General features: G+C 50.2%; 38 protein-coding genes (2 of these 38 cut by a window edge). 24 read left to right on the forward strand and 14 right to left on the reverse strand.

From position 1 onward, the window contains the following. The 4 genes from RID21_RS02205 to RID21_RS02220 form a co-directional block, all read left to right on the forward strand. Nucleotides 1-1,209, forward strand: partial view of a DUF6513 domain-containing protein gene (locus RID21_RS02205; protein WP_350186975.1) — the 3' portion only. It extends 225 nt beyond the left edge of the window; 1,209 of the gene's 1,434 nt are visible here — the last part of the coding sequence; its start codon lies off the left edge, out of view; the stop codon is at nucleotides 1,207-1,209. A 95-nt stretch (nucleotides 1,210-1,304) separates the two neighbouring features. After that, a complete protein-coding gene (gene pabB / locus RID21_RS02210) occupies nucleotides 1,305-2,792 on the forward strand; it encodes an aminodeoxychorismate synthase component I (RefSeq protein WP_350186976.1) in 1,488 nt (495 codons plus the stop codon). Nucleotides 2,793-2,814: 22 nt separating this feature from the next. Next, nucleotides 2,815-3,399, forward strand: a complete 585-nt coding sequence (locus RID21_RS02215; RefSeq protein WP_350186977.1) for an anthranilate synthase component II — start codon at nucleotides 2,815-2,817, stop codon at nucleotides 3,397-3,399. A 265-nt stretch (nucleotides 3,400-3,664) separates the two neighbouring features. Beyond that, entirely contained in the window at nucleotides 3,665-4,606 is a 942-nt protein-coding gene (locus RID21_RS02220; RefSeq protein WP_350186978.1) for a thioredoxin fold domain-containing protein, read from the forward strand. Between the two features lie 7 nt (nucleotides 4,607-4,613). Here the strand turns inward: RID21_RS02220 and RID21_RS02225 are convergent, their stop codons facing one another. Together RID21_RS02225 and RID21_RS02230 are read right to left on the reverse strand one after the other, a co-directional pair. Beyond that, nucleotides 4,614-9,065 (reverse strand): amidohydrolase family protein, encoded by a 4,452-nt coding sequence (locus tag RID21_RS02225; protein ID WP_350186979.1) that lies wholly within the window; start codon nucleotides 9,063-9,065, stop codon nucleotides 4,614-4,616. Nucleotides 9,066-9,224: 159 nt separating this feature from the next. Next, nucleotides 9,225-10,715: a sulfatase family protein gene (locus RID21_RS02230; RefSeq protein ID WP_350186980.1), complete on the reverse strand. Its 1,491-nt coding sequence runs from the start codon at nucleotides 10,713-10,715 to the stop codon at nucleotides 9,225-9,227. A gap of 294 nt (nucleotides 10,716-11,009) precedes the next feature. On the opposite strand from RID21_RS02230, the gene RID21_RS02235 reads away from it, so the two are divergent. The 10 genes from RID21_RS02235 to RID21_RS02280 all read left to right on the forward strand — a co-directional run bounded on the left by RID21_RS02235 (nucleotide 11,010) and on the right by RID21_RS02280 (nucleotide 30,570). Beyond that, a complete protein-coding gene (locus RID21_RS02235; protein WP_350186981.1) occupies nucleotides 11,010-17,660 on the forward strand; it encodes a ThuA domain-containing protein in 6,651 nt (2,216 codons plus the stop codon). Between the two features lie 98 nt (nucleotides 17,661-17,758). Beyond that, nucleotides 17,759-18,607 (forward strand): M48 family metalloprotease, encoded by an 849-nt coding sequence (locus RID21_RS02240; protein ID WP_350186982.1) that lies wholly within the window; start codon nucleotides 17,759-17,761, stop codon nucleotides 18,605-18,607. 1,353 nt (nucleotides 18,608-19,960) lie between these two features. Beyond that, a complete protein-coding gene (gene rho, locus RID21_RS02245; RefSeq protein ID WP_502892601.1) occupies nucleotides 19,961-21,337 on the forward strand; it encodes a transcription termination factor Rho in 1,377 nt (458 codons plus the stop codon). Between the two features lie 109 nt (nucleotides 21,338-21,446). Beyond that, complete coding sequence (locus tag RID21_RS02250) at nucleotides 21,447-22,199, forward strand: TVP38/TMEM64 family protein (RefSeq protein ID WP_350186984.1); 753 nt, start codon at nucleotides 21,447-21,449, stop codon at nucleotides 22,197-22,199. 31 nt (nucleotides 22,200-22,230) lie between these two features. Continuing rightward, nucleotides 22,231-23,754, forward strand: a complete 1,524-nt coding sequence (locus RID21_RS02255) for a mercuric reductase (protein WP_350186985.1) — start codon at nucleotides 22,231-22,233, stop codon at nucleotides 23,752-23,754. A 136-nt stretch (nucleotides 23,755-23,890) separates the two neighbouring features. After that, nucleotides 23,891-25,387 (forward strand): DUF3604 domain-containing protein, encoded by a 1,497-nt coding sequence (locus tag RID21_RS02260; protein WP_350186986.1) that lies wholly within the window; start codon nucleotides 23,891-23,893, stop codon nucleotides 25,385-25,387. A gap of 176 nt (nucleotides 25,388-25,563) precedes the next feature. Next, on the forward strand, nucleotides 25,564-27,072 hold the full coding sequence (locus tag RID21_RS02265; protein WP_350186987.1) for an FAD-binding oxidoreductase: 1,509 nt from the start codon (nucleotides 25,564-25,566) through the stop codon (nucleotides 27,070-27,072). Next, nucleotides 27,011-28,393, forward strand: coding sequence for an FAD-binding protein (locus RID21_RS02270; RefSeq protein ID WP_350186988.1), 1,383 nt, complete (start codon nucleotides 27,011-27,013; stop codon nucleotides 28,391-28,393). The genes RID21_RS02265 and RID21_RS02270 overlap by 62 nt, the downstream gene beginning before the upstream one ends. 56 nt (nucleotides 28,394-28,449) lie before the next feature. Further along, nucleotides 28,450-29,811: a (Fe-S)-binding protein gene (locus RID21_RS02275; RefSeq protein WP_350186989.1), complete on the forward strand. Its 1,362-nt coding sequence runs from the start codon at nucleotides 28,450-28,452 to the stop codon at nucleotides 29,809-29,811. An 87-nt stretch (nucleotides 29,812-29,898) separates the two neighbouring features. Beyond that, a complete protein-coding gene (locus RID21_RS02280; RefSeq protein WP_350186990.1) occupies nucleotides 29,899-30,570 on the forward strand; it encodes an HAD family hydrolase in 672 nt (223 codons plus the stop codon). 38 nt (nucleotides 30,571-30,608) lie between these two features. Here the strand turns inward: RID21_RS02280 and sixA are convergent, their stop codons facing one another. The 3 genes from sixA to RID21_RS02295 all read right to left on the reverse strand — a co-directional run bounded on the left by sixA (nucleotide 30,609) and on the right by RID21_RS02295 (nucleotide 33,268). Then, entirely contained in the window at nucleotides 30,609-31,085 is a 477-nt protein-coding gene (gene sixA / locus RID21_RS02285; RefSeq protein ID WP_350186991.1) for a phosphohistidine phosphatase SixA, read from the reverse strand. A gap of 62 nt (nucleotides 31,086-31,147) precedes the next feature. Further along, nucleotides 31,148-32,287 (reverse strand): dienelactone hydrolase family protein, encoded by a 1,140-nt coding sequence (locus RID21_RS02290; RefSeq protein WP_350186992.1) that lies wholly within the window; start codon nucleotides 32,285-32,287, stop codon nucleotides 31,148-31,150. Nucleotides 32,288-32,473: 186 nt separating this feature from the next. After that, complete coding sequence (locus tag RID21_RS02295; RefSeq protein WP_350186993.1) at nucleotides 32,474-33,268, reverse strand: phosphatase domain-containing putative toxin; 795 nt, start codon at nucleotides 33,266-33,268, stop codon at nucleotides 32,474-32,476. A 287-nt stretch (nucleotides 33,269-33,555) separates the two neighbouring features. On the opposite strand from RID21_RS02295, the gene RID21_RS02300 reads away from it, so the two are divergent. Then, a complete protein-coding gene (locus RID21_RS02300; protein ID WP_350186994.1) occupies nucleotides 33,556-33,888 on the forward strand; it encodes a TfoX/Sxy family protein in 333 nt (110 codons plus the stop codon). Nucleotides 33,889-33,938: 50 nt separating this feature from the next. Here RID21_RS02300 and RID21_RS02305 read toward each other — a convergent pair whose 3' ends face one another. From RID21_RS02305 to RID21_RS02330, 6 genes are all read right to left on the reverse strand, one after another. After that, nucleotides 33,939-34,352: a hypothetical protein gene (locus RID21_RS02305; RefSeq protein ID WP_350186995.1), complete on the reverse strand. Its 414-nt coding sequence runs from the start codon at nucleotides 34,350-34,352 to the stop codon at nucleotides 33,939-33,941. A 184-nt stretch (nucleotides 34,353-34,536) separates the two neighbouring features. Then, nucleotides 34,537-35,568 (reverse strand): lactonase family protein, encoded by a 1,032-nt coding sequence (locus tag RID21_RS02310; protein ID WP_350186996.1) that lies wholly within the window; start codon nucleotides 35,566-35,568, stop codon nucleotides 34,537-34,539. Between the two features lie 157 nt (nucleotides 35,569-35,725). After that, entirely contained in the window at nucleotides 35,726-36,478 is a 753-nt protein-coding gene (locus tag RID21_RS02315; RefSeq protein ID WP_350186997.1) for a hypothetical protein, read from the reverse strand. A gap of 26 nt (nucleotides 36,479-36,504) precedes the next feature. Next, complete coding sequence (locus RID21_RS02320) at nucleotides 36,505-37,026, reverse strand: RNA polymerase sigma factor (protein ID WP_145039932.1); 522 nt, start codon at nucleotides 37,024-37,026, stop codon at nucleotides 36,505-36,507. Nucleotides 37,027-37,181: 155 nt separating this feature from the next. Then, nucleotides 37,182-38,294, reverse strand: a complete 1,113-nt coding sequence (gene menC / locus RID21_RS02325) for an o-succinylbenzoate synthase (RefSeq protein ID WP_350186998.1) — start codon at nucleotides 38,292-38,294, stop codon at nucleotides 37,182-37,184. 54 nt (nucleotides 38,295-38,348) lie between these two features. Beyond that, entirely contained in the window at nucleotides 38,349-40,370 is a 2,022-nt protein-coding gene (locus tag RID21_RS02330) for an Hsp70 family protein (RefSeq protein WP_350186999.1), read from the reverse strand. 225 nt (nucleotides 40,371-40,595) lie between these two features. Between RID21_RS02330 and RID21_RS02335 the strand changes: the two genes are divergently transcribed. The 8 genes from RID21_RS02335 (at nucleotide 40,596) to RID21_RS02370 (ending at nucleotide 50,784) form a co-directional block, all read left to right on the forward strand. Then, nucleotides 40,596-41,753: a hypothetical protein gene (locus RID21_RS02335; RefSeq protein ID WP_350187000.1), complete on the forward strand. Its 1,158-nt coding sequence runs from the start codon at nucleotides 40,596-40,598 to the stop codon at nucleotides 41,751-41,753. A gap of 504 nt (nucleotides 41,754-42,257) precedes the next feature. Beyond that, nucleotides 42,258-43,544 carry a diphosphate--fructose-6-phosphate 1-phosphotransferase gene (locus RID21_RS02340; RefSeq protein WP_228030483.1) on the forward strand — a complete coding sequence of 429 codons (1,287 nt, stop codon included), beginning with the start codon at nucleotides 42,258-42,260 and terminating at the stop codon, nucleotides 43,542-43,544. Between the two features lie 43 nt (nucleotides 43,545-43,587). Further along, nucleotides 43,588-44,472, forward strand: coding sequence for an HAD family hydrolase (locus RID21_RS02345; protein WP_145183607.1), 885 nt, complete (start codon nucleotides 43,588-43,590; stop codon nucleotides 44,470-44,472). An 86-nt stretch (nucleotides 44,473-44,558) separates the two neighbouring features. Then, complete coding sequence (gnd, locus tag RID21_RS02350; protein WP_350187001.1) at nucleotides 44,559-45,995, forward strand: decarboxylating NADP(+)-dependent phosphogluconate dehydrogenase; 1,437 nt, start codon at nucleotides 44,559-44,561, stop codon at nucleotides 45,993-45,995. A 132-nt stretch (nucleotides 45,996-46,127) separates the two neighbouring features. After that, the gene (locus RID21_RS02355; protein ID WP_350187002.1) at nucleotides 46,128-46,862 is read left to right on the forward strand and encodes an MBL fold metallo-hydrolase; all 735 of its coding nucleotides are present in this window, start codon (nucleotides 46,128-46,130) and stop codon (nucleotides 46,860-46,862) included. 55 nt (nucleotides 46,863-46,917) lie between these two features. Then, nucleotides 46,918-47,919: a methyltransferase domain-containing protein gene (locus RID21_RS02360; RefSeq protein ID WP_350187003.1), complete on the forward strand. Its 1,002-nt coding sequence runs from the start codon at nucleotides 46,918-46,920 to the stop codon at nucleotides 47,917-47,919. Between the two features lie 327 nt (nucleotides 47,920-48,246). Continuing rightward, a complete protein-coding gene (locus tag RID21_RS02365; RefSeq protein ID WP_350187004.1) occupies nucleotides 48,247-49,206 on the forward strand; it encodes a ferredoxin--NADP reductase in 960 nt (319 codons plus the stop codon). A gap of 576 nt (nucleotides 49,207-49,782) precedes the next feature. Then, entirely contained in the window at nucleotides 49,783-50,784 is a 1,002-nt protein-coding gene (locus tag RID21_RS02370; protein WP_350187005.1) for an aldo/keto reductase, read from the forward strand. Between the two features lie 5 nt (nucleotides 50,785-50,789). On the opposite strand, the gene RID21_RS02375 is transcribed toward RID21_RS02370, so the two are convergent. Then, nucleotides 50,790-51,266 (reverse strand): tRNA (cytidine(34)-2'-O)-methyltransferase, encoded by a 477-nt coding sequence (locus RID21_RS02375; protein WP_350187006.1) that lies wholly within the window; start codon nucleotides 51,264-51,266, stop codon nucleotides 50,790-50,792. A 244-nt stretch (nucleotides 51,267-51,510) separates the two neighbouring features. Here RID21_RS02375 and RID21_RS02380 point away from each other — a divergent pair, with 244 nt between their 5' ends. Beyond that, a complete protein-coding gene (locus RID21_RS02380) occupies nucleotides 51,511-55,059 on the forward strand; it encodes an isoleucine--tRNA ligase (protein WP_350187007.1) in 3,549 nt (1,182 codons plus the stop codon). A gap of 66 nt (nucleotides 55,060-55,125) precedes the next feature. Here RID21_RS02380 and RID21_RS02385 read toward each other — a convergent pair whose 3' ends face one another. Beyond that, complete coding sequence (locus RID21_RS02385; RefSeq protein WP_350187008.1) at nucleotides 55,126-57,000, reverse strand: sulfatase-like hydrolase/transferase; 1,875 nt, start codon at nucleotides 56,998-57,000, stop codon at nucleotides 55,126-55,128. A 132-nt stretch (nucleotides 57,001-57,132) separates the two neighbouring features. Then, nucleotides 57,133-57,671, reverse strand: the 3' portion of a protein-coding gene (locus RID21_RS02390) for a PQQ-binding-like beta-propeller repeat protein (RefSeq protein ID WP_350187009.1). Its footprint extends 1,030 nt past the window's final position; only the last 539 of its 1,569 coding nucleotides appear in the window; its start codon lies beyond the right edge, outside the window; it ends in the stop codon at nucleotides 57,133-57,135.

Consider the following 57,671-nt stretch of genomic DNA (forward strand, 5'->3'; position numbering starts at 1 on the left):
ATGTGCAAAGGAGACCTGCAGGAACTGACCGATCACTTTGGTGTCCGGTTTGAACGAGGTCCCAAAGATCACTTTGATCTCCCCGAGTATTTTGGACAGGCAGACCGTCCTCCCCGGGATCTCTCAGGTTTTGATATCGAAATTCTGGCAGAGATCAACCATGCTCCTCTGCTTTCAGACGAGGAAATTCTGCGACAGGCAGACCTTTATCGGAACAGCGGTGCCGACCTGATCGATGTCGGCTGTATTCCGGGAGAAAGCTGGAGCAGAGCAGGAGAAGTCGTGCGGTTTTTGGTCGAGGCTGGTCACCGGGTCTCCATTGACAGTTTCGACCAGGTAGAAGTCGAAGCCGCAGTTAACAATGGAGCCGAACTGATCTTGAGTTGTAACCATTCAAATATCGACTGGGTTTCCAGGCTGGGAACAGAGGTGGTGGCAATTCCCGATCTCCCCGAAGATTTTGATTCGCTCCATAGAATAGTGGATCAATTACTGCAGTCGAACACGCCCTTTCGCATCGACCCCATTCTGGAACCGATTGGTTACGGCTTCGGTGCATCTCTGGAGAGATATTACCGGGCACGGCGTGAGTTTACTGATTTTGAAATCATGATGGGGATTGGCAATCTGACAGAACTGACCGAGGTCGACACCGCAGGCATGAACCTCGTCCTGGCTGCCCTTTGTCAGGAATTACGGATCAAGAGTGTTCTGGCTACGGAAGTGATCAACTGGGCACGGACCGCAGTGACAGAATTTGATCATGCCCGACGACTGGTCAAATATGCGATTGAGAATAAAACTCTCCCCAAGCACATTCACTATCAGCTGGTGATGCTCCGGGACCCAAAACTTAAACAATTGGGTGCCGAAGCACTACAGAATCTGGCCAGACAGATACGTGACCCCAACTATCGCATTTTTGCCGAAGAGAATGAAATTCACGTCATGAATCGTGATGGATACTGGAAGGGGACAGATCCCTATGAACTGTTTGATCAGTTCCAGTCAGCCGCCTCTAAATCATTGGATGCTTCGCATGCGTTTTATCTGGGGTACGAGATGTGTAAAGCTGTAACCGCACTTACATTAGGAAAACAATATCAGCAGGACCAGCCGTTAAGCTGGGGCTTTTTGACACAGGAGGAAGTCAGCGCTCAGGAACGCAGGCAGGAAGAGGGAAAAGGACCTCAATGCGGCCCCCGCTGATGATTCCTTAACTTAACAGGTCCTGATATACTGAAGTCGGTTTCAGCGATTCTCACAGCTGCTCTATTCGCATTTTTGTACGAAATTGTTCAGTTATGTCCGGTAATGTCTCTCAGGATCTCTCACATTGCTCCCCAGTGCAGGGGACCAGTGATACGAGCCAGCTCCCGCTCGTCGAAGAGCTCACCCCCAGTCCGGACCTCGAACTTCTGCTTCAGGAATTTGCCAACGAAAAGGGGTTACTTATCCTGGACAGCGCCCGAAATGCCGGATCTCTGGGCCGCTACTCCTACCTGATGTGCAACCCATTGAAACGTTTTCAAATTCAACAGGCCCAATTGGGAACCGATCCCTTCGAGACGATCAGAAGACTTCATAGAGATTTGTGGAGACCCGCAATCCCAGAGCTTCCCCCATTCCAGGGAGGCTTTGCAGGATTGCTTTCATATGAGCTTGGATGCAGTTGGGAACAGTTTCCCCGGGCAATCAATGATGAATTCAAGCTCCCTGATCTCGCTGTCGGCTTTTATGACTGGGTCATCGCCTGGGATCATCAACAACATCGTGCCTGGCTGATCGTCCACGGATTTGATGACACACTGGACTCACAATGTACCGATCAGGCTGCCCGGCGACTCCGTGAGATCAAACGACGAATTGATGCGGTCGTACTTCAGCAACACAATCCTGTCCCACCTCAATCGAATCAAGGAATGCGGTTAGAACAAAAGAATCTATCTGCCTGCTACGCGGTCGATGGATTTCCAGGTATCTTCAGCAATTTCAGCAAAGATGAGTTTCTCCGTCGTATTGAGCGAATCATTGAATATATCTACGCAGGTGATATTTTCCAGGCGAATTTCTCACAACGATTACTCAGTCAGGCCACGATGCCAGCCGCAGACCTTTACCTCAATTTACGATCACGTAATGCGGCTCCCTTTGCTGGCTACTTTGCCTGGGATGACTGGACGGTACTCAGCGCCTCCCCGGAACGCTTCCTGCAACTATCGGACAACGAAGTTGAGACCCGCCCCATCAAGGGAACCCGCAGGCGTAAGACAGTCCCCGAAGCCGATTTACTCACTCGTGATGAACTGCGGGAAAGTAAAAAGGATCAGGCGGAAAACGTCATGATCGTCGACCTGCTGCGGAATGACCTGTCTCGTGTTTGTCAGCCTGGTACAATTCGTGTCCCCCATTTGTGTAAAGTGGAAACATACGAAACGGTCCAGCATCTCGTTTCCGAGGTCCGTGGAAAGCTCAAGCCAGAGCATAGTGTATGGGATCTGCTGGCAGCCTCATTTCCAGGAGGTTCGATCAGCGGTGCTCCCAAAGTTCGTGCCATGGAAATTATCGCCGAACTGGAACCTACGGTCCGTGGCCCTTATTGTGGCTCGCTCTTCTATGCAGGACTTAATGGTGAATTTGACAGCAATATTCTGATCAGGACCTTTACAATCAGAAAAGGCTGGATTCAATTTCCTGTCGGGGGAGGCATCATAGCCCAGAGTCAACCACGACTGGAGTATGAGGAAACGTTGCACAAAGCAGCTGGTATGCTCGCAGCTCTAAAACCATGATCGTTCTCTTGAGAAGAGACAGATGATTCTGATTATCGATAACTACGACAGTTTTGTGTTTAATCTGGCCCGGTACTTTGAAGAACTCGGGCAGCAGACTCACGTCGTACGTAATGATCAGATAACGATTGCAGAAGTCACTCAGCTGGCGCCGGCTGCGATTATTCTCTCTCCTGGTCCCTGTACTCCTCAGGAAGCTGGTCTCTGCCAGGACCTGGTAAGGCACTTTATTAATCAGGTTCCAATCCTGGGAGTCTGTCTGGGACATCAGTCTATCGCCGCGAGTCTCAGAGGAAAGATCATCCGCGCACCTGAGCCGATTCATGGTCAGACATCGCTGATACACCATCAGAGTTCCCGACTTTTAGCTGGCTTACCTGATCCGTTTCCAGCCACACGCTATCACTCACTGATCATTGATGAAACTACTTTACCAGCTGAACTGATAATCACAGCGCGGACCAGTGAGGGAATACCAATGGCGATTGAGCATCAGACCGCGTCGCTCTTTGGAGTTCAATTCCACCCGGAATCAATCCTCACAGAGTGTGGGTTGCAGTTGCTGGAAAACTTTCTCTCTTTTGTTCAGCCCTGTCTCTCTGAGTAAAGCACATTTCTTCCTGCGCTCTGCTTTCGTTCCGGTTAGTCAAACTGGTTGAAGTATGACTGTGTCTGGTTGAACTTATCCGTCATGATCCCCCGTTTTTCTCAGTTCCTTCCCTCCTGATTCAAGAACTGCGTAATACTTCAGAACAACCACCCCTCAATCTACCGATAAAAATGAAGTTATCAGAACTCAATCGAACCTGATATCCGCTTCTCTGCGCGCACTGAAGGCACAGGAATACGGGAAGTCTTGTAGGGGCTCTTTTATGCGATATACCATCGTCAAACCAAACCGTCAAAGTTTATCAATCTTAACAGTCACGTTCTCGCTATTCGTGATCTCCATCAGCCAGTCCTCAGCTGGTGAATGGTTGCATGATTTTGACGCTGCCCAGAAACAGGCCCAGGCTAAAGACCTGCCTATCCTGCTGCATTTTCATGCTTCATGGTGTGGACCCTGCCATCAGATGGAACAAACGGTATTGCGAACCGCTGCCGTTAAGAAGCTGTTCGGTCAACGAGTGATCGGTGTCAAAATCGACAGTGATCAGAACCGTCATCTCGTCGATCGATTCAACGTTCGTTCATTACCCAGTGACATTCTACTGACTCCCACGGGGACGATCATCACTCGTACGGATGGATTTCAGAATCAAAACGTCTATCTTAGTTTCCTGGGACGTGGTGCCTCCCGCTATGAAAAAGACCGACGGGTATATCTGGCTCAGAAAAGCAAACAGGAGCTGATGGAACGTAAGCGTCAGGAAATGGAACAGCAGGCAGCGGAAGAACCGGAACCTGCAAATACTCAGAAATCCTATGTTGCTTCCACTCCTGATCGTGTAGGGCTGGAAGGTTACAGCCCAGTCGCCCTGACCAGGGATCGGGAATGGAAGAAGGGGCAGGAAGAATTCAGGTGGCCTTACCAGGGAATTACTTATCATCTGGCAAGTCGTACAGAATTGGAAATCTTCAAAGTCGATCCAGGGCGCTATGCGCCGCAGTTACTGGGTTGCGACCCAGTGATCTTGAATAAACAGGATCGGGCCATTCCAGGTGATACTAAATACGGTGCCTATTATGACCGCAACCTGTATCTGTTTGTCGATCTGGAATCACGTGAAGAATTCAAAAAGAATCCAGACCGTTACAGCCGCACAATGCATGTGCTTAAAATTGAAGACGTGGGCGGCAGCATCCTGCGATAAGAAACACTTAGTTGGTATTAGCAGGCTTTTTAACAGCATCTGTTTTTTGAGTTTCGAGGGGCAGGGGAACCGCTTTGTCTCCGGACGACTTCTGAAATTCGTGCAGACGCTGCCGGTATCGTTTATACAATCGGGTCTGCTTGCTTTCTGGTGGCATGATTCGGCCTCCCACACAGACAGCTTTAATGTGTGAAGTCTGCTGCAAAGGTGAGCCGTCACTGATAATCAGATTGGCCAGTTTCCCTTTCGTCAGTGAACCAACCTGTTCTTCAATACCGAGAATCTCAGCCGCAGACAGGGTCACAGAACGCATCGCAGCCTCTTCAGGCAGACCGTAAGCAACAGCCATAGCAGCTTCAAAGGGAGTGTTCCGCGAGTTCCAGGCACTGTTAGAACGAATACAGAATGGCACTCCAGCATCATAAAGGCGAGCCGGATTCGTATACGGAGCATCGAATGGATCGTAGCTTTCCTCAGGCCGATGCATGACCGGCCCGACAATGACTGGTACTTTTCTCTCTTTAAGCTCTTTGGTCAGTTTCCAGGCATCAGCGCCGCCTGCAATAATTATCTTGAGTTTCTGTTCCTCCGCAAAAAGCAGTGCTCCGGCAATTGCCTCTCGGGAATTGGCCTCTATCAACACTGGCTTTTTACCATCAAGATAAGGCAGTAAGGCCTCATACCGCGGATCTGTCACAGGACGCCGCGTTTCATCGGTTCTGGTTTGTGATTTCAGCTTCTGGTAGAGTCGCGCCTGTTTAAAAAATTCTTTGAGTTCATCCTGTCGTTCCTGCTTGGTTGACCAGTTGATCTGCAGTCCCGCTTCCAGTTGCATGACCATCTCGGGAGCGGTCCAGCCGGCTGTCTGAATGATAGATGACTGTCCGGCGATCAGACCTGACTGGGGACAGACCAGCACAGTCGTAATCCCCCCCGCACGAGCGACGGGAAACAGCTCGGAATCCGGATTGATGGCGACTCCCGTACGCAGATCAGGCTGTAAGTCACCACTTTCGGAATAATCCCGCGTCTCTTTAACCTTATCAATCTCAGTCAACCCCAGGGTCGTTCCAGTATCGATCATCCCGGGATAGACGTGCAGCCCCTGCGCATCAACCTGCGGAAGCCCCTTGGGCAGCGGTTTTGCCGGGCCAACATATTCAATCTTCTGGTTGCGAATTATCAGTATACCACCGGGAATCGCTTCGCGATCAATCGGATGCAGAGTTGCTCCTGTGATGGCGAATTCATCTACATTGGCAGCCGGTAGCTCAAGTGGCAGATCTTCCTGCTCAATAATTACTGTGCGGGAATGTGCCGACCGTTTTTCCGCGGCTTCAGACATCGCCGTCGGTTGATTTAAGCGATCAAAGTATACTTCACCTTCAATGATGGTCATTTCACAACGGGAATACGCATTCAATGGATGTCCATTAAAGATGGCAAAGTCCCCATCCTTTCCGATCTCGATTGAACCAATCTGTTGATCGAGCCCGAGTTCGCGAGCCGGATTGATAGTGATTGTCTGCAGGGCATCACCGAAAGACAGGTTTCCATAGCGCACTGTTTTAGCCGCTTCCAGGTAAAGGTGCCGAATCAGTTCCCAGTCATCACTTTTGATTACGGTATTGATCCCGGCTTCATTGAGCAAAGCAGCGTTATGCGGAACGGCATCAAAGGCTTCAATTTTGTACGCCCACCAGTCAGAAAACGTACTGCAACTGGCGCCATGCGCCAGAATTTCCGGTGCAATCTTATACCCTTCCAACACATGCTGCAGCGACCAGACACGAACCCCCAAATTGGAAGCGACGCGGAGCAGCATCAGAATCTCATCTGCGCGGTAGCAATGGGAATGGATGAATTTTTCGTGGTTGACGATATCTGCCAACGCTTCAAGTCTCAGATCTCGCCGGGGATGGACCAGCTTTATATCAGGATCTGCTTTTTTCGCACGCTCATATTGCTGCCATTGGCGACGGTAGTCAACCGCTTCCAGAAACGCCCGCTGCAGCGTGGCTTCCACTCCCATCCGCGTATTAGGGAAACGTGAAGTCCGAAATTTCACATTTTCTCCCAATGCAAATTTCACCCCCTGCGGTGCATCATGGATGATGTGTTCATGAGCGGTCTTGCCATGCTTCAGCTTGACGACGGCATCCTGGCCTCCAATAACATTGGCAGAACCGTGGAACAGACGGGCAGTGGTCACTCCTCCGGCCAGAGCCCGATATTCGGAGGGATCAGCGGTATTCACCACATCTCGTACGCGGACTTCGGGCACGATCGATTGGGAAGATTCGTTGATCCCTTCGGTAATCATAATATGGCTATGTGTGTCGATGATACCCGGCATCACGTACATTCCAGTGACGTCGATTTCGGTCGTTCCCTCTGGCACTTTCAAATCAGTACCGATAGCGGCTACTTTTCCATTCTTTACGAGCACGGAGGCCTTAGAGAATGTCTTACCAGTGACGGTGATCACGGTGCCATTTTTGAGCAGCAGATTCCCACCTGTCGATGGATGACGACTGATCCGGTCTGACTCCAGTTCCGTCTGAAACTGATGCCGACTGGTTTCTAAACCTTCAGGCGAAGCATGTTTCGGCTTTTCAGCAACAAGTACTTCTGATTCAACAGGAGAGAAATCCAGTTCGTCGCCCCCCATTCCTTCAAGGGAAAGTTGAATCGGATTATCCGGAGTAGATCCACTCTGTGGTGTTTTTCGAACGGCACTCCAACTGGTTTCTGTTCCAAAAGCAGATTTTAGCTTTCCTGAAATTTTCTGGGGCTGTTTTTCAGCTCCCAAAGCCCCTTTGAACTGAAGCTCGATTGCGTGTTCTCCCGCACCAATGGCAACGGTGATTGTCAGCTTGTCCTTCTCTATTTTTCCTGCAGTGACTTTACCATTCCCTTTTTCACTGGAGAATGAGCCACGCAACTCAGACCGGTCCTGAGCCAGTTTCAATTCACCAATTACTTTGCCTTGAGCGGACTCGATTTCGACCCCCCAGTCACCAGCCAGATCAACTGTGACAGGCTGCTCTTTCATTTCGGTGGGTGTCTTTGTCGGCTCCTGTTTTTTTTCTTTCTCTTTTTCAGTGAAATCAAGCTTGAGACCATCCACAAACAGATAGCGTACTTTCGAATCGTCCTCTTCCCAAGGGTGCGACATCACAACCAGATGTGCCAATTTTCCTTTTTCGATCGTCCCCAGTCGCTGATCAATTCCCAGAATTTTTGCTGCACCGACCGTCAGGCTGCGCAATGCTTCGTCTGACGAGAAGCCTGCTTTCACAGCAACTCTTAACTGGGGAACAACGTCAGAAATGTGTTGTTTCAGTTTCTCTGAGGTAAATGCAACGGGAATTCCATTTTCTACCAGTTGTGTCAGCCCCCGGATTCTTTGCTGCCAGAGTCTGATTTTCTCCTGCTGGACGCGCTGTGGTTCTGAAAATTCAGTTGTCAGTTTTTCCGATTTACTCTCTTCTTTGATTTTGGGTTTCTCTTCGAAGTCGAGTTTGCAGATAACTCCCTCTGAGTCTTTTTTGAGACGATCCAGACAGAGGTGGGCCTCCGCGGCACCAAGGATCACCGGTTTGATTTTGAGTTCCTGGCAAAAATCGAGCGCACGTAAAATCTGATCCCGCGAGTCGGCTGCAAACACCGGGATCTGTTTACCATGCAGTGTCTCCAGCAGAGCAACATAGGTAACATCGGTCGGTGGACGTTTTACGAAGGCTTCCTTGTCCCGATAAATATCCCAGTGTTGTTCATAGTGACGTGTATCCAGAAACGACTGACGCAGATGTGCGACCGCCCCCATCAACGTAGTTGGGTATACATCTCCATTCGGTGCATAGAGACGAAATGAACCTAGAGTCGTTTCCAGCAGGGTCGCTTCTCTGACAGGCAATTCGCTGGTGGAGATCAGAGTTCCCTGACCACTGGCGATCTTACCCACTGGAAGTACATGGACTGCTGTGAAACCAGCCTTCTGATAATCAGAAAAGTTATTTTTCCTGGATGTGATAGCCCGATTCGCCAGGAACTCGGGACTGAGGTAATTTCGATTATCCGGACGGGTCGCTGCCAGAGCATAGCGGCCGAAGTCGACTTTGCGTTCCTCTGGCTTTGGAAGCTTAATGTCTTTATCAAGCAGTTCTGCGGATGCAGCATCTATGAATCCGGGATAGACCTGCATTCCCTGACAATCTACGACCTCTGCGTCTCCAGGTACAGTTAGATCAGCTCCAACGGCTTCGATCAATCCATCCCGTACCAGTACCGTGGCATTCTTGATTGTAGTACCAGGACGCGTCGTCACAGTGGCATTCGTCAGCGCAAATACCTGCGGCTGAAAACCTGGTTGCCGTTGGACTTGAGCCTGTACGGGAATAACTAAACACAGCAGGCAGATGAAAAGCAGTCGTTTGAAGTATTTAAAATGTTGCATGTCGGTTCCATAAAGTGAAAGCAGGCAAGACACACAGCGGAGCTGTTCTTAATAGAGCTTTCAATGTAGCAGGCAGGTGGGCTGCTGAGAATAGGGAAACCCTGCTGATCAGGCAGGAAAACCCGTAAATTCACTCGTGGCTCAGGGCACTACTGAAACTCACGGCTTCATTTTCTGGGGAAACAGTCGTTTTTCTCGCACTTGCTCATAGTCTGAAGTATCCCAGACCGGACCTTCCTTTTGAACGGCAGCATACTTTTCAATCAGCTTTTCTTTCAGTTCCTTCAAGCGATCCTGTTCCTGCCAGGCCAGATTATGCTGCTCGCTGATATCCTGCTTCAGATTATAAATCTCGAATTTGGTCAGCTTTGCATTTTTGATGAACTGTTGTGAAATTGAGTTCACATTGTTCCCCAAAGGCAATATCCCCTCAGGTCCACTCCAATGGGCCACTACTTTCCAGTCTCCATCACGCATCGCAACTCGGGGAGTGCTGTTCGCACGATAGTAGTTCCAGAAGAGAGGCGTTGTTCTTTGAATCTGTTTTCCAGAAAACAGGGGTAGCAGATTCGTTCCATCCAGTGGCCGTTCGTCGGGGATTGGAGCGGCAGCCATGGCGCACAGGGTAGGTAACAAATCCACGCTGCAGATGGGAGTCGTATTCTCCTGCCCGGGTGTGATACGACCAGGCCAGCGCAGAATGCCAGGGACCCGGATTCCTCCCTCATAGATGTGCAATTTCATCCCCCGAAGAACGCCCGGCGATCCCCAGGATCGACGTGATCCTTTGCCATAGCGGTTTAAAGTTTCGGGACCATTGTCAGACGTAAAGAAGACAAAAGTGTTCTCCGTGATTTGCTGTTCGTCCAGTGTTTTCATCAAGCGGCCCACAGCAGCGTCCATATTGGCCACATTGGCAAAATACTGAGCCTGATCCTCATAGATGCTTCGATTGAGATACAGTTTGACCAATTGGGGAGGAGATGCAACCCGCTCATGCGGCTCATGAAAACAGACATGCAGGAAGAACGGTTTCTTTTTGTCACGCTTCTCTGTTAACCACTGAATACCCTCGTCCGCCACAATCTGGCAGGAGAAACCTTCGATTTCTCCGACAGGCTCCCCATTCCTGACGAAATTAACCGGATTTTCGTGAGTAGGTATCGCATTATTCTGGGTACTGAACCAGTGCCTGAAACCATGATCGCCCGGCTGAGGTTGTTTGCTGGAATTGAACAGTCCATTACAGTGCCACTTCCCGACATGTGCCGTGTCGTATCCCGCCTGCTGGAGCAGTTGGGCAATAGTGGTCTCTTCGCGTTTAAGATGCATCGGATGCCCCTCTGGAATCCAGTCATATACCCCGAGTCGATTCGGGGTTCGCCCTGTCAGTAATCCTGCACGGGAAGGGGAACAGACCGGGGCACTGGCATAGCAGTCCGTTAGCCGCATTCCCTGTGATGCCAACTGGTTCAAGTGTGGCGTTTTGATGTGCGGGTGACCGTAGCACTCCAAATCACCATACCCAAGGTCATCGCAGAGAATGATGAGAATATTCGGTTTTGGGTCCTGTTGTTTTTCTGCGGCCTGAACCCGATTACTGAAGAGGGAGAATGCCAGAATTAAGAGTGAGATGCTTTTTAATTTCATACTGCTCAACCTGTATGGTAATATGGATTCAGATAAATTTGGCCCAGAGTAGCTTTGCAAGGCTATCATGTACGATCCCCAAACCTCTCGCAATTCCGAACTTCAGGAATGTCAGTGCTGAAACAGGAAAACAATTCCAGAGAGGTACGAATAATCTTCTCCTGTAACGAAAGTCTTTTCCATAACTTCGCTGTAGAATTTGGGATAGTTCCATGAACGTCACCCGATAATTTCTGGCACTTGTCCCGCATGGGATTGCCAGGGCCAGCTTAGAAAACCAGAGGAACAGTTATCGTGACCTGTTATCGAGCACTCATTCTCACTTTCTGCGTATGTCTGTTTTCCAGTTCGACCATTGCCGAAGCCACTGAGTCACTGGTGGAAAAAACTCACAAGAAGAAAGTGGTCCTGATCGCCGGCCCCAAAAGCCATGGGCCCGTGGGAAATGGAATCCACGACTATCCCTGGTCGGTCAAGTTACTCAAAGTCATGTTGGACAATTCCAATATACAGGATCAGGTTCGTGTTGAGTATCATCTTGATGGCTGGCCTGAAAATCCCGCCACTCTGAATGACGCAGACACCATCATGGTCATTTCCGATGGCCGGGACGGTGAGAAATTTACCGAAGCCCCTCACTTTGCAAACCACGAGCACCTGCAGCAGATTCAGAGACAGATCGACCGAGGTTGTGGCTTTCTGACCTTTCATTTCTCGACATTCGCACCGGACCAGTACTCAAAACAGATCCAAAACTGGTCAGGGGGCTATTTTGACTGGGAGGAGAACGGGGTCCGTAAATGGTATTCTGCCATTAAAACCTTGCAAGCCCCCGTCGTACTTTCTCATGCAGAGCATCCAATCTGTCGTGGAGTCAAGCCGTTTGAAATGCGCGAGGAGTTTTACTTCAATCTCCGGTTTCAGCAGAATGACCCGCGACTGACACCGCTGATGGAAGTTCCGGCCCTGCAAGGCAGAGCAGAGCAGGGGAATGTCGTCGCCTGGGCAAAAGAACGTGAAAATGGAGGACGTGGTTTCGGGACCACCTGCGGCCACTTTTATGATAACTGGCAGAACGCTGCGTTTCGCAAATTCATTCTCAACGCGATTGCCTGGACAGCGCAAGCATCAGTCCCGGCACAGGGTGTCGAAGCACGCTATTATACGCATGCGGAAATCACCTCGGCCCTCACAGGAATCGAGGGGACAACACCTGCGTTTGTGGATGATCGCCCGATTCGCGTGTTGATGTTCGCAGGCAATGAAGCGCACACCTGGCATAACTGGAAAAAAACAACTCCTGCGATTAAACAACTACTGGAGCGGGACCCTCGTATCAAGGTCGATGTCTCAAATGACATTGAAGATCTCTCACAAAAGCCTCTGCAAGACTACCAGGTCATCATTCAAAACTATACGAACTGGCACGACGGAACCCCATTAAGTGAGGCGTCGCGAACCGCCTTTATGAATTACCTCCAGAAAGGAGGGGGGCTGGTCCTGATTCACTTCTCCAACGGCGCCTTTCATTTCTCACTGCCCAAAGCGGGAGAATCTGACTGGCCGGAGTATCGTAAAATCGTCAGGCGGGTCTGGAACCATGACGGAAAAGGGGAACAGAAAAGCGGCCACGATGCGTTCGGAAATTTTGAAGTGCTGATCACCGATGACTCTCACCCGCTGACGCACAATCTGCAGAAATTCCCCGTAACCGACGAACTCTATTTTCGACAGGCTGGCACGGAGCCCGTTGAACCTATCATTTCGGCCAAATCTAAGGTAACCGGAAAACGTGAGCCGCTGGCCTGGACCTATCACTACGGCAAGGGACGCATTTTCCAGACACTGCTGGGGCACAGTGAAAAAACGTACGACACCTTCGAAGCTTGTGAAATCCTGAGACGGGCGACAGCCTGGGCAGCGGGGAGAGACATACACGAACTCGAACGTCCCCCGAAAAAACCAACCAGCCCCAAAACAATCTCACTGATTGGTAAGGGTAAGTGGGGAAAGGCACTCAATACCAATGCAGGTTCGATCTCCATTCCCGCTAAAACAATTCATAAATCGAAACATCTGAGTGCTGACTGTTGGGTCAAGTTGAATTCGAAATCAGGATTTAATGTCTTCCTCGCCTCCAGCAAGAAGAGCAACCCGGCCCACTGGGAGATGTATTCTTATGCCCGCAGCGGTTTCTTTAGCGTGTATCTCCCGGGGCAGGGAGGTGAATACAAAACCAGGATTAATATCTGTGATCAGAAGTGGCATTACGTGGGCATGATCCTGGAACCTGACCGGATTCAACTGTTTGTCGATGGTAAACGAGAACTCGAAGCTTCACTTCCTGCTCCAAAACAAACAGAGATCGCCTCGGGGAATCTTCGGATCGGCGGCCTGGTGGAGAAGTCAATCTTTAGTGACGGCCTGCTGGATGAATTACGGATTACCAAAGGGGCGCGTGATTTCACACAGGTGCCCCCCAAACCTCTCGAAATAGATGCCGAAACTCTGATTCTGATCTCATTTGATGAGATCGGCAAAGACTTAAGCACACTTGAAAAAGCCTCAGGTAAGCTCATTCCTCTGGAAACCAGAACTCAGGTTTCTCAAAAGGCACCAGTTAAAAAAAAAGAAGCCCGTGATCACTGGGGCAAAGAATCGGTCGGCTTTGAACAGCCAGTCCAGGCGACTGAGGACAACCGCTGGCAACAGACAGACATAGGTAACTGGCTGGCCAGTATTGTCCCTCTCCCTTCAGGTCCCGTTAAGAAGGGACTCTCAATCCGGGTCGGTAACCAGCAGACAGGGACCGCCTGTTATGATACCAGGCATTGTAAACTGCGTGGTATCTGGACAGGGGGCTTCCTCAAACCATATCCGGAGCGTTTCGGACTGATCCGGGCCCCGGCTCCGGAAGGAACGATTCACTTTTCGACGCAGGAGGGTCCCGGCTGGAGTCCAGAATACCCCTGTCGTTTTCTCGGCTCACACGTCAATCGGGACCATGTCACGCTCGAATATCAAATCGGTGAGACGACTGTTTACGAGTCCCCCTGGCTGCAGAAGAATCAAGGCACCCATTGTTTTACCCGGTCATTTGAAATCGGGCCGGGTAACCAAAGTCTGCAACTGCACATTGCGGACGCCAGTCAGGTGAAAACAGTACCTGGCGGCAGCCGGCTGTTTATTTCCAAGGATCCTCAGTCTCCCTTTACCATTCGATGTGACGGTTGGGACCAAATCCAGCCCCGAATCATCGACAATGCAAAAACGCAAACTGCGGTCTTTGAAATTCCACCCCGGAAATCTACACAGCATTTCACCATCTTCTATCAAATCAATACTGCTCAGGATACTCAGCAGAAGTACCCCACTCCCAGTCTGACTTCGTGTTCCTTACAGCCACTGCTCATCCCGGGGCCGTCCCGATGGAATGAACTCCTGAGAACCCAAGGGGTGGTCAGCACGGATGACGCTCCCTATGTCGTGGACACTATTTCCATCCCCTTTGAAAATCCTTATCGGGCACTCTTTTTCATCAGTGGTCACGACTTCCTGGATAATGGGGACCTGGCTGTTGCCACCGTACATGGGGATGTCTGGCTGGTGAAGGGGATCGCCCACGACCTGAAAAACCTGAAGTGGAAACGATTCGCCACCGGACTGTTTCAGCCCCTGGGGCTCAAAGTTGTCCAGAATAAAATTCATGTGCTGGGACGGGATCAGATTACGATCCTGCACGATCAGAATCTGGATGACGAGGCAGACTTCTATGAATGCTTTCACAATCAGTACTCCACATCGCCCGGAGGCCATGATTACGTCACCTGCCTGGAGACCGACTCTTTCGGCAATTTTTATTTCATGCATGCCCAACAGGGAGCGATGCAGGTTTCTTCGAATGGCCGCCAGTTGAATAGTATCGCCTCCGGCTTCCGTAATCCTAACGGGATGGGAATCGGGCCCGGCAATATCATCACAGCCTCTCACCAGGAAGGTAACTGGACTCCCGCCTCAAACATCACCGAAATCAGTCCAGGGGGATACTACGGATATGGCGGCCCACGTATCACGTCAGAACGTCCGCTGGGCTACGATCAGCCGTTATGCTGGATCCCTCGCCTGCAGGACAATTCGAGCGGCGGCCAGGTCTGGGTCACCAGTCGTGAGTGGGGGCCTCTCCAAAACCAGTTGCTGCACCTTTCTTATGGTCAGAGCAAACTCATGCTGACACTTCGAGAGGTAATCCAGGGGCAATCCCAGGGGGGCACTTTAATCCTCCCTTTGAATTTTGATTCAGGCGTTATGCGGGGACGATTCAGCCCCCGGGATGGCCAACTCTATGTCAGCGGAATGAAAGGCTGGGTGACCAATGCGGTACAAGATGGCTGCCTGCAGCGCGTGCGTTACACGGGTCAGCCTGTCGATCTCCCTGTCGCTGTCAAAACGATGCAGAACGGGATCTCTCTGACATTTTCAAATGCACTGGAACGTAATACAGCAGAGAATCCGGACAACTATGCAATTCAGCAGTGGAATTACCTCTGGTCTCAAAATTACGGTTCCCCGGAATACCGAGTCTCCGCCCCACAGGTTGAAGGGCGGGATGAAGTGGAAGTACTTTCTGCGACTTTGCTGCCCGATCAGCGGACTGTCTTCCTCGAACTCCAGTCCGTCAAACCAGTAATGCAGATGGGTATCTCTTACCATCTTACTTCACAGACAGGCACAGACCTGAAACAAACTTATTATCATACAATCAACAACGTATCCACACAGAAAATGGATTCGGAGAAGCTGACTCGTCGTAAGAAAATGCGATTGCTGACACTCACGCAGCGCCAGCAGTTGAAACCAGGTATTCTCTGGAAATTCCACCAGGAGAATGCCACATCAGAGATAAACGAAGACGCACGCTCATCCCGCATGCTGGCCCTATCAGTCAATGAGAACGAACCGGTCACCCCTTTTCTTAAACCCGGAACATTCTCAGCCACAGCGGAAGGTTTGCTGCAGGTCCCCCTGTCCGGAAAGTACTATTTCAGTATGGAAGGCAGTGGGAATTGTCGCATGGTAATCAATCAGAAACCTGTTCTGAAAGCAGAAGGAGTTGACCTTAAACAAGCCCCACCCGCTGCAGTCACATTGGAAAAAGGCTATAACCAGATTCACCTGGATTACCAGAGTCCGTCAGACGGAACCGCCCATTTACGAATTCTCTGGCAGGGTTCTCAGTTTGCCACCGAACCCGTGCCTCCCACGATTCTAACTCATTTGAGCGATGATCGGCTGCTGCAGAAAATGCGACAGATCAGGGCAGGGCGGGCGTTATTCGCAGAATTCAAATGTCATACCTGTCACGGGGTTAACCAGAAAAACCCAACTGTCTTTACCTTTGATTCCGAGCAGTTGTCGTCAGTGCAATCTGTGTCGAGGATGCCTGAACTTAACCAGTCTCCTCCCGACCTTGATAATATCGGAAACCGGATCAGTAAACGCTGGCTATTTCACTGGCTACGTAACCCCCACAGCTTGAAACCAGATACCCGCATGCCTCACCTGTTAGGCCCTCAAGATTCAAAACAGACGATTCAGCAGGCAGCAGACCTAACTGCCTGGTTTGTGTCGCGGGCTACTAAACCTGTTCGTTCCGAACCCGGGTTGCCCCTGAACTCGGACGCTTCAGGCCCTGAGCAGTTAGTAGAATCAGGCGCGAAACGCTTCGAGGAACTGGGGTGTATCAACTGCCATCACTTCAATACAGATAACCCCCAAGCCGACGAATACCAGAGACACTCTCTGGCATTAATCAAACGAAAATTCAGTCACTCACAGCTGGCTCGTTTTTTAGAGTTACCACATCTCCACCACCCCTGGAGCAGGATGCCAGACTTTAGATTATCACCAATTGAGTCAGCAGAATTATCGGCTTTTCTGATCGAGCGTTCGGAAGGCAAAATCCCGAGCGCCATGATCCCTCCGGCTGGATCGGCACAACGGGGACAAAAACTATACTATGAGACGCTGGGCTGTGCCCGCTGCCACGGCTCCCTGCAGGGAGATGATCAGCCACTCACCCTCAAACGCTCTGTGTTGACCAGCCAGCCAACTGTGAATGGCTGTCTGTCAAAACAGAATGAAATCGCTCCTGGAATCCCCAAATTCAGTCTCACTTCAGTTGAAAAAGAGTCAATCCAAGCCTTCCTGCAATTTGGAACTGAATCCTTACAACAGAGGAACTTCTCCGAAATCTCAGATCGCTGGACAAAACAATTGAACTGTGTCGCCTGTCATCACCGCGATACAATCCAGAGCCCGCGGGCCATGATTGTCGTTGATGAGGGAGAGTCCGGCTTACCGCCAGACCCCTTACCATCTCTGACCTGGGCGGGGGAGAAACTGAAATCGGGATGGCTGGAATCTTTTCTGGCTGGCGAAATCAAATGGCGTCCCCGTCCCTGGCTGAAATCCCGTATGCCTCAATTCCCAGCACAGGCTCATCTCCTGGCTACGGGACTCCGAGAGGAACATGGCATCCCTTCAAAAACTAACTCCCACCTTGCCTCCAGACTAGAGGCAAAGCATGAGACTCTGATTGATACGGGTAAGCAGCTTACCACCAGGCAGGCACTGGACTGTCGTCAGTGCCATGGCATAGGGGACTTGCAACCTTCGGGAGATGAGAAAACCAGAATCGCTCCCGGAATCAATTTTGTACATATTCGCGAACGCCTGACTCCGGAATATTATCATCGATTCGTCCTTGATCCTCCTCGATTTGACATCTCAACCAAAATGCCAAAGCTTTCCGCAGACGGAGCAACTACAAAGATTTCCACAATTCTGAACGGTGATGCCCGACGACAGTTTGAGGCCATCTGGCACTATATCCATAGCCTGGAAGAGCCTTCACAGAGCTATTCGATAGCCCCGCGCTCCGACTGAAATATTTTATTAATCTCAGATGTCTTTTTTTAACTGCATGTTAAAATTCTTCTCACTTCCAACTTTATTTTAATGTATGTATTCAGGAACTACCTTCGATGCCGCGGTATATACGTACGGGACATGGATCGCATGATTCTTCTCTGAAACTGCGACTGGTTGTCGCTGCCGGGATCGCGCTGTTCTCATTGATTTCGTTTTTGATGAAATCCGATGTCAATGAGATCACTGGTGAAAGCCAGCGGGTCGCCCTAACAGAGCAACAGGAAATTGCACTTGGATTGCAGGCTCTCCCCGCGATTCTGGATCAGCATCATGGCGAGCATCCGGATCAGGAAGCACAGGCATACGTTGATCGAGTGGGTGAAAAACTATTGGCGAGTCTGAATGCGTCATTGAGGAAACAGGGGCGCAGCAACCCCTACCGATTTGACTTCCACCTGCTCAATAACAACCAGGTAATCAATGCTTTCGCCTTACCTGGGGGGCAGATATTTATTACCGCCGGCTTGTTTCGACAACTTGAAACCGAAGGACAACTGGCAGGAGTTTTGGGACATGAAATGGGGCATGTTTTGTCGCGGCATGGAGCACAGCACATGGCCCAACAGGAATTCACGCAGGGGCTGGTGGGAGCCGCAGGCGTGGCGGGCGGGGACGTCAGCAGTGCCCAGATGGCACAAATGATCGGCTCCATGGTAAATATGAAATACAGTCGCAGCGACGAACTGGAATCAGACCGCTGGGGGATCAAACTCATGGTCATGGCAGGCTACGACCCATATGCCATGACCGGGGTCATGGAGATTCTGAAACGCTCTGCAGGGGGAGGGAGGCAACCGGAAATTTTAAGTACGCATCCCGACCCGGGGAATCGAATCCAGCGTATTCGTGATTATATCCAACGCACTTATCCCCAAGGATTGCCTGACGATCTGGAACCTTAAATAAGGAGTCTATTTCAAAAGGAACAAATGGGCTCACCAATGAATAATTACTGCATTCCAACCTGACTGAACAAAACATTCGTCAGAAACAGAATAGTCAATTGACTTTAATTGACGATAAGTTATGATGTTAACAGACTTGGCTTCCAAACCGATTAGTATTGACGATACATGTAGGTTTTGATAAACACTACTAACCAAGCAATCTCTGGTAAGCCGTTATTTTCACTGAGGATCTCTCCCGCTTTTTGAGATCAAATTTCCAGCACCCGGTGAGTATTTAATTTCACTGGTTACCAATTTGGCTTTTAAGTGAGTTGAGTCGTTACCAGCGGGTCGTCAGTTCCTCAACAGCACTATTCCCGATTTGCTCGGGGATGCTTCTTCTTGAAAGTTTTTCTCTTTCTGGATGCACTTTAAGAGACTTTGCGTATCTGCCCTGAGGCAGAACAGCCTTGCTTTCTGTAGGTCTGAGATGCGACCAATGATTCAACCCTGGGGGGTTGATTTATTTTCGAAACAGCAAGCTGGCTCAAGGATTGGATCTATTTTATTCTCCCAATTCACTGGAGTCCTCTGACGAAATAAAGTGAGATTGTCTCACAAGTAAAACATTTAAAAGTTCCGTATTAGCAACCATTTATCGGTTGACGGAGTTCATAAGAAACGATTGAATTTCTAGTATCAGTTTTGACCATAATTTTTGCCTGAAAGGATATCGGCAAGACCATCACCTAACAGAGGCTTGAGTCAACAGACATTGCAAGTTCGCTGTTCTCAACGCCAGGGCCTCATCTCTTTATAAGATCCAAAGCGATGACCCTCCTAATATGGGAAAATAACAGGCCAAGACGGCCGAGTCCTCAAGCGGGCGAACGATTTCCCAGTGTGAATCTTTCTTCATGAGATCAAGACCAGGTCATATTAGTAAGAATTGACTCGAGTCGGTTTCCGCTGAAAAAAGGATCGGCACATTCAAAAGAATGCCAGCTACTTTTCAGTCTCCCTGTGAGCTTCGCGCTGTCAGTGGTCTGATTTGAAACCATGTATCGAGCTGGTCGTGTCATGTGAGTGCCGTAGTTGTGTCTCTAATTACTTCGTTACTTCTTTATAATCATTTGGTGTTTCTGTATGGCTGCAAAGAGTTCTGAAACTTCAGATAAACCAAAAACCACCCGTCGAAAAACTACCAGGACACGCAAAAAAGCGGAAAAACCTGCCGAGGAAACGGTTGAACAAAGCAAAACTGAATCTCTGCAAGATGAATATCATCGTAAGGCAGAAGATAACCTCGAGCTTTTCGAAAACCCTCACTCTTCTACTAAAGCAGACACTGAAAGAGAAGATGAAAACATGTCTGATTTTCCTGCTGATTCCATAGACGACGAGCCCAGCGCCAACCAGACAGATAATGATCGCTCAGGCGATAAATCAGGAGGCAATCGTCGCCGCCGGAGACGGAGAAGAAAATCAGATACCCCCAATGCTCAGGGACACCAGGGGCAGGGAGCGAACAATCGTGGTCGCTCAGGTAACAACCGGGGAGGTCGGTCGCGTACCGGTGCCAAACCCCAGCAACGCCGATCCCGCTCTACATCACCTGCCGCCAATGAAAATGTCACAGGTGTCATTGAAGGTGTTCTGGAACTGCACCCTAAAGCATATGGATTTATCCGGGATCCCAAGGTGAATTACAAAGCTCAGGATTCTGATGCTTTTGTCTCCAGTTCATTGATTGAAAAACACAATCTGCGTGAAGGTATTCTGATTCGGGGCGAAGTTGGTCCCGGTACCAGAGGACAGGGCCCCCGACTGAAGAGCATCGAAACCATCGATGGGCGCACTATCGAAGAGTACATGGAAATCAAATCTTTCGATGAGCTCACGCCGATTAACCCGTTCGAGCAGATCACACTCGAAACGGGCCCCACGCCGATCACGATGCGGGTGATGGATCTCCTGACTCCTATCGGAAAGGGACAACGTGCTCTCGTTGTTGCACCTCCTCGAACCGGTAAAACAATGTTGCTCCAGGATATTGCTGAAGCCGTCAGTAAGAATCATCCTGAAATCCGCCTGATGGTCCTGCTGATTGACGAGCGGCCTGAAGAAGTAACCGAAATGGAACGCTCCATTAAAGGCGAGGTTATTTCCTCTTCAATGGACCGGGATGTTGAAAGCCATGTCCGCACCAGCCAGCTCATCTTCGAGCGAGGCAAGCGTCTGGCGGAAGCCGGTGAAGATGCCTTCATTCTGCTGGACAGTATCACCCGAACCGCTCGTGCCTTCAACAAATGGGTTGGGAATACGGGCCGAACCATGAGTGGTGGTCTGGATGTGAAAGCAATGGACATTCCCAAGAAAATGTTTGGAACCGCCCGCCGCTTTGATGAAGGTGGTTCGCTGACAGTTCTGGGCACAGCCCTGATTGATACCGGCAGCCGGATGGATGAAGTGATTTTCCAGGAATTTAAGGGAACCGGTAATATGGAAATGGTCCTCAGCCGGGAACTTTCCGACCGACGTATCTTCCCAGCAATTGATATCACACTGTCCGGGACGCGACGCGAAGAAAAAATTCTCGAACCGGAAGTACTCGAAGGGGTCACCATGCTTCGTAGAAGTCTGATCTCTTTAAATCCAGTTGAAGCCATGGAGCAATTGAGTAGCACGCTCAAGAAGTTCCCAACCAATAAAGAGTTTCTGGAAAAGATCCGGGCGATTCTCTAGTTGACCGGCATTGACGGACTTTAAAAGTCAGTGCAGTTCGATATATAGGCATTGCGATCGGGGTCAGAGTCGTCAAGCCAACCTCTTTAGATCAGAGGGAATCTTCCAGGTGAACGCTGCGGGTCCTGAACCAGAACAGCCTGATCATCAATCTAAGCAGCATCAGCCTGTAATTGGTTATATTCGACTGTTGGTATTTCTGATTCTCGCTTGCATCATCGGGCTGGGATATTATTTTTTCCGGGACGGGCTGACACTGGAATACTTCGCTTCCCAGGAAAGTTACTGGAAACAGTTTGCAGATCAGCATCCGGTTTCCATTTACCTGATCGCCTATTTGATCTATGCGGGGATTACGGGGCTTTCTTTACCTGGGGCAGTGCCACTGACGCTGACCTATGGCTGGTTCTTTGGACTTTGGAAAGGACTGGTTCTGGTCAGTTTTGCTTCCACAACAGGTGCCACCCTGGCATTCTTGACCAGCCGCTATTTATTCCGAGCTTCGATTCAATCCCGTTACCAGAATAAATTCCAGCAGATCAATCAGCAGTTTGAAAAAGAGGGTGCTTTCTACCTCTTTTTCATGCGACTCGTAGTCGCGTTTCCTTTCTTCCTGATTAATGTCGTTATGGGCCTGACGACAATCCGGATCTCGACCTTCTGGTGGGTGAGCCAGACAGGCATGCTTCCCGGGACCGCCGTCTTCGTTTATGCTGGTACCAGCTTTCCTACTCTGCAGGAATTGTCTGAACACGGCGCGAAAGGCATCCTGACGCCTCAACTCATATTCGCATTCATTTTACTGGGCACCTTTCCGTTTCTGGTAAAACTCATCGCTCAACGCCTTCAACAACGCAAATAAAACATTCTGACTCAGGACAGAGAAAACGAGTATGACCGATCGTATTCAGCTACTTCCCGATGATGAATTCAATCAGAATCTGACCAAAGAGGTTCATCCCGCCGACTGGAACAATCCTACCCCCAGCGGACGCTACAATCTGGTGATCATCGGAGCCGGGACCGCTGGTCTGGTAACAGCGGCGGGGGCAGCGGGGCTGGGAGCGAAAGTCGCGTTAATTGAGCGAACTCTCATGGGGGGAGACTGTCTGAATACTGGTTGTGTCCCCTCGAAAGCGATCATCTCTTCTGCCAGAGCTATACACAAAGTTCTAAATTCAAAACAGTTGGGGATCGAATTGGCCCCCGAAGCCGCCTCTGTTAATTTTCAGGATGTGATGCGGCGTATGCGGAAATTAAGAGCCGAGATCAGCCATCACGACTCAGCCCGTCGTTTTCAGGAACTGGGTGTCGATGTTTTTCTGGGTGAAGGCCGTTTTCTTGACCGCAAAACAATCGAAGTTGGTAAACAGACTCTAAACTTCAAAAAGGCCGTGATCGCAACGGGAGGCCACCCCACGGTCCCAGACATTCCCGGAATCAAAGAAATCGATTACCTGACGAATGAGAATATTTTCTCCCTGACAGAGCTTCCATCCAGACTGGCAGTCATCGGAGGCGGACCGATCGGCTGTGAACTCGCACAGACCTTTGCCCGCTTTGGTTCGCAGGTCACACTCATCGAATCTCATGGTCAGATTCTATCCAAGGAAGATAAAGACGCTGCCCAAATAATTCAGGAGCAACTGGAACGAGATGGTGTTAAACTCGTCTTCAATGCCAACACCTCTCTGGTCTCTGAGAACGAACAGGAAAAACTCCTGACGATTGAAACGTCAGGGCAGACAATCAAGCTGGAAGTCGATGAAATCCTGATTGCAGCCGGAAGAACTCCTAATGTTAAAGGCCTTGAACTGGAACGAGCCGGAGTTGAATACAATTCACTAACCGGTGTGATCGTCAATGACTACCTGCAGACCACAAATCCGGATATTTATGGTGCAGGGGATATCTGCTCTCACTTAAAGTTTACCCACAACGCTGATTTCCAGGCTCGGTTGGTGATTGGCAATGCGTTATTTCCTGGCAGAAGCAAAGCCAGTCGCTTGATCGTCCCATGGTGCACTTATACCGATCCAGAAATAGCACATGTGGGACTCTATGAGCATCAAGCCAGAGAAAAAGGTATTCCCGTCAACACCTTTATCCAGAAGTTGGACAGCGTCGATAGAGCGATCCTGGATAATGAAACCGCCGGTTTTGTGAAGGTCCATGTCAAACGGGGGACAGATCAGATTCTAGGTGCTACGATCGTCGCAGCACATGCGGGTGATTTGATTTCTGAAATCACCCTGGCCATGCAGAGTGGGACTGGTCTTAAAAAGTTAGCCAGCGTGATTCACCCTTATCCAACTCAGGCGGAAGCGATTCGTAAAATCGGGGATCAGTTTAATCGCACTCGTCTTACCCCATTTCTAAAGTCCCTTTTAATGAAATGGCTGAAATGGACACGTTAAAGCTCTGTTTTTCACGATTAAGTCTGTATTTAGATTAGAATCAGGAAATGCCATTTGTAGAACGCTCCGCTGCAAGATACTCTGAAATGAGTGATTCTGATTTCTTCAAACAAAGCAATGCACAAGCGCCAAATCCATGACCACAGAATTCCAGACTTATTTCGGAGACCTGCATAACCACAACCATGTGGGCTACGCCCAGGGTTCTCTGGACCGCTCCTTTGAAATCGCCCGGAACCATCTCGATTTCTACGCTTTCACTCCCCATTCCTACTGGCCTGATATTGTGGAATACGATGGCAAAATATCCCACAAATGGAAGAATGGATTTCATATAGCCCGCTCCCGCTGGCCAGAAGTAGTTGAGCTTGCCAGAGAATTCGACAGGCCAGGAGAGTTTGTCACGATTCTAGGCTATGAGCGACATGGCACTCAGGAGGGGGACTATCATATTCTCTATCCAGATCTCAAAGGAGATTACGAACTGATCGAAGATCTGGCCGAACTACAGGAATTTGCACGAAACCGAGGGTGCCTGCTGATTCCGCATCACCCTGCCAATCGACTGGGACACCGCGGTTTTGACGTAACGAAGCAGGCACCGGAAGTGTCGCCCGTCCTGGAAATTCATTCTGAATGGGGTTGCGCAGAACATGATCGGGCTCCTTTTCCGTATAAAAGACATACAGAGGGGGGACGCTGGACAAAGCACACGCTGCAGTACTATCTCAATCAGGGATACCGACTGGGGGTCATTGCCAGTACCGACGATCACCTCGGACATCCCGGTGGATATCGCGAAGGCCTGGCCGCCATCAAAGCCACCGATCTGTCTCGAGAAGCCTTGTTCGATGCGATCCGCAATCGTCGCACGTATGCGGTAACAGGTGACCGCATTGAACTCGACCTTTTCCTGAATGACCAGATGATGGGACAGGAACTCTCATTCACCCCCGATCGCCGTATCAAAGTCCACGTACGGGGCTGGGATGTAATCGACCGGGTCGAAGTACTGAAAAACGGCCGTGTGATTCATCGCGACTTTCCCGTCGACAACATTCCGGATAACCAGTCCTGGAATGATCCGGTTGTACTCCGTTTCGAATATGGCTGGGGACCATGGCCCGCTCTGGGTTGGGGAGGGACTGCAGACTGGAATTTTGCCATACATGTGGAGGGGGGCGAGATTCAGCAGTTTCAACCCTGTTTCACACCGGGGCCCTTCGATGAATTCCGTCGAGATCAAATCCTGGATGTTTCATCGGATCGACTGATCGTCCAGTCGTTTACAGCACTGAAACAACAGGTTGACGACTGGTCTCAGAAAGCGATTGTGCTGCGAATTCAAGGAAATGAACAGACTCAAGTCAGCATTAAATGCACCCACCCCAGTGATTGCCAGCTTACCCAGACTCTGGGTGAGTTAGCCGTCAGTAATGAAATGTTGTTTACACGTCCATTCCCCTGGGAATCAGCGATGCTGCACCGGGTCGTTTTTCAGAATCAATGGGAAACAGACTTTGAATTCACGGACGAGGGTGACGGAAACCAGGCTGACTGGTACTATGTACGCGTTATTCAATCCAACGGGGAAATGGCATGGTCGAGCCCAATCTGGGTAAATTCAAAATAACCTCAATGAGTCACTCTCTTGGTAATTTGCCCAGCTAGAAGAATACACTTCTTTCCAAATATTGGGGACCAATTGGCAGGTTTCCCGGAATTGAATCTTAACCTTATTTTGTTTTACAATAACCAGTTATAGAATTTTGCATTTTCCTTTCATCATTCATTGAAAGCAGCCCCACAATGGTTGACCCAGACAACCAGACCTCGCATCTTGCAGCTCCCGTATTGGAACAACTGGAGCGTGGTAGCGGCCCGTTTTCCTCACTGATTCAACAGCTGACACAAATCGTAGGGAAAAACAGTCTGCTCTACGACGCAGATGAACTGCTCGTCTATGAATGTGACGGCTATATCGTTGACAAATCGGCCCCCGACATCGTCGTTTTCCCAACGTCTACAGAACAGGTCTCGTCGATCGTCAAAATCTGCAATCAGTTTAATGTTCCCTTTCTGGCTCGAGGAGCGGGAACCAGCCTCTCAGGGGGCTGCCTGCCTATCGGCGGGGGAGTCATGATTGTCCTGACGCGTATGAAACAGATTCTTGAAATCAATCTACGCGATCGTTACGCAATCGTTGAACCAGGGATGGTGAACCTGCATCTGACCAATGCCCTGAAAGGCACCGGTTACCACTATGCACCGGACCCATCCAGCCAGGGATCGTGCACTATCGGCGGAAACATCGCCACTAATTCTGGCGGTCCACATACACTCAAATATGGAGTCACTACAAACCACGTACTCGGACTTGAGGCAGTTCTCCCAAATGGCTCGGTAATCAATCTGGGGGGGCCGACAGCAGAAACACCAGGCTACGATCTGCATGGAGTCTATGTTGGGAACGAAGGAACTTTCGGGATCTGTACGAAAGCGATTGTACGCCTGACGCGTGATCCAGAGGCACACCGTACAATGCTGGCGGTGTTTCAGACCATCTCTGATGCGACGCGGGCGATCTCAGAAATCATTGCAGCGGGTATCATTCCCTCTGCTTTGGAAATGATGGATCAAGGCATCATACAAGCGATTGAAGAAGCCTTTCACTTTGGTTTCCCCCTCGATGCGGGCGCAGTTCTGCTGATCGAAGTCGACGGACTGGAAATCGCCTTAGATGAGGAAGCACGACGGATTGTCGAGATCTGTAATGCACATAACGTACGGGAAATTCAGCGGGCAGACACTCCTGAGGAACGGCTTTTGATCTGGAAAAGCCGCAAGCAGGCATTTGGAGCCATTGGTCGACTCAGTCCCAGTTACTGCACTCAGGATGGTGTCGTCCCCCGAACCCGCTTACCGGAAATCCTGGAATTTATTGAAGCCACCAGTCAGAAATATGGCATGAGAATTGTGAATGTCTTTCATGCTGGTGACGGGAACGTGCACCCGATTCTGCTGTTTGATGAACGCGATCAGGATCAGATACAACAGGTAATGGAAGCCAGTGAAGAGATTCTCTCCAAGTGTCTGGAATTGGGAGGCAGTGTGACCGGCGAGCATGGAATTGGTGTGGAGAAAATCAATTTTATGAGTCGGATCTTCAATGAAACGGATCTCTCCCAGATGGAGAAGGTTCGTAATATTTTCAATCCACGTCAGATCTGCAGTCGCGACAAGGTGCTTCCTCCCCATGGAGAAGAATCGCAGTCAGCAGTCACTTTATCACACCCTGGCCGACGGGCTCCACACTGATCTACAACTACTGCTGATGTCCCAGCAGGACATGCTGCTGTTATGCTCACAACCGATTGAAAGACTATTTATGACACTCACACATTCCGGTACTCCGGAAGATTTTGTTCCGACATCCCAGTCTGAATTGAGTCGATTCCTGAGTGACAATGCAACATCTGCCCGCAAACAGACTTTCCCAGTGGGAGGCCGCACGTCTCTGGCTGTCTGCTGCCCGGACAGTCATTCAGGTCCTTTGATCTGTACCTCTCAATTGAATCGCGTCGTTGATTATCCGGTCCGCGACATGACTATCACCGTCGAAGCCGGAATGAGACTGAACCAGTTAAATGAAATTATCTCAGCCGAAGGACAGCGTCTGCCAATCGACGTACCTCAGTCTAACCGGGCTACCATCGGAGGAGTGATCGCCACCAATACTTCAGGACCACGGCGCTTTTCCTATGGTACGATTCGTGATTACGTGATTGGTGTATCAGCAGTCGATGGAGTAGGGAATCTGTTCAAATCCGGCGGTCGAGTTGTCAAAAATGTCGCCGGTTATGACCTTGGTAAAATGCTCATCGGCTCTCTGGGAACATTGTCAGTTATCAGCCAGGTCTCTCTGAATTTGCGCCCCAGACCAGAGTGCATGCAACTGGTCTGGTTTGACTTCGATTCCTGCCAGAGTGTTGATCAGGCACTGGAAGCGATTGTGACATCGGGAACCCGGCCAACCGCTGTTGAATACTGCAACAGTAAAGCGGCTCGGCAAATCACTGCCGAATCACGGATTGAACTTCCCAATGAAAATCATGCCGTTTGTATCTGCTATGAAGGTCCGGAAAATGTTGTAAAGTGGCAGGCGCAGCAGATTATTAATGAATGGCGTGCCTTTTCCTCTCTCGATGCTCAGATTATTGAAGGAGCGCAGGCCTCTCAGTTATATAACGCTTTGACTGAGTATCAAACGTCATCAGATGATCCGGTGACGCTGAAGGCCGTTGTCTTACCATCACAAATGATGTCATTCATTGAAACTGCCACCAGTCTGAATATCGCAGTCCAGGCACATGCAGCAGATGGAATCGTATTCGGACATTTACCCGATTCTGCCAGTTCACTGGAAAACGTGAATCAAATTCTCGAACAACTGCAATCTGTAATTGATCCAGGAACCGGCTACCTGACGATCTACCAGTGTGAATCTGACTGGGCTGAATCTCTGCCACTGTTCTGTTCGCTTCCCGCCGGCTGGGAACTAATGCAGCAGTTGAAACAGGCGTTAGATCCTCTGCAGTTATTGAACTCACGACGATTTACAGAGCTGGTGAAATCCTGATTCACAAGTTCTGAAACAATCATAATCAGTAAGCTTCACCCCAGAAGAGTTATCCCATGAAACCCGGAAGTGCCTTTTCTCAAACAACCACGGCAGCCAAAGATCCTGCAGAAATACCGGGATCTGAGATTCCCTATGAGAAGTTTCTGGACTGCATTCATTGCGGCTTATGCACGGCTGCCTGCCCGACCTATCTGGAAACAGGGAATGAAAATGACAGCCCCCGAGGGCGAATTTATCTGATGCGTGCGGTCGTTGATCAACGCGTTGAACTCTCGGAATCTGTTCGAGGCCACCTGGATCTCTGCCTGGATTGTCGTAGTTGTGAAACGGCGTGTCCTTCCGGAGTTCAATACGGTAGATTAATTGAACCGTTCCGGGTAGACATGCAGCATCTGGACGCCAAAGAGGGCAGGGGAGCGAAGAATGACTGGTTTCATCGCTGGATCCTGTACCGGTTATTCCCCTATCCCAACCGGATTCGCCTCTCGCTGATGCCAGCCCGAGTGATGCAGTTCCTTAAACTTGACAAGCTGGTTGACATCCTCGGCCTTCCACAGCTTCTGCCACAGAAACTGAAACGGATGCACAACCTGTTACCACGTCTCAAGCCAGTAGAACCAGATCTACCGGAAGTCTTGCCGGCACAGGGAACCCAAAGAGCTCGCGTGGCCCTGTTTACGGGCTGTGTTTCAGAAGCGATGTACAGCCACGTCAACCGTGCCACAGCGCGGGTACTGCAAGCCAACGGTTGCGAGGTTGTCATCCCCCGCAGCCAGGTCTGCTGCGGCGCCATTCATTATCACAGCGGTTCAGACGACGAGGCTCTGAAATTTGCTCTCCAGAATCTGGCAGCCTTCGATCAAGAAGACCTGGATGCCATTATTGTCAATGTCGCAGGCTGTGGAGCCATGCTCAAAGATTATGGACATATCGCGGAGGAAATTTCGGGGCCCACTGCGGAACAGACAGCACGACTGAAACAGTTCGCAGGCAAGTTTCAAGATGTTTCTGAATTCCTGTTTGAACTGGGACCGATCGCCCCCGAGGGAGAGATCACCCTCAAGGCAACCTATCACGACGCCTGCCACCTGGTGCATGCACAGAAAGTCCAGAATCAGCCACGCAAACTGCTGGAACTGATCCCCGGACTGACCTTGATCCCCTTGAATGAATCCACCATCTGCTGTGGAGCAGCAGGCAGCTATAATCTGACACAGCCTGAGATGGCAGATCAGTTAGGCAAACGAAAACTGAATAATATTGTGGAAACGGGGGCAGAAGTGGTCATCAGTGGGAACGTCGGCTGCACGCTCCAGATTGATTCGCAGATACGTCAGGCAAGAAAGCCTCTGCATGTCTTACACCCCATGGAACTGCTCGATCTGAGTTATCGAAAGCAAAAACCGGTATTTTAGCCGGCCAAGTTGATCCACTGAGTTTGAACAAGCTATCCTAGGCTCAACGGATAGCTTGTTTTCAGTAAATAACCAAAGAGTGATTTTATGTCTCAACTCCCCCCCATTCAGGCTGTTGCCTTCGACCTGGATGGCATCATGTTTAATACAGAACACGTGTTTTTCCTCTCCGGTGATGCCCTGTTGCAGCGACGCGGAAAAAAAATGACCCCCGATATTCTGAGAGGGATGATGGGCCGACGTGCTCATGAGGGGTTTGAACACCTCACTCAGTTCCTGGATAAGCCGGAAGACCCTCTGGAACTCTGGGAGGAAAGCCAGGAGATTTTCCGTTCCCTGCTGGATCAGCATCTGAAACCCATGGAGGGTTTGTTTGAACTGCTGGATTTCCTGGAAGAACTGGACATCCCCAAGGGAGTTGCAACATCTTCACCTCGTCCTTACCTGGAATCCCTGCTGTCCCGGTTTGACATTATTCATCGTTTCCCGATCAGCCTGACTGCTGAGGATGTTACTCACGGCAAACCACATCCGGAAATTTATCTGACCGCTGCTGAAAAAATGGGAGTCAGTCCGGAAAATATGCTGGTTCTGGAAGACAGTGAAACCGGCACCCGCTCTGGCGTGGCAGCTGGAGCCTATGTGGTTTCAATTCCGCATGAGTTCAGCAATTACGGAGATTTCAGTTCAGCAAAGTTTATCGCTGAGCGGTTGACGGATGAGCGAATTCTCTCACTCCTGGCAGAAAATCGGAATTAAAGTTTCCCACCTGCTGAATGATGTTTTGAAATAATAAATCAGAACAAAGGCGCACTGAGGTGCCATTTAAGGCTCCCCTGACCAATGCCAATCAGGGAGTCGAATTGAATACAGGCCGCATTTCCTGGCTTGAAGGTGATTGCCCCCCCTCCAATCAGGTCGGAAGTGCAACGGGCCACGTCGGGCATGTGGGCTACAATCGCTATTCGTTCAAAGGCTGTCGATCTGACAAAAGAGATCAAAGAATCCAGGCTCAGCCCGAATCCCAACCAGGGTTGGGCATAGCAGGTTTCATCACTAAGCTCAGTAACATCCTGCAGGATCTGAGCGGTCTGAGTTGTCCTTACAAGCGGACTATGTAAAATCAGCTCGGGACCTGCATCATGTTTGGCAATCCATTTAGCGACCTTTCGAAACTGGTGAGTGCCATGTTCTGTCAGGGGTCGGGCTGCATCTCCTCCAGGTACTACGCCTGCCTGCTCAGCTTTTCCGTGCCTGATGATCAACAGTTCCATCTAAATTATTCCTACCTTAGTTGAATGCTCAAAGCTGTGATGAAGTTCTGCGTCGGCAGAAGTCAGGGTTTGACCAGTTTCGTCTTCGTTTCAGATTCGGGTTTGAGATGCGTATCCATCCAGGAATACATGAGAGCCCGTGATTCATGGGCAACTGAATGTCCTTTTCCATGAACAAAAAAAGCAAAATTCTGAGGTGCTTTCTCCAGTTCGTAAACGTCCATCACCTTCAACAACATCAGCACTCTTTGTCGCTGCGTCAAAGGGTCACCGTCATTGAGTCCCGAGAGATCCAGAAATGCCCGCGGTGCGATCAGTGACATAATTTCATGAAAATCAATCGGAGGCAATTTGCCTTCCAGAAGATCCGGGCGGATATGATTAAAATATACGTACCAGCGATCTCTCGCCCAGGCTTCTACACGCGCATTCTGTCGGAAAAATGAGGCACTGCAATTCCCAGCTGCCGCCTGTACTCGCTCATCATAGGCAGCCAGAAACATTGATCCATGGCCTCCCAGCGAGTGCCCCAGCACGCCGATCTTGTCGGGATTAACCTCCCGCAAAGTCTGTAGCACATCAATGGCGATGGAATGTTCGTAGGTAAACTTTCCAACCGAGGTCCAATGTGGATGTTTCTCATGAAACGCTTTGGTGTCATATGGCCCCGCTTCCGGGATCCGGTGTCCTGCAACAAAATGATCGGGAGCAATTACTACATAACCACGTCGACAGAGATGATCAAGGTAAGCCTTGTCGGGGTTATCGATCAAACCTGCTGCACGCTGTTTGCCGTATTTATAAGTGCCGTGCAAGGCAACAACCGCGGGGGCAGGTCCTCTTAAATTGAGGGGGACTCCCAGGTAGGCATGCGCCCGTTCATCTTTTTCTACCTGGTAGCTGATCAACTGTCGGCGATAGATACCGTCTACAATGACTGTATCATGAAACTGGATTTGCAGATCGGGCTTTTCCGGTTTGTACTGATCTCGGAGCAACTCCAGATAGCGTTTTCTCAGTTCCTGTTTATGCTCTGCCCACTCCTCAGGTGATTCAATACCATAAAGCAGGTCATCCCAGGATGACTCAATTTTTTCGGGCTCTGACCGTTGCCTGGAACCGGCTTCTTCCGAGTACGCGGTGAGGCTGTATCCCAAAATCACTCCCAGACAAGAGAGGAAACACAATAAAGATGATCGCATGAATATACCCTTATCGAAACTGGATAGGAGCATGCATTATCATCAATCAAGAAAGGGAATCACAACTCTTGAATTTAAATTTCTTCTGTTTTTCAAAGGTATAGATCCACTCAACGGCTGTTCCCCGTCTGCCTTCTGTGTATGGGTTCAGTGTCTGGTCTTGATTGGCATTGATTTCAGTGCTGATCAATCCCGATAAGCGACGTGACATCGCTTGCATTGCATTTTGAATGCTTTTAACTCCCGGGCCATCTGCTTCTGGTCATCCTTCTGAAATGCTGTTTGCAGCGTATCGACCCGTTTCTCAGATTCTCTCATCCATTTTTGAAACATCTCATCATAGTCGTCAGCATACTTACGTGCCGCCTCACGAAACTCCTCTTTCAGAAGTACCAGGGTCTCGTGATTCTTTTTCCTGACCAGGGGATGTTGATTTTGCGTCTGCATTTGATCCAGCGATTCGAAATGATGGCTGATCTGCGACATGGCTTTGACCAAAGGGGAAACTGGTGTGGACTCCACCAGTTCCGGGCGCGGAGTATCAGCGGAAGGAACTTTAAAGTTCCGGATGTCTCTCCATAATCCCGCATAGTCCTTACTGGTACCTGCCAGCTTTAAAAAGTCGAGTGCCTGTTGCTGATTAAAAGTACCTCGACACAATCCGACGACCGCAGTCGCAGTGGGTCCACGGTGTTTGCCATGATGACAATGGATATAAACCGGGCCTTTAATCTCCTTTGCGACGCGTGCAAAAGCCAGTCCCGCATCGTTTGATACGCCATCATAGCCGATTGGAATATGTACATAACGCATTCCCGCACGCCGGGCCATCTCCAAATGTGGTTCAGTTCCATCGACACTGACGATGGTTTTGACTCCGAGTTTTTGCAGGGCGTCAAAACTCCGCTGATCTGCCGGCCCACTACCAGAGTAAACTGCCTCATCGACCTGAAAGACATTATCCAGACCTGGCAGACTCATCGACTTTACACCAACGGGCTTTTGAGCGGGCGCTGTATCCGTCTGCTGACCTGATAAAGAACCACTGTTATTAACCAGAAGAAGCATACTGAAAAGAGTAATGCTGCGGAAATATGCCATGTCCTGTCGTACCTGTTTCGTCTTCACATTTCAAAAGATTGCCCGTCACCTATTTAGAATAGCAGACAAGCCTTTTTTGTTCAGTTATCTAGACAAAAAAGGCGTAAAGAAATATTTTGTTTTGAGAAAGCAATCTTCAATATCAGACACGCTTAGAGGAAGCTGACATGGCATACGACGAGGCTCTCGCCGACAGAATACATCAACTGTTGTGTCGCCGGGCAGGGTATTCTCAGCGAAAAATGTTTGGGGGAATCTGTTTTCTGCTCAATGGGAACATGTGCTGTGGAGTCACGGGGACTAATCTCATGTTACGGCTGGGAGAAAAGAAAGCTGCACAGGCACTGCAGGAACCATTTACACACGAGATGGATTTCACAGGCAAAGTGATGAAAAGCATGATCTATGTCAAAGCTGAGGGAACTCAGGAGGACATTGATCTGAAAGAGTGGGTCAATCAGGCCGTCAAATTTGTACGGACGCTGCCTGACAAAACGTAACTGCGGATTAACTCCGATACTGGTTCAAGGCAATCCAGCACTTAACGGATTCAAGGGAACACATAGCCCGGGGCACCATACCAGTAACCATAATAGTGGTAGGGATCAAAATAGAATCCGGAAGACTCCTGCATAATCTGTGCATAGGTCGGAATCGGGCTCACATTGATATTGACTGTAGGCCGGCCAGGAGTGATCCCCATCGCTTTACGTGCGGCGATCCGCTCCATGCGCTGTTTGGCCTGCAAGAATGCACGCTGTTGAATCAGGCGCTGGCTGACAGACATTCGCTGGTAAGCAGGTCCAGTCTGTTTGGAAGGCCCTCTGGTGATATTCACTTTCCCCTGGCTCTCATCAGAACTTTTGTTATCTGAGCTGATCTGAAGAGGAACCTGCTCCTGGCTGAACGCCGGTGACATCAGACACTGCGAGATCAGAATTACAGCAACGGCAGAAGAGCGCATACCCAGCCTCTCTCTTCAGTAGAAAATGAATAGTCAAAGTCCGTTCTGCGCTATCAGTGTGCGCATACGTGCGTCCTGTCATCACAGGATCACTTATGGAGACTCATCGACTTTCACCACCGATGATCTGAAGCAATTCATCCAAAACTCGAACTGGAAATTATTTCAGATTGAATCAGGCAATTTAGGGAACCTTTACGACCTCAACCCAGGACGGAGATTTCCCCACCTCGTAGGTGTCAATCCGCGTCAACTTGCCGGTCTGGGAATCAATACGATAGGCAGCTAGTTTCCCGTTATTTTGTCCCGCGGCGTACAGGAAGTGTCCTTCCGGGTCGATGTTGAAGGATCGCGGCGTTTTCTCGGTCGCTGCCTGTCCCAGTGATTTCAGTTTTCCGGTCTGAGGATCAACGGCAAAACAGGCAATGCTGTCATGTCCCCGATTGGAAGCATACAGGTTTTTTCCTGAGGGAGAGAGTTCAATATCGGCACAGGTATTCCTCCCTTCGAAATCAGCCGGCAAAGTGGAAATGGTTTGAAACGCCTTCAAGGTTCCAGATTCGGAATCAAGCTCACAGGCAGTGACAGAACTCCCTTTTTCGTTATCGAAATAGATAAAACGATTGTCTTTTGAAACTGCCAGGTGGCGGGGCTCCATCTCGGGGGCCGCTTCGAAAATGGCCGGTTCATTCGCTTTTAATTTTCCGTCAGCTTCATTCCATAAAAACTGATAGACCGCATTGGGCCCCGTATGGGGTACAAACACGTACCGATTTGACTGATCGGCCAGAATGGCATGTGCATTTTTGTCTGTCGGAATTGTCTGGAGAATTTCGGGCAGGATTGTGCCATCTTTCTTGAGCCGATGCACGGCTACTTTCCCCTCACCATAATAAGCTGAAAGCAGGTAGCGTCCCTTACGGTCTGTGGCGATGTAAGCTGCATTTCCCCCCGCTGGTACTGCAGAGATGAGCGTGAGTTCGCCGTTTTCAGGATTGATACTGAAGCTCATGAACTCTTTGGCAGAGCGGATGGATGCAAACAGATATTTCTTCTCTGGATCGACTTCCAGACAGCCTGGCGCGCCTGGGACTTTAACGTCGGTAAGATGTGTCAGTTTTCCATCCGCCTCATTCTGCTGATAGATGGCAATCTTCTTCTCGCCGCCCAGAGAAATGTAAACATAGCTGGCTGCTTGAGAGGGAAGAACAGACACAAGACAGACTCCGGAAAGAAACAGGTAAAATCGAAGCAGTGAGAACATGGCGGCTACCCTGGAAATTCAGAAGTTGATAGGGAAATAGTCAGACTCCATTCACTTGCGCAGCGTCAAACAACTGCAGATACCAGTAGAGCCGGTTAGTAGAGAGATTTCAAGCGGCAGTCGATTGTAAAGCACGTCCCAGAGCTTCCAACTCCCGGGCACCACCAAAGACAATGCAGACATAAACCTGATCTGCTTCGACCCATTTCACGGTCGCGTAATTCCCCTTACCCAGTTGAGTATACTCGACCTTGCCTGGATCAAAAGAGGTTAAGGTGGGCAGGGGACTGACTCTACTGGCAGGAATCTGCAGCAGAGCACCATAGACTGTGCGAGTTTTTCCTGATGAAAGTCTGAAAAAACGAACCGCAGCGTCGTGCACGACTGACTCGCTGATGGAAAGTCCGTAGGTCTGACCAATAAAGTTCAACAGACCCTTTTGATGCCAGCCACCTTGTGCCGGAAATGAGGTCGCGAAATTTCCATCGAATTCCGACATGAAGCGACTGTCCAGATTCAGTTCTGGACTGAGCTTCGCCAGAGGAATTACCGGTTGTCGGGTTACCCAGAAAAACGCCAGAACTGCGGCAAACAGCAGGCAAGTCGAAAGCCCCACCAAGGTTCCCGGGTTTTTGAGAAAAGCTCTACGGGAAACAGGGGGGTGATCTATAGAGATGGTGGCGTCGGAGTCACTTTGGGCCAGAGCATCCAGTACTCCCTGCTTTCCATTTTCGGGTACATCTACCTCAAATAAAACACGCTTGAGCTCCGAATGAAAGACGGGACCATCAGCGAATGAATCTGAGGCAGAATGATCTGGCTCAGAATATTCAGGTGATCTGGATGATTCGGAAGCGTTCATGGTAATACCGTAAAGGGCAATCATTTTTATGAATGAATCGGACTTATATCTTCCCGGAGCGAAGCAAACCGTTCCTGCAGAAAAGCCCTAGCACGTGCCAGTCGACTCATCACGGTTCCCAGCGGGATAGACAACTCATTCGAAATTTCTTTGTAGGATTGTTCTTCAAAATAAAACATTAATAAGGGAAGTCGAAAATCCTCGGGCAATTCGTCCAGTGCAGTCTGAAGTTCTTCTGAGGTCAGTTCCGGTATCTCTGCAGGATCAGAGGCAACATCAGGACTGGATCCCAGTGAAACAGGCTCTGCTTTCCGCGTGACTTTTTTTAGAAACAAATTTCGCAAAATCGTACACAACCAGGAACGGGCAGACCTTGCATCGCGTAACTGGGACAGTTTTTTCTGGGCGATTAGATAAGTTTGCTGAGTCAGATCTTCTGCATCAGCTCTGTCCCCCGAAAGGCGAAAAGCATAGCGATACAGCAGTTGATAATACTCATCAACTAATCGTGTCAGTTCTTCCGAATTGTTACGACTGGTCCGTGACATAACCTGATTCTCTAACTAAACAGAGGCAGAAAGACATCTGGTTATTCCCCAGGAAGGTGAATTTCTTAGAAGTTTCTCGTTTTTTCCCACTCCGGTTTGCTACAGCAGCCAGATGTGAACATACGAACCCAGAGTAAACTGAATCTTACAGAAACTCAAGCTTCAATTACTTTGTGTTGGAGTGTGAGTGCCTGCAGGCGATTCATATCTGGATCTGGCAATTCGTCAAACGCTTTCACCCCCGGGATTCCTCCCTCAAGATTGACGAGTCTCAGAGGCTCTTGGGCCATATCTTCTCGATAATATTTCTCGCTGGGGAAAATATCAGCGGGATAGGTGAAGTTATCCAGCATCGCCAGGGCAGTACAATGCGAGGCTCCTGTTGCGCTCTCCAGCATCCCCCCGACCCAGCAGGGAATTCCCGCAGCCTGACAGAGATCATGAATCTTGACGGCGTTTGTCAGGCCACCCACGCGGCCCGGCTTGACGTTGACATATTGACAACTCTTCAAATTGACTGCCTGCTGTGCACGATAGGGGTGCGTAATACTCTCATCCAGACAAACCGGCGTTTTAATTTGTTCCTGCAGTCGAACATGGTCCGTCAGGTCATCGTGTTGCAGAGGTTGCTCAATCATTGCCAGATCAAATTCTTCGATCGCCTGAAACAGTGGGAGATCGCTCAGGCGGTAACCGCTGTTACAGTCAATATGAAATACATCATCTGGAAAAGCCGTCCGAATTGCCTGAAGCATGGGGATATCCCAGCCTGGACGGAACTTCAGTTTGATCCGCGGGAACTTTTCCGAAACGGCTCCTCCAACTGCCTCAATCAGATCATCCAGATGATCCATCACTCCGAAGTCTGCTCCCACGGGTACTTCATCGCGTGTTGCTCCCAAGGCAATATGCAGGGGCGACCCGCTGATGCGACTGTGCAGACTCCACCAGGCATTATCCAGAGCTGCCTTGGCAAATGAATTCCCCTTATACAACGAGAGGGCATCCTGTAGCGCGGAACCGCTGTCAAAGCTTTGTCCAACGACTGCTGGTGCCAGCCATTCTGAAACAGTATGAAATACTCCCCCCGCCCATTCCGGACTGTAGCAGGGGGCAGCCAGAGGTGTGCTTTCCCCCCAGCCATCAACAGAACCACTGGTCATCCGGCATAACACGGAATGAATGGCTGCGTCTTCGCCGTAAGCGGTACGCCAGGGATAAATCAGTGGCATCGCCACATGGTAAAGTTCAATCCGGTCTATTTTCATCAGAGATCAGTTATCCTGTGGTTTTAAATTTTATTAAATTTTGCCGAAAGCAGATCAGGCATCTTCCAGTAGATCCCAGAATTCGCTCTCAGCAGCATCCAGTTTGGTCGGTTTGCTGGATTGCGGCCGCGGCTTCTTTTGTGCCTGTAAAGCAGAACCCTTATTTTTTCTCTGAGAGACGGCCTGTTTTTTACGGGTTTTCGGTGGAGCATCAGGCGATTTCGGCGTTTGTTTTCCGACGCCCTTACGACGTCCCTTATTCGACCGGCTGGATGCTGTTCCTTTCGAATGCTGTTCCGGGGTTGGACAGTCAGACGCTGGTGCCCCCTGCAGGGGGTCACCACACTGGTTACATAATGCCACTGGCCGCTCTGAACTGTCCAGTCCACGTGCCACAGGATTCGGTTTGGTAGTAAAAGATTCCCGGGGCGCGGATTTCTGCTCCTTTCGCTCCGCTTTGATGGATTCTGCCTGATCAAGTATTTCCTGAAGCATCAGCGGATCAGACTGAGAATCTTTCTGTGTCCTGTCCGACGGAGTGGCCTCTGCAGTTGCAGGAACTGTGGATATCAGGTTCTGCTCCCGAGAAATTTCAATCCGTGCCTCTTTTCCGCTTGTCACGTCTTTCGCAGAAACATGCACACGTGCCTCCGCATCATATTCCATCTGTACTTCGATCTTGGAATCGACCGGTAGATTCGGAGGCAGTCCTTCAATTTTGCAGTTCCCCAGAATGACAAATGGTTCATCCTGAGAAGCGCCACTTTCGATCAGCTTTAGATGCACCCGGCGTTGATCAGGGGAGACAGTTCCGTAGGTATGTTTGACCGCTGCCGGCAACTTTGTGTTGGCTGGCAGGAGATAATGCGGGATCCGCTGTTGTCCCGTCTGGTCACGCACCAGAAAGCCCAGTGACCGCGCGTTGACGCTGTGCTGCTTCATTTTGGACAGTCGACTGGCGGCATCCTTCGTCAGAATCGATTCCGCGTATTCCCGGTTACTGAGCAACATTCCCGCATAATAAGCTGCACCATGGGCAATCGACTGATCCGGGGGTAATGACAGATTCTGTGTTGTACCGCTGGCCTGTTTCAGAGCATCACGAATCATGGGCATGCGGGAGGAGCCCCCCGTGGTCAGCACAACATCCACATGCGCCCAGCCCATATTGTTGTCCTTCAACAGTGCCCGGGTGATTTCAGTTGTACGATCGACCAGCCCTTTACTCAGTTGCTCAAACTGAGACTGTGTAATCTGATAGGTTTTACGCTGTGAGCCAACCTGGCAAGCCAGGGTGGTTTTCGGTCTGACAGTCAGGCTGCGTTTCGCCTGCTCGACTTCGTTCGCGAGATACTGCAGGCTTTCTGGATCGTTGCAGGGATTGATGCCGAACTCATTGTAAAACTGCTCAGCCACTGATGCCTGCAGTGTACTGTTCCAGTCAATCCCCCCCAGCTTGAGATCACCACCACTGGCAATCACTTCTACTTCATCTTTCTGGTACTTAACCAGTGACAGGTCGAACGTACCGCCCCCCAGGTCGTAAACCAGAATGCGCTGCTCTTCCGCAAGTTCGGCAAACCACATCCCCTCGGACCCCAGCACGTAACACAGGGCAGCAGCCACCGGTTCATTGATCAGATCGACCTGTGTCAGTCCTGCCTGCTTACCAGCCGCGATTGTTTCCTGTCTCTGCAAATCGCTGAACTGAGCCGGAACTGTGATGACGGCCGAATCAATCCGACCGATACGTTCCTCTGCGGAAGCTAAAAGCTTCTTCAGGATGAATGCAGAGATATCCCGGGGAGAAAAGTAGCGCCCGTCAATTTCCCATCGAAAATCCTGCTTACCTAGAAAGCGTTTTGCATGCTGAACCACATTCTGCGGATTAACGATGGCGTGCCTGAGCGCTTCGGTGCCAACAATCACTTCAGCGCCGTCAAACATAGCCACGGAGGGAGTAGATAGTTCACCTTCCAGATTGGGAATGGTGACCGGCTCTCCATGTTCATTCAGATGAGCGATGCAAGAATAGGTAGTTCCTAAATCAATGCCGACAGCCTGTAACTTCTGCATAGCGCCTTAACTCTCTTCAGATAAGTATTTTCGCATATCTCCCGCACAAATGGGCAGGCATAGACTCCTTTGATATGGTATCATGGAAACAAGTCACACTCCAGCACCTGATTTCCGTTTTCCTGCATTGGAAGACAGTCCGATAGAAAGTTCTGAAAAGTGCGTCAGTCCGCCCCCCGGAATCTCCCGTTCATCATTGCCAGCCTGTTTTCAATGTGCCTGACAATGTTTATTACGCAATCGGAACTGCTTGCCCAACTGACAACAGAATCCCCCGTTATTCTCAACCGGGATCAACCACTTTACCTGGTAGAACGCAATTTCAGGCATGCCCTGACTCAGCCAATCTCTGCCTCCTGGTCAAACGTGGGAATTCGAACGGTTCTGGAAAGGATTGAGAAAACACAACAGATTTCCCTGATCCTCGACCGCCGCATCGATCCATCCACGACTCTCAAAATTGATCTTCAGAACCAGAGCCTGGAAGCAGGGTTGGATGAGATTGCCTCGGCGCTCCACGCCAGAGCCATCGTTGTCGGAAGTAACGTCTACCTGGGACCTGATCAGGCCATGGGGACATTCAAAACCCTGCTGGCACAAAAGCAGCAGGAATTGCTCGCTCTGTCAGACAATCAACCTGATATGAAAACGCGAGCAACTCAGCTTTCCAGAAATAAGTCGTTTTACTATCAGGACCTCGATACGCCGGTTCAATTACTCAATCAGATAGCAGACTCCTATCAGATTACCATCAGTAATCCAGAGCGAATTCCCCATGATTTGTGGTCACATGGCGCCCTGATGGCAGTGAATGCCAATGAAGCACTGCTCCTGGTGTTAAATCAACTGAATCTGACCTTCCTCTGGGAAAAGCAGGGAACCGCGATTCGGCTTTTGCCGGTTCCGGATCATGTGACTGTTCAAAAAACATACTCATCCCGAGGACGTTCACTGAATGAAACGATTGAACATCTCAAAGAATTGTTCCCTGCAGCGATGATCACCAGGGAAGGCAGGATGCTGCTGGTTGATGCTTCTGCTGACCTTCAGGAAAAAGTTGAAGCAGAACTGAATCCCTCAAAGCGCCCTGTTCGTAAGATGGGAACTCCTCAAATTGACGTACTTCCCATTCAACGCCGTAAGTTCACGCTTCGGGCTCAGAAAGTCCCGGTACTGGCCGTCATGCAGAAACTGGAGCAGTCCGGAATTGAATTTGAGTATCAGCCTCAGCAGTTAAAACAAGCTGGCGTCGATCTCACTCAGAGAATCGATATTTCGGTCCAGAACGCGGATGCGAATGAGTTTTTTGATGTCCTGTTCGGCCCTCTCAATCTGTCTTATCAAATTGAGGGGATCAAGGTGTCTTTGACACCCGATAATTAGAGACATTAACTTAAGAGCAGCCTTCCTCTAAGGACATTTGACATTCCCAACTTTCCCGGAACTTTCTCCATTGGCGCTAGGGTGATACTTTGAATTAACGCCTCAAATCGGGTAACATCCCGAATTAGTGAGTGAAAACAAGTCTTTGTGAGTCTTTTAACGAGATCACCCACACTGTACAGAGGCTATCTTCCGCCCGCTCAGGAAACGGAATTGTTAATCGCAACCCTTTTCAGATTAACACTTTACCACACAAGCCTTCTGAAATTCGCCTGAATAACTGTGGGAAGCGTTCGTAAACGCCTTAATTGATTTGTAAGGAATCGATCATTCTGACACTCGCGGAATTATCCTGAAATTCAACACGACACTGCCGGTCTGTTTCCGACCACAGCTATCAGAATGATCAATTCATGCGTGTTTAAAGTATCCGTCAGAGATACCCCAGTTCCGGTGAGGAAGGGGTATTTCAATGAATAGACTACAGCAGAGTGAGGAGAAAACGTGGCAAGTCCCAAGAATATGATCGTGGCCCAGTCTGGTGGACCTTCACCGGTCATCAACAACAGCCTGAGAGGTTTAGTCGAAACTGCGAGAGATCTTCCCGAAATCGGCACAATCTACGCTGGCTGGCATGGCATTGAAGGTGTGCTCAAAGAAGAACTGCTGAATCTGAGCAGCCAGTCTCCTGAAGAAATCGCTCTGCTGCGGGTCACACCTGCCGCCGGTTCTGTGGGAACCTGCCGTTACAAACTGAAAGATCACCAGAATGAAGACTTCGATCGGATCGTTGAAGTTTTCAAGGCACACAACATCGGCTATTTCTGCTACATCGGCGGAAATGACTCCATGGATACCGCTAATAAAGTCGCTCAGATGGCAACAGAGCGGGGCGTGGACGTGGTTGGCATCGGAGTTCCCAAAACCATCGATAACGATGTGGGAGATAGTGAATTCAAACTGATCGACCACACTCCCGGGTACGGTAGTACCGCCCGCTACTGGATGAGTATGGTCCAGATGGCCAATGAAGAAAACCGGGGGAGCTGTCCCGCCGACCCTGTGCTGGTACTCCAGGCCATGGGACGTAAAATCGGCTTCATCCCGGCTGCTGCCCGACTGGCAGACCCTCAGCGCAAGATCCCGATGCAGATTTATCTTGCAGAAAATCCGATCAGCATCGAACAGATCCATGCACAGGTCAACGACCAGCTGCGCAAGGACGGCCGTCTGATCGTAGTTGTCAGCGAAGGGCTCTCCCTGGGTGATATCGGGGAAACAAAAGACTCCTTCGGACACACCCAGTTCAGCTCCAGCCAGCTGACGGTAGCCCAGTTGCTGGTCAATGAATTAAATGAGCGGGGACTGGCTGTAAAAGGCGCCGCCCGGGCCAACGTTCCGGGAACTGACCAGCGTCATAACATCGCATACGCTTCTACCGTTGACCTAGATGAAGCATACGGTGCAGGTCAGAAAGCAGCCCTGCTGGCTGCCGCTGGAGAATCAGGTTACATGTCAACCATTCTCCGTGCTGAAGGCCCGGGGTACAATGTTCGTTACGACAAGGTACCACTGCCCGAAGTCGCGAACAGCGAACGTACTTTCCCCAAAAACTGGATTACAGCCGACGGGATGGACGTGACTGACGATTTCGTCAAATACTGTAAGCCTCTGGTCGGTAACGACTGGCCCAGCATCCCCATGATCAATGGGCGGATGAGACTGGCTCAACTGCAGCCGCTGTTCTCGGACCAGAAACTGCCTAAGTACGTTCCCCAGGCAGACAGATAAACCTCTACATACACAAGCTATTTAATACATACGGGAGACAATTGTGTCGGATAATCCTCTGGATACCAAGTTTGAGAAGAAGAGTGAGTTTCTGATCGGCATCGACTCAGACGGGTGTGCCTTCGATTCCATGGAAATTAAACACAAAGAGTGTTTCATTCCCAACTTTATCAACTATTTTGGCCTGCAACCCATTTCCAAGTATGCTCGTGAAGCGGCTGAGTTCACGAACCTCTACTCCAAATGGCGTGGGGCCAACCGTTTCATTTCCTACACTCTGGCTCTGGACCTGCTGGAAGAGCGCCCGGAAGTCATTTCCCGGAATGTCACGATTCCGCGTCTCCAGGGTGTGAGAGACTGGATCGAACGGGAAACCAAACTCGGTAATCCCACTCTGGCTGCCGAAGTTGAGAAAACCAAAGATGCTGATCTGGAACTGGCTCTGAAATGGTCACTTGCAGTCAATGAGATGATCGCCGACATGGTGCACGATGTGCCCCCTTATCCAAATGTTCGAGAAAGCCTCATCAAGCTGGATCCGGTCGCCGACATGATTGTCTGCTCTGCGACTCCCAACGAAGCACTCAATAAAGAGTGGGAAGAACACGACATCGCACAGTACGTTGATGCGATTTGCGGTCAGGAAGCAGGCAGCAAAAAAGAAACACTGGGTCAGGCAAAGAACTTTGGATACGAAGAAAACAAAGTCCTGATGATCGGCGATGCTCCCGGCGACATGAAAGCCGCGGAAGCTGTAGGAGCACTTTTCTACCCGATCAACCCTGGTGCAGAAGAAGCCAGCTGGGAACGTTTCATCGGCGAAGCCTGCGACAAATTCCTGAACGGTGAATTTGCAGGAGAATATCAGGCGAAACTGATTGCTGAATTCGACAGTTATCTGCCGGAACTCCCTCCCTGGAAGAAGTAAACCAGAGACGATCCTGAGCTCAGGAGTGACATAAGAGTCACAGTATCATTTAATCACAGAACATTAAAAGCGAAGAAGAAATTTCCATGTCAAAACACGATATCGGCCTGGTCGGCCTGGCAGTGATGGGACAAAACCTGGTCTTGAATATGGCCAATCACGGTTATTCCGTTGGTGTATTCAACCGTACCACAAGCACCACAGACGAATTCGTCAGCCAGAAAACAGATGAGCAGCAGATTACGGGTTACCACACCCTGCAAGAGCTGGTCGATAACCTGGCCACTCCTCGTAAAGTCATGCTGATGGTCAAAGCCGGCCCTGCTGTTGATGCCATTATTGACGACCTGAAAGGCATGCTCAGCCCTGGCGATATCATCATTGACGGTGGAAACACACACTTTGATGATACCAATCGACGGACCAAAGAAGTCGAAGATGCAGGACTCCTGTTTATTGGAACCGGTGTTTCCGGTGGTGAGGAAGGGGCGCTCAAAGGCCCCAGCATCATGCCCGGTGGTTCCCCCGACGGCTGGCCTCACGTCAAATCGATTCTGCAGGATATCTCTGCCAAGGTTGGTGAAAACAACGATATTCCCTGCTGTGAATGGGTAGGAGAAGCGGGTGCCGGCCACTACGTGAAAATGGTTCACAACGGTATCGAATATGGTGATATGCAGCTGATCTGCGAATCATACTACATTCTGAAGCATGCCCTGGGCCTCACAAATGAAGAGCTCTACAAAGTCTTTGATGAATGGAATCGTGGCGAACTTGAAAGTTACCTGATCGAAATCACCCGCGACATCTTCACCGTCCTGGATGGAGAAACCGGCGACTATCTCGTCGATAAGATTCTGGACACCGCCAAACAGAAGGGTACCGGTAAGTGGATGAGCCAGCACGCTCTTGATCTGGGCGTTCCCACCACACTGATTACCGAAGCTGTTTACGCCCGTTGCCTGTCAGCCCAGAAAGAAGCACGCGTCCGGGCTTCCAAAATTCTGAGTGGGCCCGAGAAAAAATTCGAAGGCGACCGGGATCAGTTCATCGAAGACGTTCGCCAGGCACTCTACGCATCCAAACTGTGTAGCTACGCCCAGGGCTACGTACAATTGAACTCCGCCGCAGAACACTTCGGCTGGAAACTCAACAACGGCGACATCGCTCTGCTCTGGCGTGGTGGTTGTATCATTCGTTCTACCTTCCTGCAGGACATTAAAGCCGCCTTCGACCAAAATCCGGAATTGGAAAACCTCCTGCTGGACGACTTCTTCCGCAACGCTGTCGAAAAAGCCCAGCCCAGCTGGCGTCGTGTTGTGGCCACTGCTGTCGAACTTGGCTTGCCAGTTCCCAGCTTCACAGCAGCTCTCAGCTACTATGACGGATATCGCCAGGCAAGACTGCCTGCCAACCTGCTGCAGGCTCAACGTGACTACTTCGGTGCTCACACCTATCAGCGGATTGATAAAGAAGGCACGTTTCACACCGATTGGATTCGTGAGCGTCGCCTCGATTCGTAAGCCCCTCTGCGGGTCTCTTCGAATCACCTGGCTGGTTCCACTGTAGCCAGAATATCCATTTGCCCGTTAATAAAGCCATAATAACACTTTATTAACGGGCATTTTCATGATGAGTGGTGAGGGAGTGAGACAATGCGTATCGTATTGCTGGGAACAGGCGGATACCATCCAAATGATCGTCGACATACCGCCTGTCTGATGCTGCCGGAGTCCGGGATCATCTTTGATGCAGGAACCAGTTTCTTTCGCGTTCCCCAGTACATGCAAACCCGCGACCTGCAGATCTTTCTGACTCACGCGCACCTGGACCATATTGTAGGACTCTCATTCTTTCTGGTTCCGATGCTGACCGGTCAGGTCGATTCTGTCAAAGTCTATGGCGAAGCGTCCAAGCTGGATGCCATTCAGAACCACCTGTTCAGCGAAGAAATTTTCCCGCTGCTTCCCGATTACGAATTCATCACCCTACCTGAACAGGTCTACGTTCCGGAGCAGGGCACTCTCCGCCACATCGACCTGGAACATCCCGGAGGATCAGTCGGCTATCGAATTGACTGGCCCGGCCATTCTCTGGCCTATGTCACTGACACATCTCATCCGAAGCAGCATCTTGAATTTGTCAAAGGTGTCGATCTGCTCATCCATGAATGTTATTTTCCAGACGAGCAGGCTGAATGGGCTGACAAAACCGGACACAGCCACACAACCCCTGTTGCAGAGTTGGCGCGAGATGCCGGCGTTGGAAAGCTGGTCCTGACACATATTGATCCTCAGCAGACAGGCGATGATCCGGTAGGAATTGAAGTTGCCCAGAAGATCTTTCCGAATACAATACTCGGTGAAGATCTGATGGAAATCGAGTTTTAAGCCACGTCTCACACATACATGTTTCAACCAGCCAACGAAGAAGCAGCTGAATTCCATGACGAAAGAAACATCCCCGCAATCATTTCTTTCTCAGGAGCTCCTCGAAATCTTACGGGATCCGACAGACGGCTCACCTCTGGTTCTGGATGAATCACAGTCTAACCTCAATTCGCCAACCTCGGAAAAATCGTATCCGGTTATAAATGGGATTCCTCGCTTTGTAGAGCAGGAGCATCTTTCCAGTTTCGGTCTGCAGTGGAACAAATATGAAGTCGCTCATGATGATGAAGACCGGGCGACATTTACAGCCAAAACCGGAATGGAACTCAGCGATTTAAAAGGTCTTCGCATCCTGGATGCAGGTTGCGGCGGAGGCCGTTACTGCAAAATCGCTGCCGAGGCAGGGGGAATTGTCTTTGGCGCAGACCACACAACTGCGGTCGAAAAAGCGAGTAAACTCTGCAGCCACCTCGATCAAGTACACCTGGTTCAGGCTGACCTGAAGCACCTCCCCTTTGAACCGGAGTCATTTGATTTCGTTTTTTCAATCGGCGTGATGCACCACGACAAAGATACCCGGGCCGTCTTCGACGAAGTAGCCCGGATGGTCAAGCCGGGTGGTAAGTATTCAGTCTGGCTCTATCGGAAAAACCAATGGTGGCAGGAAGGCATCAATTCCGGGCTGCGAAAAATCACTACGCGCATGTCCCCGGAAAAACTGGAGCCCTGGTGCCGCCTGGGAGCATGGCTGGGTGGGATTCCCGTGATCAATAAAACCTTGAATAAGGTCATCAATTTCAGTAACCACCCCAACTGGGAAAACCGGGTCTGCGATACCTTTGACTGGTTCGCGCCTGCTTACCAGTACCACCATACCGTAGACGAATTACAAAGCTGGTTTAAAGAAGCTGGTTTTGAACAGCTCAAAATACTCCCCCCGGAAAAAACAGGGAGTTTCTACCGCTGGTGCTATGATCACAATTTACTGATCGGCAGCGGCGTGAATGTCCAGGGAACGAAATCAGGAGAGAATCAGGCAGACAACAATCCGTCTTGATTTTTCCGATCAGTACAGACTACGTACCTTCCCTGACTGGAGTATTCAAACTCGATTCGCTTCAATTGCGACAGTCTGAAACAAACAGAATTGATCTCCCGTGCTCCCTGCAGAAAGGGTAGATCAGCCTTGACATTCTGTTTCAAAAAAGTGATAGAGGAGTGAACCTTTAGTTGCTATCAACATCATTTTATCCTGTTGCTCAGCTCAATGTATGCCGTTCTTTGAAGTTGCAGATACAGAGTCAGGCCCAGCAGGTAAAATCCAGATAATTCAATATTCCCCACCAGCTGCACTGGTTTGGAATTAAGCGCCACAGGGAGAGTCATGAATCCATCGAATCCTCCGACCGGGCAATCGAATGCTGAAATAGAAGAACTACGCAACAAGTATTACAACGCAACAGTCCAGGATTTGCGCATGCCTCACGCGCATCTCATGATCATGCGTGTGAAGCCTGATGCAGAGGTTCCCCGCTTCTCTGGGGGCCAATATACAACCCTGGGCCTCGGTTCCTGGGAACATCGAGTCGATGGCGGACCTCTCGCAGAATTACCGAAGCAGAAGCTGATCCGACGCGCATATTCGATTTCTTGCCCTATGCTTGACGTCCAGGGAGATCTCCTGGCCAATGACGAGATTGATTACCTGGAATTTTATATCACTCTGGTTCTGCGGCCCGACACTGATGATCCACCGCTGACTCCCCGCCTGTTCAATCTGAAAGAAGGCGATCGACTGCATCTTGGTAAAAAACCGGTCGGCACATACACACTTAAACCAGTCGAACCTGAAGATAACGTCATCTTTGCCGGAACCGGAACTGGCGAGGCCCCGCATAACTCCATGACGATTGAATTACTCAAACGTGGACATACCGGGCAAATCGTATCAATGACCTGTGTTCGCTATCGAGGTGACCTGGGTTACCTCGATCAGCAGAAACAACTACAGCAAAAGTATCCGAACTACCACTATGGATCATTCACGACTCGTGAACCGGAAAATATTGATTCAAATCATCCTCAATACGTAGGGAAACAGTATCTGCAGGATATGATCATACCGGAGAAATTTGAGGCGCAATTCGGTTGGTCGCCCGAACCTGAAAAAACACACGTTTTTCTCTGTGGCAACCCTTCCATGATTGGTCTACCCGAGAAAAACGATCAGGGCGAGTTGGTTTTCCCTGAATCCAAGGGAATGGTTGAACTGCTTTCCGAGCAGGGATACAAACTCTCAACTCCGAAGAGTCCGGGAAATATCCACTTCGAGAAATATTGGTAAGCAAATAATGGTGTCAATTACACCTGAGCGCATCGAAAACGGGGCCTGTCAATTCAGCCCCGTTTTTTATTTGGCGCATTGCACACCTGTTTCGAGAGAAAACAGGGGGGCGCTGATTCGCTGAAATTTTGAGTTGTGCTTTGTAAAAGCAAATTTTTGAGAGCAGCGAATATCTTCTATCTTGGTCCAGCCTGACGACTAGTCCTTGCGGTGTCTGATCTTAGCTCTTGCACGTCGTTTTTTACGACCAATTTTTCGACGTCCTTTACCGGTCTTCTTGGTTCCCATTCGAAGCAATGCCTTTCGTATCTACTTCTAAAACTTAGAAAATTGAGATATTCACTCTCTGAATGCCGCAATCCACTCTAATCGTTCCTGATTTGAAGTGATTTTTGATCAGCGGCTGAGTTGTAAGTCCAAGGTGGAAAATACGATTTTAACAGGCATCGATCAAATCTTCAACCACTCATGTAACAAGAAATCACCTGTGCCTTGAGAAATCTGTTGTAAACCTCGAAGATAGACCAGCAGATGACTGGCATTAAAAACTCTATTTAAACTTCAGGAACTACACATATGGATTACCGTAACTTAGGAAAAGCTGGTGTACGTGTCTCTCCCGTCTGTCTGGGCACGATGATGTTCGGTGGCCCCACCAGCGAGTCTGACTCGATCTCCATTATGCATAAAGCCATCGATCGGGGAATCAACTTCTTCGACACCGCAAACATGTACAGTACAGGTGGTTCAGAAACCGTAGTGGGTAAGGCATTGGTCGACCGCCGTGATAAAGTCGTCCTGGCCACCAAAGGACGGGCTCCCATGGGAGATGGGCCCAACGATGCGGGAGCCAGCCGAGTTCACTTGATGCGGGAACTCGATCGCAGCCTGCAGCGGATGCAGACCGATTATGTTGATATCTATTATGTGCACACCCCCGACTATCAGACTCCGATCGAAGAAACTCTCCGTACTCTGGATGACATGGTCCGCTCTGGTAAGGTCCGCTATATCGCCTGCTCGAACTTCCGTGCCTGGCGTTTAGCCGAGGCCCTCTGGACAAGCGATGTGCGTAATCTCTATTCCTTCAGTTGTGTCCAGCCCCTTTACAACATCATGAACCGAGACATCGAAGTGGAACTGCTGCCGCTCTGTCAGGAGAAGGGGATCGGTGTTGTCAGTTACAGTCCGCTGGCACGTGGCATCCTGACAGGTAAGTATCAGGCCGGCAAACCATTCCCGGAAGGTAGTCGCGCCTCTCGCAATGATAAGCGGATGAACGAGGCGGAACTGCGCGATGTCAGCATCGAACTTTCGCAGGAAATCTCAGCCTATTGCGACAAAAAAGGCGTTTCGATGACGAATTTCGCGCTCGCCTGGTGTCTGGCGAATCCCATTCTGACATCGATCATCATTGGTCCGCGTACTATGGAACAGTACGACGATAACATGGGATGTCTCGATGTCGAGATCACGGCTGAGGATGAGGAATTCATCAACTCACTGGTTCCCCCGGGAGAACACAGCGGAAAAGGTTTCCAGGATCCGCAGTATCCGGTAACGGGCCGCGGCAAATAATCGATTCAGGGAAGTCCCCCGAACTGACGGACTGCTTCGTACATGACGGTATTCGCTGTACTGGCAAGATTGAGACTGCGGACCTCTTCATACATCGGCAGTTTCAGATTACATTCGGGGGACGCGTCCCTGACGCTGGGAGGCAGACCATTGCTTTCGCTTCCGAACAGGAAAACTTGCCCTGGCTCAAATTCAGCATCCCAGAGCAGTCGGGTCGCGAACTTGGTCAGCTTCCACCATGTCCTGTCTGAGAGTCGTTCCTGCACTTCCTGCAGGCTGTCAACGGCTTCCCAGTTCAGGTGTTGCCAGTAATCCATCCCGGCTCGCCTCAAATGTTTTGCGTCCAGCTTGAATCCCAGGGGACGGACGAGCCAGAGTTTCGCCCCCACAGCCACGCAGGTGCGACCGATATTTCCTGTATTTTGCGGGATATCCGGCTGATAGAGGACGACATGCATCAGGGGTTCAGAGGAGGATGACATTCAGGTGCCCGAACTGGTAAAAAACTGACAAAACAGTTACAAATACGAATTTACAGCACTCGCAAGCCAGCACTGAGTATGTAATACTTAACGCATTCCCGTTATTATACTTCTGCTTATTGCAGATACGCGTCAGCGTAATGAATCATTATTTGAAATGGTACTGACAGTAGTTCCTGCTGCTGATCTTTTTTCAAATTCCCACAAACCGAATTCAGACCAGAAAACACAATAAGATCTTCCGATGTTTCAAAAAGTTACCGATGCCAGCTTCATCAAAGGTGAACACGAAATCCTCAAATTCTGGGAAGAGAACCAGACGTTTGCCCAGCTCCGCCGGAAGAATCAGGGAAAACCCAAGTGGAGTTTTCTAGACGGTCCGATGACCGCCAACAACCCGATGGGCGTGCACCATGCCTGGGGAAGAACCTACAAAGACGCCTATCAACGCTATTACGCGATGACGGGCCACGAACTCCGCTACCAGAACGGCTTTGACTGCCAGGGGCTGTGGGTCGAAGTGGAGGTCGAAAAAGAGCTGGGATATGGTACCAAGCAGGAAATCGTCTCTCACGGGATCGATAAATTCGTTAACGAATGTAAAAAGCGGGTACTGAAGTTCGCCGCTCGGCAGACCGAGCAGTCTGTACGACTGGGCTTCTGGATGGACTGGGACAATCCGGATCAGTTACGCGATTTGGCACAGTCCGTCGGTGAAGAGACTGAAGTCACCATCACAACACCCAGCGGAAAGCAGGTGACTGACCGGGCAGACATGCTGGTCTCACGTCTGGGGAATCCGGAATGGGGCGGCAGCTATTTCACCTTCTCGACAGAAAACAATGAAACGATCTGGACCTTCCTCAAGAAGTGCTATGAACGGGGGAAGGTTTATCGAGGACATGACGTGATGCCCTGGTCGGGACGCGGGGGCAGTGCCTACAGCCAGATGGAAGTAGCCGATGGCCGTAAGCTTTCCGTCCACAAATCCATCTTCGTCCGCTTCCCGCTCAAAGACCGGGAAAACGAATACCTGCTGATCTGGACCACCACTCCCTGGACTTTGACCAGTAACGTCGCTGCCGCGATCAACCCCGACCTGGAATACGTCAAACTCAAGGCGAAAAAAGACGATGCGATTTACTACTTCGCCAAGGACAACCTCGAGTACCAGCGACTGAGTCGTGAATACAAAGAGGGCTTTGGACGTCCCGAGTGGTCCTGGCCCAAGGATGTTCCCAAACTGAAAACCCTGGCTCAGATCTTCAAAGAGCAGGGGGGATATGAGATCGTTGACACCATCAAGGGTGCTGAGATGGTAGGCTGGGAATACACTGGTCCTTTCGATAATCTGCCTGCACAGCAGACTCCAGGCGGATATCCCAGTGACGACAACCTCCTGGACCAGAGTGGTATTTCCTGCCACAAGGTTGTCGACGGTGGACGCGATTTCAAAGGGAACCCGCATGTGGTCGCCGGTGAGGGAACCGGGATCGTACATACGGCCCCCGGCTGTGGTGATGTCGACCACCAGCTTGGCAAACAACTCGGGCTGGTCGCGATTGCACCGCTGGGCGAGGATGGTCGGTTCGAGGAGGGCTTTGGTGAATTCACTGGAATGGAAGCCATCGATCCCGCGACCCCGGAACTGGTCTTCGAAAAGCTGAAAGAAAAAGAACTGCTGGTCTCAGTCGAACAATATCCCCACATCTATCCTCATTGCTGGCGGACAGGTGATGAACTGATTTTCCGCCTGGTCGATGAATGGTTCATCAATATGGACTGGCGCGAAGAGATCAAAGATATCACCCGCCAAATCGACTGGGTCCCTTCCAGTATCGACGGGGAGCAGCACGAACTCGAATGGCTGACCAACATGCGAGACTGGATGGTCTCCAAAAAGCGTTTCTGGGGTCTGGCGCTGCCGATCTGGGTGGACGAGGAAACCGGTGATTTCGAAGTCATTGGATCCCTTGATGAACTCAAGGAACGTGCTGTAGAAGGCTGGGAAGCACTCGAGGGACACACGCCACATCGTCCCTGGATCGATCAGGTGAAACTGAAAAACCCCAAGACCGGCAACCTGATGACCCGTATTCCGGATGTAGGAAATCCCTGGCTGGATGCAGGCATCGTGCCATTCTCTACAATGCATTACAACACGAACCAGGAAGAATGGGAGAAATGGTATCCGGCTGATCTGGTCACCGAATGTTTCCCTGGTCAGTTCCGTAACTGGTTCTATGCCCTGTTGTCGATGGCCACCATGATGGATGGGACTCCTCCATTCAAAACACTGCTGGGATATCGTCTGGTGTTGAATGAGGAAGGCAAACCTATGCACAAATCAGATGGGACCGCCATCTGGTTTGAAGAAGCAGCCGAGCAGTTGGGCGTCGACACAATGCGCTGGATGTATCTTGCACATAATCCCGCCAGCGATCTGCGTTTTGGCATGCGGAACCCGGACGAGCAGGTCACGCTGGAGACTCCAGAAGGCCCGATCTCAGAGACTCGCGAAGGAGCACCGACCTGTCTGGTTGAGAGTAAACCCGCCGACGAAATCCGCCGCCAGGTTTTGATTCCTCTCTGGAACTCCTACGCATTCTTTGTGAACTACGCACGGCTGGATGAATTTGATCCTTCACAGGCTGCCGTTCCTGTTGCAGATCGTCCTGAAATTGACCGCTGGATTCTGTCCAATCTCCAGGCTCTGCTGGTCTCTGCCAAGACCGAGATCGAAGCCTACAATTATGCTGGCTTCCTCAAGAATGCGACAACGTTTATTGACGATCTCTCCAACTGGTATATCCGTCGGAACCGTCGTCGGTTCTGGCGTTCACAGGATGCTAATGACACAGACAAACTGGCTGCCTACCAGACTCTTTATGAAGTTCTGGTCACGCTTTCGCAGGCACTGGCTCCGGTCATCCCGTTCCTGACCGAACGCATTTACCAGAACCTGGTAACCAGCTGGGATAAGAGTGCCCCCACCAGCGTGCACCTTTGTGATTTCCCCACCTGTGACACTACACTGCTGGATGAGAAACTCAATTTCCGCTCAGCTCAGGCTCAGATTATGGTCAAGCTGGGACACAAGCTGCGGGATGAATCGAATCAGCGAGTCCGTCAGCCGCTGGCCGAATTGCGCTATGCCTGTCAAACCCCAGAACAGGCTGAAGCGATTGAAAGCCTCGCCAGTACTGTGGAAGAGGAACTGAATATTAAGCAGGTTACCCGTTGTGAAAACCTGGATGAACTGGTCAGCTACACTTATAAACCGAACCTGAAAACACTGGGTCCCAAATACGGAAAACTGCTCGGGGTGTTGCGTAAGGAACTTCCCGAACTGGGCGATGAGGTTCTGGGACCTCTGAGACGCGGTGAATCGGTTTCACTGGAACTGGCGGACAACCAGATCGATCTGGAACCAGACGATGTTCTGGTGGGAACAGAACAGGCTGCTGACTGGGCTAGTGCCGATGAGCAGGGGATTCAGATTGCGATCTCGACAAAACTCACACCGGAACTGGAGCAGGAAGGGATGGCCCGTGACTTCGTTCGCCAGATTCAACAGCTTCGCAAAGAGGCCGATCTGGAAATCGAAGATCGGATCATTGTCACATATGATTCGCAGGGGGCAGCAGAGATCGAACAGGCTGTTTCCAACTGGACTGATTACATCCTGGGAGAAACCCTTGGAGATCAGATGGATCAGTCACAGAGCCTGACGGATGGCAAAGAAGTCACCATCGGAAATGCGAAGGCCCTGATTACAATTCAGAAAGTATAAGTCAGCAAAATAAAAGGAGTGTCAACGAGAAACCCATTTCACGTTGACACTCCTTTTTCGACTTATTTACTTGTTCTGTTCCTGTTGTTCCTGAAGCCGTTCGACCAGTCGTCCCACATAGCTTTGCAGACGACGATTAACCTGATCATTCTTCACAGGCAGCTTATCGATCTGGTCCTTCACAGCAGCGACCTTTTTGGGTCCCAGCTTATCCAGTCCATTCAGCGCCAGCATCGCGACATAGAGTCCATCTTTCTTCTGATTCGCGAGGGAAATCAGTTTATCGACGCCGGCGTTGACATCCTGCTGATTACCATAACGTCCCAGAGCCTCTGCGGCGATACACCGAACAGACTTCGATGAATCCTGCAATGCGGCTCGTAACTGCGGTGCGGCCTGTTGTACTGCCTGTCTGCCTCGAATCAGAAAGCCCATGGCGGCCCAGTATCGAACGACATCATTCTCATCTTTGAGGCCAGCCAGCAACTCTGCCTGCGCATTCATTTTTTGCGATGAGGCCAGATCCGCCATCGATAGAACTTCGGGCAGAGGATAAAACTCGGAATTATGTCCGATCAGATAGGGTGCCTTCCCATCAGCCAGTCGATGAATTTCAGCTTCCGGCATGAAGCCCAGATCACGGATTGCCAGCAGTTTCTGCTGCTGTGCTTTGCGGAGTTCATTCAAGACTTCCCGGTGCTCGTCAGAATCGACCAGGTTTTTGACTTCATCCTGATCATTCTGCAGATCGTAAAGCTCTTCAGATGGCTTCGTTTCCCAGAAATATGTTTGAGGTGGCACAAGTTCGCCCGCATCATACATGCGTTTCCAGACCTGAGTGGTCGGAGTCTGGAACATATAATTCAGGTACTGGCCATATTCCTTGTGTGGCATATAGTTGCGGATGTAAACATAACGCTTGTTACGCACAGAACGTACAAGATCGTAGCGTTCATCCATTCTGCCCCGAAACCCGAACAGGTAATCCTGTGGCTTGGTTTGATGTTGTCCCAGGAAAGCAAATCCCTGCATATGTTCGGGGGGCTCAATTCCAGCCAGGCTTAACAAGGTGGGTGCAAAATCAACAAAGCTGACCAGCCGATCTGACTCTCCATCAGTCCGATAATCGGAAGAAGCCAGACTGCGGAACTTAGGAGGAATGTAGATCACCAGTGGCACCTGCAGCCCCGAATTATAGGGCCAGCGTTTGCTGCGGGGCATTCCGGAACCATGGTCGCCGTAATAAAAGATAATTGTATCATCGGTCAGACCGGCTTCTGCCAGTTCCTTGAGATTTTTCCCCACCAGCGCGTCCATTTCCGTTATACGATCGTAGTATTGCGCCCAGTCGTGACGCACTTCCGGCGTATCCGGATGATAGGCAGGGACTCGTGCTTTCGCGGGATCGTGAACCAGCGTATGGGGCCGGTTTCGGATTTTACTCTCATGACTGATGGTGTGATTAAAGACGGCAAAGAAAGGTTGTCCGGGCTTACGATTTTTCCAGTGTGCCTTCCGGCTGGATTCGTCCCAGATCTTTCCCACAGATTCGACGTTATAATCTTCCTTGCTGTTATTGGTGCAGTAATAACCGGCTTTACGCAGGTACTGTGGATACATCAGAAACTGTTTCGGAAGCTTGACCATACTTCGCATATGTTCTGCCCCCAGGCAAGTCGGATACATCCCGGTTATCAGCGTGGTCCGGGCTGGAGCGCAGACCGGGGCATTCGACCAGCAATTGAGATAGATCGTTCCCCGCGAAGCGAGTTTATCGATATGGGGAGTTTCCGCGTATTCATCCCCATAACAGCCGAGGTGGGGACCATTGTCTTCACTGGTAATCCACAATACGTTGGGGCGGACTGTGTTAGAATCCGCTGCAGATAACGTGGTGACGGACCCCAAAACCAGAGCCAGCACCAACGCATTGATTATCATTTGCTGAGCACTTCTAAGCTGCATTGATCTCACTTTCAATTCTAAACCGATAAAACAGACTCCCCACCTTCAGAGAGCCTGTGAATTCTTTTCTTACTGAGTTAAGTAAGATATCACGATAAAGACTGCCGACTACTGACCACGTACATCGTAGCAGAGCAGTAGATCCTGATCGCGCAGAAAAAGCTTACCGTCAGCGACGACTGGATGCGGCCAGGCAGGCTTTCCAGTCCGTTGCGGCTGATCAAAGCGGCCTTTTTCCACATATGCTTTGGGGTTCACCTCGATAAGGGCGATGGGACCTTTCTCACTACGCATGTAAATATGGCCGTCGGCACAGGTCAGAGCCCCTTTTCCTACTGAACGGTCCTGCCAGACGGTTTCACCATTCCTGAGATTAATACATGTAAGAACGCCTGGATCGCTCGAACCATATAGATAACCGTCGATCTGGACCATTCCACCATGATGATTTTTCATGTCGGGTGTAAAGAAACCCAACTGCGCAGTGACCCGATTCTGGGCAGCAGATAACTTCAGCAGAGCCCCTCCAGTTCCATAGCCTGAAGCATAGAACACAGAACTCATCTCAGGATAAAACACAGGTGCAGAACAATTCGCAGTCTTATTCGCCGCCCGATCATTGCCCCAGAGAGGCGTTCCGTTTTCGG

It is taken from the genome of Gimesia sp., assembly GCF_040219335.1.
GTDB lineage: Bacteria > Planctomycetota > Planctomycetia > Planctomycetales > Planctomycetaceae > Gimesia.

What these genes read in the sequence shown, in the direction of transcription:
- RID21_RS02290 (WP_350186992.1), bottom strand. Translation starts at nt 32,287, where the DNA reads ATGCGATCATCTTTATTGTGTTTCCTCTCTTGTCTGGGAGTGATTTTG.
- menC (WP_350186998.1), bottom strand. Translation starts at nt 38,294, where the DNA reads ATGAAAATAGACCGGATTGAACTTTACCATGTGGCGATGCCACTGATT.
- RID21_RS02270 (WP_350186988.1), top strand. Translation starts at nt 27,011, where the DNA reads ATGGAGAAGAATCGCAGTCAGCAGTCACTTTATCACACCCTGGCCGAC.
- RID21_RS02225 (WP_350186979.1), bottom strand. Translation starts at nt 9,065, where the DNA reads ATGCAACATTTTAAATACTTCAAACGACTGCTTTTCATCTGCCTGCTG.
- RID21_RS02275 (WP_350186989.1), top strand. Translation starts at nt 28,450, where the DNA reads ATGAAACCCGGAAGTGCCTTTTCTCAAACAACCACGGCAGCCAAAGAT.
- RID21_RS02375 (WP_350187006.1), bottom strand. Translation starts at nt 51,266, where the DNA reads ATGTCATCCTCCTCTGAACCCCTGATGCATGTCGTCCTCTATCAGCCG.
- RID21_RS02330 (WP_350186999.1), bottom strand. Translation starts at nt 40,370, where the DNA reads ATGCAGAAGTTACAGGCTGTCGGCATTGATTTAGGAACTACCTATTCT.
- RID21_RS02355 (WP_350187002.1), top strand. Translation starts at nt 46,128, where the DNA reads ATGCGTATCGTATTGCTGGGAACAGGCGGATACCATCCAAATGATCGT.
- RID21_RS02280 (WP_350186990.1), top strand. Translation starts at nt 29,899, where the DNA reads ATGTCTCAACTCCCCCCCATTCAGGCTGTTGCCTTCGACCTGGATGGC.
- rho (WP_502892601.1), top strand. Translation starts at nt 19,961, where the DNA reads ATGTCTGATTTTCCTGCTGATTCCATAGACGACGAGCCCAGCGCCAAC.
- RID21_RS02365 (WP_350187004.1), top strand. Translation starts at nt 48,247, where the DNA reads ATGAATCCATCGAATCCTCCGACCGGGCAATCGAATGCTGAAATAGAA.
- sixA (WP_350186991.1), bottom strand. Translation starts at nt 31,085, where the DNA reads ATGGAACTGTTGATCATCAGGCACGGAAAAGCTGAGCAGGCAGGCGTA.
- RID21_RS02335 (WP_350187000.1), top strand. Translation starts at nt 40,596, where the DNA reads ATGTTTATTACGCAATCGGAACTGCTTGCCCAACTGACAACAGAATCC.
- RID21_RS02260 (WP_350186986.1), top strand. Translation starts at nt 23,891, where the DNA reads ATGACCACAGAATTCCAGACTTATTTCGGAGACCTGCATAACCACAAC.
- RID21_RS02255 (WP_350186985.1), top strand. Translation starts at nt 22,231, where the DNA reads ATGACCGATCGTATTCAGCTACTTCCCGATGATGAATTCAATCAGAAT.
- RID21_RS02230 (WP_350186980.1), bottom strand. Translation starts at nt 10,715, where the DNA reads ATGAAATTAAAAAGCATCTCACTCTTAATTCTGGCATTCTCCCTCTTC.
- RID21_RS02265 (WP_350186987.1), top strand. Translation starts at nt 25,564, where the DNA reads ATGGTTGACCCAGACAACCAGACCTCGCATCTTGCAGCTCCCGTATTG.
- RID21_RS02360 (WP_350187003.1), top strand. Translation starts at nt 46,918, where the DNA reads ATGACGAAAGAAACATCCCCGCAATCATTTCTTTCTCAGGAGCTCCTC.
- RID21_RS02215 (WP_350186977.1), top strand. Translation starts at nt 2,815, where the DNA reads ATGATTCTGATTATCGATAACTACGACAGTTTTGTGTTTAATCTGGCC.
- RID21_RS02370 (WP_350187005.1), top strand. Translation starts at nt 49,783, where the DNA reads ATGGATTACCGTAACTTAGGAAAAGCTGGTGTACGTGTCTCTCCCGTC.
- RID21_RS02380 (WP_350187007.1), top strand. Translation starts at nt 51,511, where the DNA reads ATGTTTCAAAAAGTTACCGATGCCAGCTTCATCAAAGGTGAACACGAA.
- RID21_RS02315 (WP_350186997.1), bottom strand. Translation starts at nt 36,478, where the DNA reads ATGAACGCTTCCGAATCATCCAGATCACCTGAATATTCTGAGCCAGAT.
- gnd (WP_350187001.1), top strand. Translation starts at nt 44,559, where the DNA reads ATGTCAAAACACGATATCGGCCTGGTCGGCCTGGCAGTGATGGGACAA.
- RID21_RS02320 (WP_145039932.1), bottom strand. Translation starts at nt 37,026, where the DNA reads ATGTCACGGACCAGTCGTAACAATTCGGAAGAACTGACACGATTAGTT.
- RID21_RS02305 (WP_350186995.1), bottom strand. Translation starts at nt 34,352, where the DNA reads ATGCGCTCTTCTGCCGTTGCTGTAATTCTGATCTCGCAGTGTCTGATG.
- RID21_RS02300 (WP_350186994.1), top strand. Translation starts at nt 33,556, where the DNA reads ATGGCATACGACGAGGCTCTCGCCGACAGAATACATCAACTGTTGTGT.
- pabB (WP_350186976.1), top strand. Translation starts at nt 1,305, where the DNA reads ATGTCCGGTAATGTCTCTCAGGATCTCTCACATTGCTCCCCAGTGCAG.
- RID21_RS02295 (WP_350186993.1), bottom strand. Translation starts at nt 33,268, where the DNA reads ATGAGTCTGCCAGGTCTGGATAATGTCTTTCAGGTCGATGAGGCAGTT.
- RID21_RS02240 (WP_350186982.1), top strand. Translation starts at nt 17,759, where the DNA reads ATGCCGCGGTATATACGTACGGGACATGGATCGCATGATTCTTCTCTG.
- RID21_RS02385 (WP_350187008.1), bottom strand. Translation starts at nt 57,000, where the DNA reads ATGATAATCAATGCGTTGGTGCTGGCTCTGGTTTTGGGGTCCGTCACC.
- RID21_RS02220 (WP_350186978.1), top strand. Translation starts at nt 3,665, where the DNA reads ATGCGATATACCATCGTCAAACCAAACCGTCAAAGTTTATCAATCTTA.